Origin of the sequence: Streptomyces sp. NPDC005303, from assembly GCF_040607335.1 — a bacterium.
Lineage (GTDB): Bacteria > Actinomycetota > Actinomycetes > Streptomycetales > Streptomycetaceae > Streptomyces.
Genome location: NZ_JBEXGM010000008.1, coordinates 150,559 through 206,123, shown reverse-complemented (window position 1 = coordinate 206,123; position 55,565 = coordinate 150,559). Strand labels below are relative to the sequence as shown.

General features: G+C 70.6%; 54 protein-coding genes (1 of these 54 running past the window's edge). 24 read left to right on the top strand and 30 right to left on the bottom strand.

The annotated features are described in order from the left end of the window. Nucleotides 1–928, bottom strand: partial view of an alcohol dehydrogenase catalytic domain-containing protein gene (locus ABZT93_RS15200; RefSeq protein ID WP_356104043.1) — the 5' portion only. 77 nt of this gene lie to the left of the window's left edge; the window shows 928 of its 1,005 coding nt (coding positions 1–928); it begins with the start codon at nt 926–928; its stop codon lies beyond the left edge, outside the window. Further along, complete coding sequence (locus tag ABZT93_RS15195) at nt 925–2,082, bottom strand: mandelate racemase/muconate lactonizing enzyme family protein (protein ID WP_355737424.1); 1,158 nt, start codon at nt 2,080–2,082, stop codon at nt 925–927. The genes ABZT93_RS15200 and ABZT93_RS15195 overlap by 4 nt, the downstream gene beginning before the upstream one ends. A 301-nt stretch (nt 2,083–2,383) precedes the next feature. Here ABZT93_RS15195 and ABZT93_RS15190 point away from each other — a divergent pair, with 301 nt between their 5' ends. Further along, nucleotides 2,384–3,583 carry a hypothetical protein gene (locus tag ABZT93_RS15190; RefSeq protein WP_356104041.1) on the top strand — a complete coding sequence of 400 codons (1,200 nt, stop codon included), beginning with the start codon at nt 2,384–2,386 and terminating at the stop codon, nt 3,581–3,583. A gap of 50 nt (nt 3,584–3,633) precedes the next feature. Here ABZT93_RS15190 and ABZT93_RS15185 read toward each other — a convergent pair whose 3' ends face one another. Further along, nucleotides 3,634–4,068, bottom strand: a complete 435-nt coding sequence (locus ABZT93_RS15185) for a MarR family transcriptional regulator (protein WP_356104038.1) — start codon at nt 4,066–4,068, stop codon at nt 3,634–3,636. A 92-nt stretch (nt 4,069–4,160) separates the two neighbouring features. Here ABZT93_RS15185 and ABZT93_RS15180 point away from each other — a divergent pair, with 92 nt between their 5' ends. Next, complete coding sequence (locus ABZT93_RS15180) at nt 4,161–5,159, top strand: NADP-dependent oxidoreductase (protein ID WP_356104035.1); 999 nt, start codon at nt 4,161–4,163, stop codon at nt 5,157–5,159. 97 nt (nt 5,160–5,256) lie between these two features. Beyond that, nucleotides 5,257–5,679, top strand: a complete 423-nt coding sequence (locus tag ABZT93_RS15175; RefSeq protein WP_356104033.1) for an organic hydroperoxide resistance protein — start codon at nt 5,257–5,259, stop codon at nt 5,677–5,679. 75 nt (nt 5,680–5,754) lie between these two features. Here the strand turns inward: ABZT93_RS15175 and ABZT93_RS15170 are convergent, their stop codons facing one another. Both ABZT93_RS15170 and ABZT93_RS15165 read right to left on the bottom strand, forming a co-directional pair. Next, entirely contained in the window at nt 5,755–6,906 is a 1,152-nt protein-coding gene (locus tag ABZT93_RS15170) for a serine hydrolase domain-containing protein (RefSeq protein ID WP_356104030.1), read from the bottom strand. A gap of 15 nt (nt 6,907–6,921) precedes the next feature. After that, nucleotides 6,922–9,447, bottom strand: coding sequence for a M14 family zinc carboxypeptidase (locus ABZT93_RS15165; protein WP_356104027.1), 2,526 nt, complete (start codon nt 9,445–9,447; stop codon nt 6,922–6,924). Between the two features lie 172 nt (nt 9,448–9,619). On the opposite strand from ABZT93_RS15165, the gene ABZT93_RS15160 reads away from it, so the two are divergent. Continuing rightward, the gene (locus ABZT93_RS15160) at nt 9,620–10,441 is read left to right on the top strand and encodes an EI24 domain-containing protein (RefSeq protein ID WP_356104025.1); all 822 of its coding nucleotides are present in this window, start codon (nt 9,620–9,622) and stop codon (nt 10,439–10,441) included. A gap of 57 nt (nt 10,442–10,498) precedes the next feature. On the opposite strand, the gene ABZT93_RS15155 is transcribed toward ABZT93_RS15160, so the two are convergent. Together ABZT93_RS15155 and ABZT93_RS15150 are read right to left on the bottom strand one after the other, a co-directional pair. Next, nucleotides 10,499–11,740 carry a pyroglutamyl peptidase gene (locus tag ABZT93_RS15155; RefSeq protein WP_356104021.1) on the bottom strand — a complete coding sequence of 414 codons (1,242 nt, stop codon included), beginning with the start codon at nt 11,738–11,740 and terminating at the stop codon, nt 10,499–10,501. A gap of 76 nt (nt 11,741–11,816) precedes the next feature. Next, nucleotides 11,817–12,773 carry a LysR substrate-binding domain-containing protein gene (locus ABZT93_RS15150; protein ID WP_356104019.1) on the bottom strand — a complete coding sequence of 319 codons (957 nt, stop codon included), beginning with the start codon at nt 12,771–12,773 and terminating at the stop codon, nt 11,817–11,819. Between the two features lie 58 nt (nt 12,774–12,831). Here ABZT93_RS15150 and ABZT93_RS15145 point away from each other — a divergent pair, with 58 nt between their 5' ends. Both ABZT93_RS15145 and ABZT93_RS15140 read left to right on the top strand, forming a co-directional pair. Continuing rightward, nucleotides 12,832–13,221 (top strand): RidA family protein, encoded by a 390-nt coding sequence (locus ABZT93_RS15145; protein ID WP_356104016.1) that lies wholly within the window; start codon nt 12,832–12,834, stop codon nt 13,219–13,221. Between the two features lie 11 nt (nt 13,222–13,232). Continuing rightward, the gene (locus tag ABZT93_RS15140; protein ID WP_356104013.1) at nt 13,233–13,556 is read left to right on the top strand and encodes a YrdB family protein; all 324 of its coding nucleotides are present in this window, start codon (nt 13,233–13,235) and stop codon (nt 13,554–13,556) included. A 3-nt stretch (nt 13,557–13,559) separates the two neighbouring features. On the opposite strand, the gene ABZT93_RS15135 is transcribed toward ABZT93_RS15140, so the two are convergent. Beyond that, nucleotides 13,560–14,141, bottom strand: a complete 582-nt coding sequence (locus ABZT93_RS15135; RefSeq protein ID WP_356104011.1) for a TetR/AcrR family transcriptional regulator — start codon at nt 14,139–14,141, stop codon at nt 13,560–13,562. A 103-nt stretch (nt 14,142–14,244) separates the two neighbouring features. On the opposite strand from ABZT93_RS15135, the gene ABZT93_RS15130 reads away from it, so the two are divergent. Next, nucleotides 14,245–16,692, top strand: coding sequence for a glycoside hydrolase family 3 C-terminal domain-containing protein (locus ABZT93_RS15130; RefSeq protein WP_356104008.1), 2,448 nt, complete (start codon nt 14,245–14,247; stop codon nt 16,690–16,692). Nucleotides 16,693–16,765: 73 nt separating this feature from the next. On the opposite strand, the gene ABZT93_RS15125 is transcribed toward ABZT93_RS15130, so the two are convergent. Continuing rightward, entirely contained in the window at nt 16,766–17,737 is a 972-nt protein-coding gene (locus ABZT93_RS15125; RefSeq protein ID WP_356104005.1) for an aldose epimerase family protein, read from the bottom strand. Between the two features lie 10 nt (nt 17,738–17,747). After that, a complete protein-coding gene (locus ABZT93_RS15120) occupies nt 17,748–18,632 on the bottom strand; it encodes an SGNH/GDSL hydrolase family protein (protein ID WP_356104002.1) in 885 nt (294 codons plus the stop codon). A 250-nt stretch (nt 18,633–18,882) separates the two neighbouring features. On the opposite strand from ABZT93_RS15120, the gene ABZT93_RS15115 reads away from it, so the two are divergent. Further along, nucleotides 18,883–19,377 carry a DUF3145 domain-containing protein gene (locus ABZT93_RS15115; RefSeq protein WP_007381747.1) on the top strand — a complete coding sequence of 165 codons (495 nt, stop codon included), beginning with the start codon at nt 18,883–18,885 and terminating at the stop codon, nt 19,375–19,377. 65 nt (nt 19,378–19,442) lie between these two features. On the opposite strand, the gene fabF is transcribed toward ABZT93_RS15115, so the two are convergent. The 5 genes from fabF to ABZT93_RS15090 form a co-directional block, all read right to left on the bottom strand. Then, nucleotides 19,443–20,723, bottom strand: a complete 1,281-nt coding sequence (gene fabF, locus ABZT93_RS15110) for a beta-ketoacyl-ACP synthase II (RefSeq protein WP_356023688.1) — start codon at nt 20,721–20,723, stop codon at nt 19,443–19,445. A gap of 103 nt (nt 20,724–20,826) precedes the next feature. Then, complete coding sequence (locus ABZT93_RS15105) at nt 20,827–21,075, bottom strand: acyl carrier protein (RefSeq protein ID WP_007381745.1); 249 nt, start codon at nt 21,073–21,075, stop codon at nt 20,827–20,829. Between the two features lie 77 nt (nt 21,076–21,152). Continuing rightward, nucleotides 21,153–22,148 carry a ketoacyl-ACP synthase III gene (locus tag ABZT93_RS15100; RefSeq protein WP_356103999.1) on the bottom strand — a complete coding sequence of 332 codons (996 nt, stop codon included), beginning with the start codon at nt 22,146–22,148 and terminating at the stop codon, nt 21,153–21,155. 17 nt (nt 22,149–22,165) lie between these two features. Then, nucleotides 22,166–23,089: an ACP S-malonyltransferase gene (locus tag ABZT93_RS15095; protein WP_356103996.1), complete on the bottom strand. Its 924-nt coding sequence runs from the start codon at nt 23,087–23,089 to the stop codon at nt 22,166–22,168. An 89-nt stretch (nt 23,090–23,178) separates the two neighbouring features. Further along, nucleotides 23,179–24,384, bottom strand: coding sequence for a helix-turn-helix domain-containing protein (locus tag ABZT93_RS15090; RefSeq protein ID WP_356103993.1), 1,206 nt, complete (start codon nt 24,382–24,384; stop codon nt 23,179–23,181). Nucleotides 24,385–24,477: 93 nt separating this feature from the next. Between ABZT93_RS15090 and ABZT93_RS15085 the strand changes: the two genes are divergently transcribed. Beyond that, nucleotides 24,478–25,131, top strand: coding sequence for a pirin family protein (locus tag ABZT93_RS15085; RefSeq protein WP_356103990.1), 654 nt, complete (start codon nt 24,478–24,480; stop codon nt 25,129–25,131). On the opposite strand, the gene ABZT93_RS15080 is transcribed toward ABZT93_RS15085, so the two are convergent. Both ABZT93_RS15080 and ABZT93_RS15075 read right to left on the bottom strand, forming a co-directional pair. Continuing rightward, complete coding sequence (locus tag ABZT93_RS15080) at nt 25,128–25,943, bottom strand: serine hydrolase domain-containing protein (protein ID WP_356103987.1); 816 nt, start codon at nt 25,941–25,943, stop codon at nt 25,128–25,130. The genes ABZT93_RS15085 and ABZT93_RS15080 overlap by 4 nt on opposite strands. Nucleotides 25,944–25,962: 19 nt before the next feature. Further along, nucleotides 25,963–26,433: an N-acetyltransferase gene (locus tag ABZT93_RS15075; protein ID WP_356103985.1), complete on the bottom strand. Its 471-nt coding sequence runs from the start codon at nt 26,431–26,433 to the stop codon at nt 25,963–25,965. Nucleotides 26,434–26,530: 97 nt separating this feature from the next. Between ABZT93_RS15075 and ABZT93_RS15070 the strand changes: the two genes are divergently transcribed. Further along, on the top strand, nt 26,531–26,998 hold the full coding sequence (locus ABZT93_RS15070) for a MerR family transcriptional regulator (RefSeq protein WP_356103982.1): 468 nt from the start codon (nt 26,531–26,533) through the stop codon (nt 26,996–26,998). Continuing rightward, nucleotides 26,995–28,011 (top strand): aldo/keto reductase, encoded by a 1,017-nt coding sequence (locus tag ABZT93_RS15065; protein ID WP_356103979.1) that lies wholly within the window; start codon nt 26,995–26,997, stop codon nt 28,009–28,011. Before ABZT93_RS15070 ends, ABZT93_RS15065 begins: the two co-directional genes overlap by 4 nt. Before the next feature lies 1 nt (nt 28,012). Here ABZT93_RS15065 and ABZT93_RS15060 read toward each other — a convergent pair whose 3' ends face one another. From ABZT93_RS15060 to ABZT93_RS15050, 3 genes are read right to left on the bottom strand one after another with little or no spacing between them, the layout of a single operon-like run. Further along, the gene (locus tag ABZT93_RS15060; RefSeq protein ID WP_356104256.1) at nt 28,013–28,873 is read right to left on the bottom strand and encodes a DUF4429 domain-containing protein; all 861 of its coding nucleotides are present in this window, start codon (nt 28,871–28,873) and stop codon (nt 28,013–28,015) included. Between the two features lie 57 nt (nt 28,874–28,930). Continuing rightward, complete coding sequence (locus ABZT93_RS15055) at nt 28,931–30,148, bottom strand: alpha/beta hydrolase (protein ID WP_356103977.1); 1,218 nt, start codon at nt 30,146–30,148, stop codon at nt 28,931–28,933. Nucleotides 30,149–30,202: 54 nt separating this feature from the next. Beyond that, nucleotides 30,203–30,838 carry a TetR family transcriptional regulator gene (locus tag ABZT93_RS15050; RefSeq protein WP_356103975.1) on the bottom strand — a complete coding sequence of 212 codons (636 nt, stop codon included), beginning with the start codon at nt 30,836–30,838 and terminating at the stop codon, nt 30,203–30,205. Nucleotides 30,839–30,904: 66 nt separating this feature from the next. Here ABZT93_RS15050 and ABZT93_RS15045 point away from each other — a divergent pair, with 66 nt between their 5' ends. Together ABZT93_RS15045 and ABZT93_RS15040 are read left to right on the top strand one after the other, a co-directional pair. Continuing rightward, nucleotides 30,905–32,524 (top strand): MFS transporter, encoded by a 1,620-nt coding sequence (locus tag ABZT93_RS15045; protein WP_356103973.1) that lies wholly within the window; start codon nt 30,905–30,907, stop codon nt 32,522–32,524. A 252-nt stretch (nt 32,525–32,776) separates the two neighbouring features. After that, a complete protein-coding gene (locus tag ABZT93_RS15040; RefSeq protein WP_356103970.1) occupies nt 32,777–33,088 on the top strand; it encodes a small hydrophobic protein in 312 nt (103 codons plus the stop codon). Between the two features lie 237 nt (nt 33,089–33,325). Here the strand turns inward: ABZT93_RS15040 and ABZT93_RS15035 are convergent, their stop codons facing one another. Both ABZT93_RS15035 and aceE read right to left on the bottom strand, forming a co-directional pair. Next, nucleotides 33,326–34,063: a potassium channel family protein gene (locus ABZT93_RS15035; RefSeq protein ID WP_356103967.1), complete on the bottom strand. Its 738-nt coding sequence runs from the start codon at nt 34,061–34,063 to the stop codon at nt 33,326–33,328. A gap of 114 nt (nt 34,064–34,177) precedes the next feature. Next, nucleotides 34,178–36,925, bottom strand: a complete 2,748-nt coding sequence (gene aceE / locus ABZT93_RS15030) for a pyruvate dehydrogenase (acetyl-transferring), homodimeric type (RefSeq protein ID WP_356103964.1) — start codon at nt 36,923–36,925, stop codon at nt 34,178–34,180. 343 nt (nt 36,926–37,268) lie between these two features. Here aceE and ABZT93_RS15025 point away from each other — a divergent pair, with 343 nt between their 5' ends. The 6 genes from ABZT93_RS15025 (at nt 37,269) to ABZT93_RS15000 (ending at nt 41,782) form a co-directional block, all read left to right on the top strand. Then, nucleotides 37,269–37,700 carry a DUF3052 domain-containing protein gene (locus tag ABZT93_RS15025; RefSeq protein ID WP_020116104.1) on the top strand — a complete coding sequence of 144 codons (432 nt, stop codon included), beginning with the start codon at nt 37,269–37,271 and terminating at the stop codon, nt 37,698–37,700. 110 nt (nt 37,701–37,810) lie between these two features. Then, nucleotides 37,811–38,269 (top strand): peroxiredoxin, encoded by a 459-nt coding sequence (locus ABZT93_RS15020; RefSeq protein ID WP_356103961.1) that lies wholly within the window; start codon nt 37,811–37,813, stop codon nt 38,267–38,269. Nucleotides 38,270–38,393: 124 nt separating this feature from the next. Next, nucleotides 38,394–38,969, top strand: a complete 576-nt coding sequence (locus tag ABZT93_RS15015) for a TerD family protein (RefSeq protein WP_356103960.1) — start codon at nt 38,394–38,396, stop codon at nt 38,967–38,969. 138 nt (nt 38,970–39,107) lie between these two features. Further along, entirely contained in the window at nt 39,108–39,683 is a 576-nt protein-coding gene (locus ABZT93_RS15010; protein ID WP_356103957.1) for a TerD family protein, read from the top strand. Between the two features lie 125 nt (nt 39,684–39,808). Next, nucleotides 39,809–40,957 carry a DUF475 domain-containing protein gene (locus ABZT93_RS15005; RefSeq protein WP_356103955.1) on the top strand — a complete coding sequence of 383 codons (1,149 nt, stop codon included), beginning with the start codon at nt 39,809–39,811 and terminating at the stop codon, nt 40,955–40,957. 87 nt (nt 40,958–41,044) lie between these two features. Beyond that, nucleotides 41,045–41,782 carry a Tellurium resistance gene (locus ABZT93_RS15000; protein WP_356103952.1) on the top strand — a complete coding sequence of 246 codons (738 nt, stop codon included), beginning with the start codon at nt 41,045–41,047 and terminating at the stop codon, nt 41,780–41,782. A gap of 6 nt (nt 41,783–41,788) precedes the next feature. On the opposite strand, the gene ABZT93_RS14995 is transcribed toward ABZT93_RS15000, so the two are convergent. Continuing rightward, nucleotides 41,789–42,574 carry a TerD family protein gene (locus tag ABZT93_RS14995; protein ID WP_356103950.1) on the bottom strand — a complete coding sequence of 262 codons (786 nt, stop codon included), beginning with the start codon at nt 42,572–42,574 and terminating at the stop codon, nt 41,789–41,791. Between the two features lie 206 nt (nt 42,575–42,780). Between ABZT93_RS14995 and ABZT93_RS14990 the strand changes: the two genes are divergently transcribed. From ABZT93_RS14990 to ABZT93_RS14980, 3 genes are read left to right on the top strand one after another with little or no spacing between them, the layout of a single operon-like run. After that, a complete protein-coding gene (locus tag ABZT93_RS14990; RefSeq protein ID WP_356103947.1) occupies nt 42,781–43,944 on the top strand; it encodes an HpcH/HpaI aldolase/citrate lyase family protein in 1,164 nt (387 codons plus the stop codon). 24 nt (nt 43,945–43,968) lie between these two features. Further along, nucleotides 43,969–46,464: a phosphoribosyltransferase gene (locus tag ABZT93_RS14985; RefSeq protein ID WP_356103945.1), complete on the top strand. Its 2,496-nt coding sequence runs from the start codon at nt 43,969–43,971 to the stop codon at nt 46,462–46,464. Then, nucleotides 46,464–47,288, top strand: a complete 825-nt coding sequence (locus ABZT93_RS14980; RefSeq protein ID WP_356103943.1) for an HAD family hydrolase — start codon at nt 46,464–46,466, stop codon at nt 47,286–47,288. The genes ABZT93_RS14985 and ABZT93_RS14980 overlap by 1 nt, the downstream gene beginning before the upstream one ends. On the opposite strand, the gene ABZT93_RS14975 is transcribed toward ABZT93_RS14980, so the two are convergent. Continuing rightward, nucleotides 47,263–47,889: a DedA family protein gene (locus ABZT93_RS14975; RefSeq protein ID WP_356103941.1), complete on the bottom strand. Its 627-nt coding sequence runs from the start codon at nt 47,887–47,889 to the stop codon at nt 47,263–47,265. The genes ABZT93_RS14980 and ABZT93_RS14975 overlap by 26 nt on opposite strands. Before the next feature lie 84 nt (nt 47,890–47,973). Next, nucleotides 47,974–48,198 (bottom strand): zinc ribbon domain-containing protein, encoded by a 225-nt coding sequence (locus ABZT93_RS14970; RefSeq protein WP_053850450.1) that lies wholly within the window; start codon nt 48,196–48,198, stop codon nt 47,974–47,976. 105 nt (nt 48,199–48,303) lie between these two features. On the opposite strand from ABZT93_RS14970, the gene ABZT93_RS14965 reads away from it, so the two are divergent. Continuing rightward, complete coding sequence (locus tag ABZT93_RS14965; RefSeq protein WP_356103938.1) at nt 48,304–49,929, top strand: alkaline phosphatase D family protein; 1,626 nt, start codon at nt 48,304–48,306, stop codon at nt 49,927–49,929. 176 nt (nt 49,930–50,105) lie between these two features. Further along, nucleotides 50,106–51,470: a carbohydrate-binding protein gene (locus ABZT93_RS14960; protein WP_356103936.1), complete on the top strand. Its 1,365-nt coding sequence runs from the start codon at nt 50,106–50,108 to the stop codon at nt 51,468–51,470. 94 nt (nt 51,471–51,564) lie between these two features. Here the strand turns inward: ABZT93_RS14960 and ABZT93_RS14955 are convergent, their stop codons facing one another. The 5 genes from ABZT93_RS14955 to ABZT93_RS14935 are packed head-to-tail and all read right to left on the bottom strand — an operon-like array spanning nt 51,565 to nt 55,465. Next, nucleotides 51,565–52,659 (bottom strand): serine hydrolase domain-containing protein, encoded by a 1,095-nt coding sequence (locus ABZT93_RS14955; protein WP_356103934.1) that lies wholly within the window; start codon nt 52,657–52,659, stop codon nt 51,565–51,567. Next, complete coding sequence (locus ABZT93_RS14950) at nt 52,656–53,576, bottom strand: hypothetical protein (RefSeq protein WP_356103931.1); 921 nt, start codon at nt 53,574–53,576, stop codon at nt 52,656–52,658. Before ABZT93_RS14950 ends, ABZT93_RS14955 begins: the two co-directional genes overlap by 4 nt. Then, complete coding sequence (locus ABZT93_RS14945) at nt 53,573–54,553, bottom strand: hypothetical protein (protein WP_356103929.1); 981 nt, start codon at nt 54,551–54,553, stop codon at nt 53,573–53,575. The genes ABZT93_RS14950 and ABZT93_RS14945 overlap by 4 nt, the downstream gene beginning before the upstream one ends. Beyond that, entirely contained in the window at nt 54,550–55,263 is a 714-nt protein-coding gene (locus ABZT93_RS14940; protein ID WP_356103926.1) for a hypothetical protein, read from the bottom strand. The genes ABZT93_RS14945 and ABZT93_RS14940 overlap by 4 nt, the downstream gene beginning before the upstream one ends. Nucleotides 55,264–55,276: 13 nt before the next feature. Then, entirely contained in the window at nt 55,277–55,465 is a 189-nt protein-coding gene (locus tag ABZT93_RS14935; RefSeq protein ID WP_356015576.1) for a hypothetical protein, read from the bottom strand. Nucleotides 55,466–55,565: the final 100 nt, after the last annotated feature.

Below are 55,565 nucleotides of genomic sequence, written 5' to 3'. Positions count from 1 at the left end.
GCGGCAGCTCGTGCGTGACCAGCGGCAGCGGATCGAGCAGGCCGGCGCCGAAGACCCGCACCGTGTGCGCCCAGGCGTCCGGCGGGGCTCCGAAGACGGTGTGCACCTCCAGCTGCCGTACGACCAGGTCCGTCGGATCGAGACCCTCGGCACCCGGCGCCGGGATGCCCGTCAGGACCAGGCGTCCACCCCGCCTGAGCAGGGAGGCGGCGGTGCGTGCGGCGGACGCGGACCCGGCGGTCTCGATGACGACGTCGAAGTCGTCCGGGAGCTCCTGGCCCCTGGTGCGGAAGTCGCTGGCACCGAAAGCTTTCGAAAGCTCCGCCCGGTCGGGCCGGGTCCCTACCACAAGCAGTTCGGCAGGCGAGCCCGCCTTCAGGAACTGAACGGCGAACATGCCGAGCGTCCCGGTCCCCACCACGGCCACGCGCTCGCCCGGCAGGGCGTTCGCCTTGAGCGCGGCGGCCGCGATGCAGGCGGCCGGCTCCAGCAGGGCCGCGGCCGTCAGGTCGGCGTCGTCCGGCAGGACGTGGAGCAGGCGTGCGGGCAGGGTGAGCGTGGTGGCCATCGCACCCGGCTGGGTGAACCCGGTCTCCTCGTACCCGGCCGTGCACAGGGTCGTCTCGCCCGCGTGACAGCGGTCGCAGACCTGGCAGTTGCGGAAGCCCTCACCGACGACCTTGCGGCCGACAAGAGTTGAAGGCACACCCGCACCGACCGCCTCGACCGTCCCGGACCACTCATGGCCCGGAGTGAGGGGATAACGGACGTATCCCTCGGGCCGGTTGCCCTGGTACACCTCGCGGTCGCTGCCACAGATGCCGACGGCGTGGACGCGCACCAGCGCCTCGCCGGCCGCGGGCTCACGAGGGGCGTGCTCGTCGAGCCGGTGCTCGCCGGGCCCCTCGATGACGACCTGGGAGCTCACTTGGTGCCCTTGGGCTTGCGCTGCTCCCAGCCCTCGGCCCACAGGTCGAACCGGGCCTGCTGCTGCGGGAACTCGGCGGCCGCGTCGACGTCCAGCTCGACACCGAGACCCGGTGCGTCGGAGAGGTGGAAGTAGCCGTCCACGACCTGCGGGGCGCCCTTGACGACCTTCTTGATCTCCGCGTCGGCGAAGTCGTTGAAGTGCTCGAGGATCTTGAAGTTGGGGGCGGTGAAACCGACCTGCAGCGAGGCGGCGGTCAGCACCGGCCCGCCCACGTTGTGCGGGGCGACCAGCATGTAGTGGGTCTCCGCGGTGGCGGCGAGCTTCCGGGTCTCCCAGATGCCGCCGATGTGGCCGACGTCGGGCTGGATGATGTCCACGGCCTGGCTCTCGAAGAGCTCTCGGAACTCGATGCGGTCGTGGATCCGCTCACCGGTGGCGACCGGGATGTCGACCTTGGCGGCGACCTTCTCCAGCGCCTTCAGGTTCTCCGGCGGCACCGGCTCCTCCAGCCACGCGGGCTTGAAGGGCGCGAGGTCCTTGGCCAGCCGGACGGCGGTCGACGGGGAGAACCGGCCGTGCATCTCCAGCATCAGCTCGGCGTCCGGGCCGATGGCGTCGCGGACGGCCTCGATGAGCGAGACGGCGTACAGGCTCTGCTCGTGGTCCAGCTCGAAGTGGCCGGTACCGAACGGGTCGATCTTGAGCGCCTTGTACCCGCGCTCCATGACCGCCTGCGCGGCCTTGTGGTACGCCTCGGGGGTCCGCTCGGTGGTGTACCAGCCGTTGGCGTACGCCTTGACCTTGTCGGTGACCTTGCCGCCCAGGAGCTGCCAGACCGGCACCCCGAGGGCCTTGCCCTTGATGTCCCAGCAGGCCATCTCGATGACGGCGATGCCCGACATCACGATCTCGCCGGCCCGACCGTAGTCGCCGTACTTCATCCTCTTGACGAGGTCCTCGACAGCGAACGGGTCGGAGCCGAGAATGTGATTGGCCTCGGCCTCCCGCAGGTAGCCGATCAGCGCGTCGGTGTGTCCCAGCATCCGGGTCTCGCCGACTCCGGTGATGCCTTCGTCGGTGTGCACCTGGACGTAGGTCAGGTTGCGCCACGGCGTCCCGACCACGTGTGTGCTGATTCCGGTGATGCGCACGGCGGTTGCCCCTCGTTACTTCGTCGGCCCAGTGACGTTGTTCGAAATTTCGTCACACGTTCGAAATGCTGACGTGACAGTAAGGAGGGGGTGAGGGGAGTGTCAATGGGTCGAACGCATAACGGTTTCGACACAGCTTTCGACACGGCTTTCGAAGCCGCTTTCGGTGAGATCGGGAAGGATGCCCGAACGGTCCCTGGAGGGTCCCTCAACTCGCCGCACCGGAATGGGTAGTTCGACACACAACCTTCACAGGCGTGACTATGAAAGCCAGGTGAGAGGAACTTAGTCTTCCCGCGTCATGGACTACTGCAACCCGTGCCGACGGCACCTCAACGGCGCCCTCGCCTGCCCGGGGTGCGGCACCTCGATCGAAGAGCTACGCGCGTACACCCCCCGCGTCCCGGCCCAGGGCCGGCCGCAGGACCCTCCGATGACCCCCGCGTACGCGACGTACGAGCCCGAGGGGCAGTACGGCGGCGCTGTGGCGGCAGGTCCGCTCGCGGGTCACGAGGCGTCGCCGTACGGGGGAGAGGCCCATGGTTCCGCCCGGTACGGCACAGGAGCGTACGGCGAGGACGGCGGGGCGTACGGCGAGGGTGTCGGGAGCGGTGCGGCGTACGGCGGCGACCCCCACGGGGCGTACGGCACGGCCGGTCAGGGTGACATGACGTACGGCGGAGGCGGCCACGAGAGTGTCCCTCGCGCGGGTGATCCTCTGGGTGCCGGTTCGGCGGAGGCCGGCGCGGCCTACGGCTCGACCGGAGCCGACGGCGGGACCGGCTTCGGCGCAGACGCGGGCCCGGATGTCGACTCCGAGCCCCGTGTCGACGCCGACCTGGGCGACGGTCCCGCCGAAGAGGCCGTCGAACCGGGCGCCGGCCGAGCGTCACGTCGACGTGCACGCGGCCGTGGCGGCCGCGGTGCCGAGGGTGCGGAGCGCCTCGCGGAACCCGAGGACACGCACGACGACGAGTACGGCGACGAGGACGACCCCGAAGACCCCACCGCCGGAGCAAGTCGTCGCGATCGCAAAGCGGCCGCGCATCGCCGGCGCCGCCGCCGCACCCTGCTGATCGCCGCCGGCTTCGTGCTCGCGGCCGGCGGTCTGAGCCTCGCGGAGCTGGGCATGGACGCCCCGGGATCCTCCCCCAAGCCGGCCGCGGCGGGCGGGGAGTCGGCCGAGGGCGGCGCCTCCCCGGAGGCGAGCGAATCGGCGTCGACGGAGGCCGGCTCCCGTGGATCCGTTCCCTCGGGCTCGCCTTCGCCGTCGACCTCCGGGTCCCCGTCGCCGTCCGCGTCCAAGAGCGGGGACGCCGACGCGAGCAAGAGCCCCGACGCCCAGTCGGCGACCACCAAGCCCCCCGGTGCGCGGACCCCCACCGCCGCGCCCACGGCCACGAGCGGCGGCTCGGCCCCCAGTGCCACCCCCACCTCCGCGGCCCCGAGTCCGGACCCGTCCCCGACGGAGTGCAACCGCTTCCTGTGGTGGTGCACCTGAGCTCTTCGCTCATGTGAAGCGAAGACCTGTAGCGGCCCCCTCCGGCGCCCCTACGCCTCCAGCATCCGGCGCAGCAGGTCCCGCAGGGAGGTCCGCTCGCCCTCCGACAACCCCGCCAGGGGCGCCCGGGCGAACCGCAGCCCCTCCCGCAGCTCCCGGGCCACGTCGAGCCCCGCCTCCGTCGCCGCGGCCACCTTGACCCGCCGGTCCGCGGGATCGGGTCGCCGCTCCACCAGCCCGCGTGCCTCCAGACGGTCGACTATCCCGGTGACGTTCGACGGCTCACATTTCAGTTTCTGGGCCAGTTTGCGCATGGGCAGCGCCTCCAGGGACAGCAGACTCAGCAGCCGCGCCTGCGCCCCGGTGAGGGCGTGCTCCGCGGCCGCGTCCTCGTAGTCCGAGTAGAAGCGGGCCACCACGTCCCCGATGAGCTCCACCACTTCCATGGTCAGCGCGTCGGGCCGGGTCTTTTGAGGAGTGGGCATGCGCTCCAGGGTACCCCTTTACTTGACAACCTGAAATATTCAGGAGCATGGTTGTTTAAGGCACTGAAGTAAATGGAAAGGTCGCAGGCATCATGATCAACCGCGAATGGCACCTCGTCTCCCGCCCGGTCGGCTGGCCGAAGCCCGAGGACTTCGCCCTGGTCGAAGCCGAGGTCCCGACCCCCGGCGCGGGCCAGGTGCTGGTCCGCAACACGTTCCTCTCCGTCGACCCGTACATGCGTGGCCGCATGAGCGCCGCGAAGTCGTACGCCGCGCCCTTCGAGCTCGGCAAGGTCATGCAGGGCGGCGCGGTCGGTGAGGTCGTAGCCTCCAACGCCGAGGGCATCGCCGTCGGCGACCACGTCCTGCACTTCTTCGGCTGGCGCGAGTACGCGGTCATGGACGCGAAGCACGCCGTCAAGGTCGACGCCGACGCTGCCCCCCTGTCGACGTACCTCGGTGTCCTCGGCATGACCGGCCTCACCGCCTACGCCGGCCTCCTGCGCACCGCCTCCTTCAAGGAGGGCGACTCGGTCTTCGTCTCCGGCGCCGCGGGTGCCGTCGGCAGCCAGGTCGGCCAGATCGCCAAGCTCAAGGGCGCCTCCCGGGTCATCGGCTCGGCCGGCTCCGACGAGAAGGTCAAGCTGCTCGTCGAGGAGTACGGCTTCGATGCGGCCTTCAACTACAAGAACGGCAAGGTCAGCGACCAGCTGCGCGAGGCCGCCCCGGACGGCGTCGACGTCTACTTCGACAATGTCGGCGGCGACCACCTGGAAGCCGCCATCGGCTCCCTCAACCAGGGCGGCCGGATCGCCGTCTGCGGCATGATCTCGGTCTACAACAACACCGAGGCCGCCCCCGGTCCGCGCAACCTCGCCCGTCTGATCCAGACCCGCGGCCGCATCGAGGGCTTCCTGGTCGGCGACCACTACGACCTCCAGCCGGAGTTCGTCGCCGAGGTCGGCCCGTGGGTGGCGTCCGGGCAGCTCAAGTACCGCGAGACGGTCGTCGAGGGCATCGAGAACAACCTGGAGGCGTTCCTCGGGGTCCTGCGCGGCGACAACACCGGAAAGATGATCGTCAAGCTCTGACATCCTCAAGGATTTTCCATCATGCGGTAACTTCTTTCCGAATTCCGCCGTCGATCGTGGGCGCGAGTCGCGGTGGACCGAGGAGGAAGACAACCGCATGCCGGAAATCCAGCAGTCCGACGTCCTGTACACCGCTGTCGCCACCGCCGAGAACGGTCGCGACGGCCGGGTCGCCACCGACGACGGCAGGCTCGACCTGGTCGTCGGCCCGCCCGAGGAAATGGGCGGCAGCGGCAAGGGCACCAACCCGGAACAGCTCTTCGCCGCCGGGTACAGCGCCTGCTTCCAGGGCGCCCTCGGCGTCGTCGCCCGCCAGGAGAAGGCCGACATCTCCGGCTCGACGGTCACCGCGAAGGTGGGCATCGGCAAGAACTCCCACGGCTTCGGCCTGATCGTCGAGATCTCGGCGACGATCCCCAACGTCGACACGCGGACCGCCCGGGCCCTCCTTGAGAAGGCCCACCAGGTCTGCCCGTACTCGAAGGCGACCCGCGGGAACATCTCCGTGACGCTCGCCTGACGGAGCTCGTTGGTCGTACAAGGCGGAGGCGGCACCCCTGGACGTGGGGTGCCGCCTCCGCTCCTGTCATACGGCTCACACGGCCAGAGCCGCTTTGTGTACGGCCCTCACGAACCGCTCGTTCTCCGGTGCCGCCCCGCCCGGGAACGCCATCCGGCGGCGGGTGTAGCCGTAGGCCAGACCGCTGCGGGGGTCGGCAAAGGCCTGGGAGCCGCCCGCGCCGCTGTGGCCGAAGGAACCGGCCCCGAGGAACGGGTGCCACATGTCGGCCGTGGCCTGGAAGCCCAGGCCGTAGGACTTGTGGGCCCGGGCCACCAGGTCGTAGCCGACGGACTGGATCTGGCCCACCTCGGCGATGGTGTCCGGCTTCAGCAGGGGCGGCCGGTCGGCCACTTCGCTGATCGCCGCCGCGTACATCCCGGCCAGGCCCCGCGCGGCCGCCACTCCGCCCGCCGACGCCGGCCCTTTCGCGCGTACGGCACGGGAGTTGGCGTAGACCGTCAGGTCACCCGGGTCGGGCACCTGCTGGTTGAAGGCGATCGCGGTCAGGGTGTGCGGACCCGTCGCCGTGGCGTCCAGCAGGGCCTGCTGTGTGGCCGTCGGCACCATCGGCTGCACCGAGCGGTAACGCGGCTCCAGGGACTCGGGCAGTCCCAGGTGGAAGTCCAGCCCGTACGGGGCCCGGATCCGCTCCTCGTACACCTCCTGGAGCGTCCGGCCCGTCGCCCGCCGCACGATCTCGCCGGTCAGCGCGCCGATCACGAGCGCGTGGTAGCCGAAGGCCGTGCCAGGGCGCCAGAACGGCTTCTGGTCCGCGAGCCGTTCCGCCACCACCCGGTCGTCCGCCAGCTCCTGCGCGGTGAAACCGGTGTCGAGGCCGACCACCCCGGCCCGGTGCGCCAGCAGATCCCGCAGGGTCAGCTGACCTTTGCCCTCGGCGCCGAACTCCGGCCAGTAGTAGGTCACTTTGCGGTCCAGCTCCAGGGTGCCCTCCTGGACGAGGAGCGCGACCACCAGATGGGCGGCACCCTTGGTCGACGAGAACACGCCGTAGAGGGAGTCCGGTCCGGCACCCTCGCCGGCCCACAGGTCGACGACCCGCCTGCCGTGCACGTACGCGCTCAACTGCCCTTCATAGTCGGGCCGTTCGCTCGCCACGAAGGCGGTGAACTCCGCGCGCACCGCCTCGAAGCCGTCCGCGACGGTGCCGTGGATCTCCTGCGTCATCCGCTCTCCTCAACCTCAGCCGGTGCTCGCGTGTGCCATGGTGAACAATGCCCGCCCGACCTGGGCGAACTCCCCCTTCGGGTGATCCCGGAAGAGCGGCTCGGTGCCGAACAGGACGGCTCGCGGACCACTGACGACCGAGGCCTGTCCGGCCGCGGCGGCGGGACCGCCCGAGCCGTCCGGCAGGGCCCGCCAGTGCCCGGAGACCAGCGGGTTCCCGGCGGCGTACGACTGCTCGACCCGCACCCCCGGCCCGAGGTCGGTGAACCAGACCGGGGCGTAGACAAACCCGTGATCCGGGGCCCCGCCCGTCACCGGGCCCGAATTCACCACGCGCACCACGCCGTTGGCGTCCCCGTTGCCCTCCACCGGCTTCGCGGCCAGCAGCCCGGTGTCCGCGCTCAGTTCGGCCCCGGCGACCCCGCGCCCGACGAGACCGTGCCCGGCGCCCAGGAAGGCGTCCAGGGCCGTACGGGCGCCGCCGGTGAGGGCGTCGCGGTCCAGCCCCGCCGACACGAACAGCACGTCCACCGACGACCAGTCGAAACCGGCGTTCAGGACGGCCGTCGAGACCGGGGTGACCTCGAAGCCCATCTCCCGCAGCGCGAACAGCTCGCCGGGGGTCACGGCGGCGGCCACCCGGGTGCGGCGCAGTCCGGCCGTGCCCTTCTGCCCCGTCGCGTCGAAGACCACGTCGTAGGTGCGAGCGGCCGCGGCGGCGAGGGCGCGCGCCGACGCGGGCACGATCGCACTGCTGTCGGGGGCCCGCCGTACCGAAACCCCTTGCCCCAGCAGCGAGTTGAGCGCCGCGATCTCCTGCGGGTCGGTCAGCCGCAGCCGCAGGTCGCCGCGCGGGGCCACCTGACCGACGTGCGTGGCGGCCCGCACGGGCCTCAGGGACGCACCGGCCAGGCTCCCGGACGTCACCGGCGTGACCGTCGCGCCCCACAGTCGTCCCAGGCTCCAGCCCGAGATGTCGTACATCACCGATACCTTGGCGCTGATGTCCCGCCCGTCCGCGAGCAGCGCGTTCGCCAGGCACCGCTTCGGCTGTCGCATGTCGACGACGTACGAGCCCTTCGGATACGTCCGTCCGCCGAGCCGGACGTCACGGCTCGCGCGCGCGACGCGGACGTCGTTGGCGAGGAGGTGGTCGACGAGGCGGGCGGCGGCCGTCGAGCCCGGCGGAATCACGTACGCGTGGGGGAAGTCGGTGGTGTACACGTCCTCGGGCCCGATGCCCGGCACCCCGGGTACGGTCTCCTTCGACACCGGCACCTGAGCGGCTCCCGCCGCCCCGCGCCGGAAGACCTCGATCTGGTCGGCGATCAGTGAGGCGCGCTTCTCCCGCACGAAGTCGAGGGTCGCCGTGATGGCCGCGCCCGCCACAGCCGTGTTGATCGCGGACCGGCGCCGCAGCTCCGCGACGGGCAGGCTGTCGTAGAGGGAGTTGTTGACGGCCAGCGGGATCTCGACCGTGTGCGCGGCGACCGTGCCGTGGAAGGCCGCGTACTGCGGGGTGAAGATCGGCGGCCAGTCGTCCCAGCCCTCCTCCTGGTCCCGGAAGGGGATCTGCGCGGGCTCGACACCGTCCTTCGCGGGTGTGTGGCCGAGCCCGTTGACGGCGGCCTCCATGCCGAGGGCGTTGGCGTAGGTGTTCTTCAGGAAGAGGTCGTACTCGTAGTTCTCGCCGTGCGGGGGAGTGGTGGGCTCGATGAGCGTGCCGTTGACGTAACCGTGCAGGTCGAGCATGACGGCCGGCTGCTTGTCAATCTCGATCTGCCGCATCGCCCGCGTCTCGGGCTGCGAGGCGGTCACGAAGTCCCGGTTCAGGTCGAAGCCGTTGGCGTTGGCCCGGGTGCCGGCGATCCGGCCGTCGGGGTTGGCGGTGATGTCGAAGTACAGCCGGGAGTGGGCGAGCAGGTCCTTCGTGCGCGTGTCCTTGGCGGTCGCGAGCCGCTCGATGATCTTCAGGGAGGCGTCCGTGCCCTCCCACTCGTTGCCGTGGATGTTGCTGTTGAAGAAGACCGGTGCCTTGTAACCCGCCTTGATCTCCCTGGACTTGGCGGCGGTCGCGGGGGCGTTCTCGATGAGCTCGCGCATCCGCTCCTGGGCGCGGGCCCGGGCGGGGGTCTCCGGTGCGGTCACGGTGACGAGGTAGAGCCGGTGCCCGCCCGCCGAACGCCCGGCTACCTCGACGCTCACCCGGTCGCCCAGCCGCTGCAGGGCGTTCAGCTCGGTCGCGATCGCGTGGTACGGGGTGAGGCCCAACTTGAGGGAGCGGTCGGCCGGGTTCACGGGGTCGGGGGTGAGGACCTGTTCGCGGGGATAGCCGCGGGTGGTGTCCGTGAAGCCGGTGGTCGGGGCGGTGAGCGCGCGCCGGGCGGCGCTCTCCGGTGCCCGGGCCGGGCCCTGGTCGCCGGCGTTCTCGCGGGTGGGGGGCTCGGGGTCCGCGGTCGCGCTGTTCGGGGCGAGCAGCAGTGCGCTCGTGAGGGCGATGAGCAGGACGGGTCTCGCAGGAACGGTTCTCGTGGTGTGCACGCGTACCTCCTCCGGGGCTTCCTGAGATCGGTACGGCGAGATGTACCTGTTCGACTCAACCGCAACAAGAGGGAGTTCGCGGCGCGGATGCCCCGGATGGCGCAACTCGGGTGTCGGGACGGGGCAGGTGGCCGTATCCGCAGCTCGCGGGGCACCCGATAGGGTGCGGGGCATGCGTGATCTCGGGGCGGGTTTCCACTATCTCCTGAAGGGCCAGCGGTGGGTGGCCCGGCACGGCAAGCAGTACGGCCTCGGACTGGTCCCGGGCCTGATCACCCTGGTGCTGTACGTGGCGGCGCTGGTGGCCCTGGCGAACTGGGGCGGGGACGCGGTGTCCTGGGCGACCCCGTTCGCCGACGACTGGTCGAGCCCGTGGCGGGGCCTGTTCCGGGATTTCCTCACGGCGGTCCTGTTCGCGCTGGCCCTCCTCCTCGCCGTCGTGACCTTCACGGCGGTCACCCTTCTCATAGGCCAGCCCTTCTACGAGAACCTCTCCGAGAAGGTCGACCGCGACGTCTCCCCGGACGGCACCGCCCCCGAGTCCGGCCTGCCGCTCTGGCGCGAGCTGTGGATCTCGGCGCGGGACAGCCTCCGTATCGTCGTCCGAGCCGTCCTGTGGGCGGTCCTGCTCTTCGCCCTGGGCTTCGTCCCGTTCGTCGGCCAGACCGTGATCCCGGTGATCGGCTTCTTCGTGACCGGCTTCTTCCTCACCGAGGAGCTCACCGCGGTCGCCCTCCAGCGCCGAGGCGTGGACCTCCGGGCCCGTCTCACCCTCCTGCGCTCCCGCAAAACCCTCGTCTGGGGCTTCGGCACCCCGCTCGGCCTGGCCTTCCTGGTTCCCTTCGTCGCGGTGTTCCTGATGCCGGGAGCGGTGGCGGGGGCGACGCTGATGGCCCGGGACCTGCTGGGGGAGGAGACGCGGGACGGGGACGACGACTCCGACGACTCCGACGACTCCGACGAGCGGACCGTGTCCGGCGGGCTCGGAAGCTGAGACGACGAAAGCGGACGCCGTCACACCTGGCGGCAACCCCCACCCGCCCCGAGAGCCCTACGCCCCCACCGCCACCGCAACTATCGCCCGCACCTGCGCGATGATGTCCAGCCGGTTGCGCACGAACCCGGGATCTGTCACCGCGCCGGTCGCCGGATCCGTGTTGCCCGGCCCGAACTCCAGCACAGGCGTGTGCACATGGCCGCCCGGCAGTACGTCGTGCCGTCCCAGCCGGTCCCGCAGCAACGTGGCCCGGTACGCGATCTCGTTGGACAGGTAGTCCCCGCCGCCCCCGGCCCGTGCTGTCGACCCCGGGCTCGGGCCGTCCGGACGCACGACCGGCTGTGTCCCGCCCGCGGGGATCTCGGTCACACTCGTGTGGTCGTAGACGGGAAAACGCCCGGTGTCCGCGTCCACGATCGCCTTGTACGGCAGAGTCGTCGTGGTCCACTGCGGCTGCGAGCCGGGATCGGTGACCGGCACCGTCCCCGTCACCCCGATGTTGTCGTTGTCCGGGAAGCCGCCCCGCCAGGCCCCGTTGGTCCGCTCGACGTCGAACCGGCCCACCCGCCCCTGACTCACGGTCGTGAAGAGATCCACCCGCTTCAGATACGGCCGCAGCGTCCGCTCCACGGTCTGGTCCGTGAAGTCCTGCCATCGCACCGGGAACACCACGGTCTCCACCCGCGCCGGCCCCTCCGCCGTCTCGATCACCGTCCCGTCGAGCGCGAGCGCACTCGCCCCGGACGGGTTCGAGATCCGTATGTCCCGGTCCAGCGTGAACGGGTCGAACCCGGTGAGGAGCACCCGCTTCAACCGGTCACCACCCGGATACCGCACCGTCGTCTGCCCCCGCGAGGTCCGCTCCAACTCGCCCAGCAGTGCCTCGCGTCGCTCGTCGGACAGCCCGAACGACGGCTCCCAGGTCCGTACTTCACGCGTCATCACCAACCGCGCCCAGTACAGGGGCCGGTCGTCGTCCCGGCTGAGATCGCCACCGGCCGGCCCCCGCCCCTGCGCCCGGTCGACGGCCCGCTTCCACAGCGCGGACCCCTGCCGTGCGACGACCTTCCGCGCCTCCACGTAGGAACGCGCCGACCCGAGCGCCCTCGTGAAGCGGAGCGGCACGGCGTCGAATCCGGACCGTTCGAGGATCTCCCGCGGCACGGCCTGGTCGAGCCGCCGCTCCTCCACCGTGGGAGAGGGTGTGGTCGCTGCCGCCGCAGGGCTCGCGGGGGCCACCGGCCCCGCCAGCAGGGCCAGTCCGAGGATGCCGATCCGAACACGTAGGGATGTCAAGGGAGTTCAGGCCCTTCCGGTCGCTGTGGGGCGCGAGTGGTGCCGGACGAGGGCAGTATCGCGTGACGGAAGTGGTCTACGCCATGGGGGGCGAGGTCCGGGGAATGCGCCCCGCGGCCTCCCGCAACGCCCCCACGAACGCCTCCACGGCCGGCGAGGTCGACCGTCCCCGCGCCGTCGCCGCGTACACCGCTCGCGCCGGAGCCCCCTCGTCGTGCACCGGGAGCAGTACGACGTCCGGCCGTACCGACTCCGCGGCGAGCGCCGGGACCAGAGCCACCCCGAGCCCGGCGGCGACGTACCCCTGCTTGGCGGTCCACTCGCCCACGACATGCGCGATCCGCGGCCGGAACCCCTGCCGCAGCGCCGCGTCGAGCAGGGTGCCCTCGGGCCGCGGGCTCCCGGAGATCCAGTCGGCGTCCGCGAGCCGCCCGAGCCGCACCGGGCCACCGCCCTCACCGACCAGCGGATGCCCGGCCGGGACGGCGACGTACAGCGACTCGTCGAGCAGATGACGCAGCTCGTACGCCGACAGCGGCGCCCCGCCGGTCGTGGAGACGACCGCGAGATCCAGCCGCCCCTCGGTGAGCCGGTCCAGCAACGAAGGCGTGAGCCCCTCCTCGCGGGAGACCCGCACGCCCGGATGACGGGTGCGGAAGGCGCCGAGGGCGTGCGGGACCAGCGCCGCGTCCGCCGTCGGAAACGCCCCGAACCGCAGTCGCCCGCTCGCCGCTTCACGCAGCGCCGCCAGCTCGCGCACGGCCCCGTGCAGCGCCCCGCTGACGGTCTCCGCGTACGGCACGAGCACCCGCCCCGCCTCCGTCAGCCGCACGCCCCGAGGCAGCCGGTCGAACAGCGGCGCTCCGCCCAGCGCCCCCTCCAGCGAGGCGATCTGGCGGGACACCGCCGACTGCGTCCAGCCCAGCGTGCGCGCGGCCACGGTGAACGACTCGTACCGGGCCACCTCCAGGAAGACCCGCAGCCAGACGGTGGCGAGGTCGGCGGGCGGATCCGGGCGATGCGGGTTCGGCATGGCAGCCATGCTGGACATTCGCTTGTCGCATCGCAAGGGCGGATCTAGCGTCGACGGCATGCGGATCACCCTGGACAACCCCGTCGGCGCGCCCCAGCCCCTGAGCCCCTACTACTCCCAGATCGCCCGCGTCGAACAGGCCGACGGCAGCGCCCTGTTGTTCGTCTCCGGCCAGATCGCCGAGGGCGCCACGCTCGCCGAACAGTCCCGGGGCGTCTTCGAGACCCTCGCCGCGCTGCTGGCGGCGCACGGGGCGAGCCTGGCCGACGTCATCAACATCCGCACCTACCTCACGGACATCTCGGAGCTGGACCAGTACGGCGCCGTACGACGGGAGTTCCTCACCGGCACCCCGCCCACCAGCATGACCTTCGAGGTGTCCCGGCTGTTCCGGCCCGAGGCGCGGATCGAGATCGAAATCGTGGCGGCGGTGCCGGTGGCCGGGTGATACTGCGGCCCATGAAGGCAGCCAACTTGGGCGTTCTCTTCCTCATCGAACTGGGCGCTCTGGCGGGTGCCGCGTACTGGGGGTTCACCCGGGACGTCGGCGCCTCCTGGCTGCTCGGTCTCGCCGCACCCGCCGTACTCGTCGCCCTGTGGGCGCTGTTCGGCTCACAGCGCGCCAAGTACAAGGTGCGCGGAGCCGGTCGCTTCGGTTTCGAGCTGCTCTGGTTCGGGGCGGGTGCCCTCGCCCTGTTCGCCGCCGGGGCCCATGTCTGGGCGTTCGCGTTCGCCGTCGTCTGCGTGGTGAGCAAGGCACTCGCCGCGGCCTGGAGCCAGTGACCCTCACTCCACCGTCTCGCCCAGCAGCCGCAGAAAGTCCCGGAAGGCGCCCGGCATGTCCACCGACTCCGGGTCCAGCAGCCACTGGTACTGGAGGCCGTCCATGACCGCGACCAGGAGTGGCGCGGTGCGTTCCGGGGTCAGTCCGTTGGGGAGGCGGTCGCCGTACTCGGCGCGGAGGGCGACCGTCATCGACGCGCGCACCCGGGTGTAGCGGTCGGTGAAGTACCCACGTGCCGGATGCCCCTCCGTCACGCTCTCGCCGAGCAGCGCGGAGAAGGTCTGGATGATGGCGGGCCGCATCGCGTTGTACTCGACGAGCGAGGCGAGCAGGTCGACGCGCCAGCTGCCCTTCGGCACGGCGTCCCACTTGTCCCGCTCCTCCAGGACGGCGACCAGCAGCGCGTCCTTCGTCGGGAAGTGGTGCAGCAGCCCCTGCTGGGTCAGCCCGACCCGTTCGGCCACCGCGGCCAGGCTCGCGCCCCGGTAGCCGCGCTCGGCGATGACCTCCAGGGCCGCGCGGACGATCTCGGCCCGGCGCTCCTCGCTTCTGGTCCTGGCACTCATGGCGTCACCGTACGTCATGCCGCCCCCGCCTTCATAACGGCAATATAACGAAACCTACCGCTCGCCAGGTAATCGATGCACGATGAGGGGACCGCACGGACTTCAACGAGGAGGCACCGCCATGGCGGCACCTGAGGCATCCGAGGCCACCACCCCCGCCGACCAGGCCCGCGAGACGGCCGTCGAGGCGGCACTCGCCGCGCTCGACCTCGATGCCAAGGCGGCGCTTCTGTCCGGCCAGGACATGTGGACCCTGCCCGCGCTCCCCGAGATCGGCCTGGCCTCCCTCGTCATGTCCGACGGCCCGATCGGCGTCCGGGGTGTGCGCTGGAGCGCCGACGACCCGTCGATCGCCCTGCCGTCCCCCACCGCCCTCGCCGCCACCTGGGACCCCGAACTCGCCCGCAGGGCCGGCGTCCTGCTCGCCCAGGAGGCCCGCCGCAAGGGCGTCCACGTCCTCCTCGCCCCCACCGTCAACCTCCACCGCTCCCCGCTCGGCGGCCGCCACTTCGAGGCCTACAGCGAGGACCCGTACCTGACCGGACGGATCGGGGCCGGGTACGTCACCGGCGTACAGGAGGGCGGTGTCGGCACCACCGTCAAGCACTTCGTCGCCAACGACGCCGAGACCGACCGCTTCACGGTGAACAACCTGGTCTCCGAACGCGCCCTGCGCGAGCTCTACTTGGCGCCCTTCGAGCACATCGTCGAGAACGCCCACCCGTGGGGCATCATGACCGCCTACAACACGGTCAACGGCACGACGATGACCGAGCACCACCACCTGGTCAACGAAGTCCTGCGCGGCGAATGGGGCTTCGACGGCTTCAACGTCTCCGACTGGATGGCCGCCCGCTCCACCAAGGGCGCCATCGAGGGCGGCCTCGACGTCGCCATGCCCGGCCCGGCCACCGTCTACGGCGAAGCCCTCGCCCGGGCGGTGCGCGACGGCGAGGTCGAGGAGAGCGCGGTCGACACCGCCGTACGCAATGTGCTGCGGCTCGCCGCCCGCGTCGGCATCCTGGACGGCGCCGAACCCGTCGTCACCGCCCTCCCGGACACCGTCGACGGCGCCGAGCTGGCCCGCGAGATCGCCCGCCGCGCCTTCGTACTGGTCCGCAACCAGGGGGCGCTGCCGCTGAAGGCGGGCACGGTCGCCGTCATCGGCGCCGCCGCCCGGGACGCCCGGGTCCTCGGCGGCGGCTCCGCCACCGTCTTCCCGGACCGTGTCGTCTCCCCGCTCGACGGCCTCACCGCCGCCCTCCCCGAGGGCACCCTGACCTACGCCGTCGGTGCCGACCCCAACACCGAACTCGCCGTCGCCGACAAGGGGTTCACCCTGCGGGCGGTGTGCCGGGACGCGGCGGGGGAGGTCATCGGCACGGCGACCGTCCCCAGCGGTCAGATCCAGTGGATGGGCTCGGACCTCCCCGAGGGCGTGACCCACGACCGGCTCCACACCGTCGAGCTGACCGGCACCTTCACCCCGCGCGAGAGCGGCGAACACACCTTCGGCATCAAGGGACTCGGCGCCTTCAGGCTGGTCGTCGACGGCACGACGTACTACGACGACGTCCAGAGCACCGACAAGGACGATCCGTTCGTCACCTTCTTCGGTGCCCCCGAGCCCCGCGCCCAGGTCGAACTGACCGCGGGCGAGCCGGTCGAGGTCTCCCTGACCCATGCCGTCGTCTTCCCCGACGACGTGCCGATGAAGCTTGTGGCGTTCTCCCTCGCCCACCAGGACCCGCGGCGCGACCCAGACGAACTGATCGCCGAGGCCGTCGAAGCGGCCCGCAACGCCGACACAGCCGTCGTCGTGGTCGCCACCACCGAGCGCGTCGAGTCCGAGGGCTACGACCGCCGGGACCTCACCCTGCCGGGCAGCCAGGACGACCTGGTCCGCGCGGTCGCCGCCGCCAACCCGAACACCGTCGTGGTCGTCAACGCCGGCTCCCCGGTGGAGATGCCCTGGCGCGAGGACGTCGCCGCCGTCCTGCTCGGCTGGTTCCCCGGCCAGGAGGGCGGATCGGCCCTCGCCGACGTGCTGACCGGCGCCCACGAGCCCGGCGGCCGGCTCCCCACCACCTGGGGCGCCCTGGCCGACGCACCGGTCACCCGGGTCGTTCCCGAGGGTGGCGAACTCCCCTACAGCGAGGGCGTGTTCATCGGTTACACGGCCTGGGAGAAGGAGGGCCGCACCCCGGTCTACCCCTTCGGCCACGGCCTCGGCTACACCGACTGGACCTACGAGTCGGTCGAGGTCCGCGGCACCACCGTCCGGGTCCGGCTGCGCAACTCCGGCGCCCGCCCGGGCCGCGAGGTCGTCCAGGTCTACCTGGCGCCCGCCGAACCCGACGCCGAGCGCCCGGCCCGCAGGCTCGCCGGGTTCGCGGGGGCCGAGGCCGGCCCCGGCGAGAGCGCCGAGGTCACCGTGGAGATCCCGCGCCGGGCCTTCGAGATCTGGGACGAGAAGACCTCATCGTGGTCGTATGTGAAGGGTTCGTACGAAATCCAGGTGGGGCGCTCGATCGGGGACCGCAGGGTCACCGCGACGATTAACGTCTGATCGCAGGGGGCACAGCCCTCACACAAGCAGCCCCGGCCCGGGACCTGACCCCTGGGCCGGGGCTCGTTCGTGCTCAGCGCGTACCGAATCCGTACACCGTCTGCGACCGGTACACCTCGCCCGGCCGCAGCACCGTGCTCGGGAACTCCGGCCGGTTCGGGGAGTCGGGGAAGTGCTGGGTCTCCAGCGCGATGCCGTCGCCCGGCGCGAAGGGCTCGGGCAGATGGTCCGCGGTGTACAGCTGGAGCCCCGGCTCGGTGGTCGCCACCGTCAGCACCCGCCCGGACGCGGGGTCGTACAACTCGGCGACCTCGACGGCCTGTTCGGTGATCCCCTTGTCGAGCACGAAGTTGTGGTCGTAGCCCGCCCCGACCTTGCGCGACTGACGGAAGTCGAACCGGGTGCCCGCGACCTCCTCGACCCCCGTCGGGATCAGATCCGCGTCGACCGGGGTGAACCGCGAGGCGTCGATCCGCAGTTCGTGCCCGCCCGCGTTCCCGGAACCGGCCAGGTTGAAGTAGCTGTGGTTGGTCAGGTTCACGAGGGTCGCCGCGTCGGTGACCGCCTCGTAGGAGATCCGCAGCGCCCCCGACTCGTCCAGGCTGTACGTCCCCGAGACCTCGAGGCGCCCCGGGAAGCCCTCCTCGCCGTGCGGGCTGACCCGGCTCAGTCGCACCCCGTGCTCGCCGGCGGGCTCCATGTCCCACACCCGCTTGTCGAAGCCGTTCTCGCCCCCGTGCAGGGAGTTGGGCGCGTTGTTGGGCGCGAGCGCGTAGGTCACCCCGTCCAGCTCGAAGCGGCCGCCCGCGATCCGGTTGGCGTACCGCCCGATGAGAGCACCGAGATACGGACCGGAGTGCTCCAGATATCCCTCCAGCCCGGCGAAGCCCAACACCACGTCCGCAGCCAGCCCGTCCCGGTCCGGGACCTCGACCGACTGCACGATCCCGCCGTACGACAGGATCCGCACACGGACGCCCGCGCGCTCCAGGGTCCAGCGGTGAACCGGTGTGCCGTCGGGAAGTGTGGCGAAGAGTTCGTTCATGTGCGGAACTTTAGGACACGGACCTGACCTTGCGGTATGCGATCTCCGCCAGCCGCGCCTGTCCGTTCACGCTCGGATGGAACCAGTCCCAGTGGCTGAGCTGGTCGGTGCCGAACCGGTAGTCGTACACCGCGCCCCCGTCGTACCGGCACCGCTCGTCCTCGGCGCACACCTGCCTCAGCACGGTGTTGTAGGCCTCCACCCGCTCCTGCACGGTGTCCCGCCGCTCGGTCGCCGCCGCGTCCAGGGCGTCCGCGTCGGCCAGCATCGACGGGCACACGCCCAGCTTCCACACCTGCTTGCCCAGCGGATTGCCACGCCCCTGGGACCACAGCCGCTTGAGGTTCGGCACGCTCGCCACGTAGACCTGCGCCTTGGGCGCCGTCTTGCGCAGCACGCCGAGCGCGTCCTCGAAACCGGCGCGGAAGTCGGAGACCGACGTCATCGCCGCCGTGGAGTCCCGGCAGGCGTCGTTGGCGCCCACCATCACGGTGACCAGCGCCGGTGCGCGCGAGGCGGCCTGCGCCATCTGGGTCGGCAGATCGGCCATCCGCGACCCCGACACCGCGTAGTTCCAGCTGCGCCCGGCCGCCTTCGCCCTCCCCAGCAGCCGTACGGCCAGGGAGTCGACCTGCGTACTGCTCCCGGTGGCCCAGGACACGTCGGGGCAGTCCTTCAGCACCCCGCACGCGTCGAAGCCGCGGGTGATGGAGTCGCCGACGGCGGCTATCGAGGCCGGGCTGCTGTCCCACGCCGGAGTCGGCTTCGGCGAAGGCTTGGCCTTCTGCGACGGTCCCGCCGAGTCGCCGCCCACGGCGTCACAGCCGGCGACGCCCACAAGAGCCGCCGTCAGGACGGCGACGACGGCCCGCGAGCGGTGGCCCTGCTTGCGCATCCGTGGTGTTCCCCTCGTGAAATGGTGGTCCTCTCATAACAACGCACGGGAGTTCCCGGAGGCCGCGAGGGAACGATCGACACCCGTACTAGCGTCCTGCCGGGTGAATGGCGGGCGTTTCGGGGCATCGGGACGGACGGTACGTCACACTCCTTGCGCCGCCGCACGGTAGCCTCGCCATCAACGTGGCTGCCCGCCATCGCCGCCATGCCAGCCAGCAAGACTTGTCCCGCTCTGCCCGGAGGTCCCGGTGACGACACGTGGAGTTCTGTACGTGCACTCCGCGCCGCGCGCGCTGTGCCCACACGTCGAGTGGGCCGTCGCCGGGGTGCTCGGCACGCGCGTCAACCTCGACTGGATCCGGCAGCCGGCCGCGCCGGGCACCTGGCGCTCGGAGTTCTCCTGGAAGGGCGAGGTGGGCACGGCGTCCAAGCTCGCCTCCGCCCTCAGAGGCTGGCACCTGCTGCGCTTCGAGGTCACCGCCGAGCCCTGCCCCACCGCGGAGGGCGAGCGCTACAGCTGCACCCCCGAACTCGGCATCTTCCACGCCGTCACCGGTATCCACGGCGACATCCTGATCCCCGAGGACCGCCTGCGGGCCGCGCTCACCCGCTCACAGCGGGGGGAGACGGACCTGGAGGCCGAGCTCGCCAAGCTCCTCGGCAAGCCCTGGGACGACGAGTTGGAGCCGTTCCGGTACGCGGGCGAGGGCGCCCCGGTCCGCTGGCTGCACCAGGTCGTCTGAGCCTCCGTACACGTGAAGGGCCCCCACCGGCCGGTGGGGGCCCTTCAGTTGCGTCCAGACGCTTCTCAGACCGTACGGAACGCCAGCACCACGTTGTGCCCGCCGAACCCGAACGAGTCGTTCAGCGCGGCGATACGGCCCTCCACGGGCAGCTTGCGGGCCTCGCCGCGGACGACGTCGGCGTTGGCCTCCGCCTCCGGGTCGAGGTTCTCGACGTTGATGGTCGGCGGGGCCACCCGGTGGTAGAGGGCGAGGACGGTCGCGACCGTCTCCACGCCGCCCGCGCCACCCAGCAGGTGACCGGTCATCGACTTGGTGGCGGACACGGCCATGTGGTCGGCGTCGTCGCCGAACACCTTGCGCAGCGCCTTGAGCTCGGCGATGTCACCGGCCGGGGTCGACGTGGCGTGCGCGTTGACGTGCACGATCTCCGCCGGGTTCAGGTCGGTGCGGTCCAGCAGGTTCTGCAGCGCGTGCGAGATGCCGCGGCCCTCGGGCTCCGGCTGCACGATGTCGTGGGCGTCGGCGGAGATGCCCTGGCCCACCGCCTCGGCGTACACCCGCGCACCGCGCGCGGCGGCGTGCTCGGCGGACTCCAGGACGACGACACCGGCGCCCTCGCCGAGGACGAAGCCGTCCCGGGCGACGTCGTAGGGACGCGAGGCGCCCTCGGGGTTCTCGTTGTTCTTGGACATCGCCATCATGTTGCCGAACGCGGCGATGGGCAGCGGGTGGATCGCCGCCTCCGTGCCACCGGCGACGACGACGTCGGCGCGGCCGGTACGGATCATCTCGATGGCGTAACCGATGGCCTCGGCGCCCGACGCGCAGGCGGAGACCGGGGTGTGCACACCTGCGCGGGCCCCGACGAGCAGACCCACGTTGGCGGACGGGCTGTTGGGCATCAGCATCGGCACGGTGTGCGGGGAGACGCGGCGGACGCCCTTCTCCTTGAGCACGTCGTACTGGTCGAGCAGGGTCGTCACACCGCCGATGCCGGAGGCGATGACGGCGCCGAGACGGTCGGGGTCGACCTCGCCGACCGAGCCGTCCTCACCGGCCTTGCCCTCGAAACCGGCGTCGGCCCACGCTTCCTTGGCCGCGATCAGCGCGAACTGCGCCGAGCGGTCCAGACGGCGGGCCTGCGGCCGGGGAATGACCTCGGTCGGTTCCACCGCGATCTGCGCGGCGATACGGACCGCCTGCTCGGCGGCCCACTCCTGCTCCAGGGGCTTGACGCCGGACTTGCCGGCGACCAGACCCTCCCAGGTAGAGGCTGCGTCGCCACCCAGCGGTGTGGTTGCGCCGATACCGGTGACGACCACGGTGCGATTGGTCGGGCTCACGGGAAATCTTTCTCCAACGTTACGAGGATTAAGCGGCGCCACCGCCGGGTGGCGGGGCCGGGCACGTCCGGCCTGGAGGGCTCCCGGAAGGAGCCCGGGAGACTCAGGCCTGGTGCTTGAGGATGTAGTCGGTGGCGTCGCCGACCGTCTTGAGGTTCTTGACGTCGTCGTCCGGGATCTTGACGTCGAAGCGCTCTTCGGCGGCGACGACGACCTCGACCATGGACAGCGAGTCGACGTCCAGGTCGTCGGTGAAGGACTTGTCCAGCTGGACGTCCTCAACCGGGATGCCGGCGATCTCGTTCACGATGTCGGCGAGACCGGCGACGATCTCTTCCTGAGTGGCGGCCATTGGGCGCTCCTTCGTTTTCTTGATCAGAGGGTTGGCAGTGCTTCCCGTCCCGGACCGGTCGATCCGGCACGGAGTGCCTAGGGGAGGGTAACGACAGTGGCGGCGTAGACGAGACCCGCCCCGAATCCGATGACGAGCGCGGTGTCGCCGCTCTTCGCCTCACCGGTCGCCAGAAGCCGCTCCATCGCGAGCGGGATCGAGGCGGCCGAGGTGTTGCCGGTGGTGCGTACGTCACGCGCGACCGTGACGTGCTCCGGCAGTTTGAGCGTCTTCACCATCGAGTCGATGATCCGCTCGTTGGCCTGGTGCGGAATGAAGACGTCCAGCTCGTCCGGGCTGATTCCGGCCGCGTCCAGCGCCTGCTGGGCGACCTTCGCCATCTCGAACACGGCCCAGCGGAACACCGCCTGGCCCTCCTGCGTGATCGCAGGGAACTTGCCCGTGGAGTCGTACTCGGTCCATGCCACGGTCTGCTTGATCGTCTCGGACTTGTCACCCTCGGAGCCCCAGACCGTGGGGCCGATCGCGGGCTCCGCGGACGGACCGACGACGACCGCGCCCGCGCCGTCGCCGAACAGGAAGGCCGTGGCGCGGTCCTCCAGGTCGGTCAGGTCGGACAGCCGCTCCACGCCGATGACAAGTACGTACTCTGCCGAGCCCTCGACGATCATGCCCTTGGCGAGGGTGAGGCCGTAGCCGAAGCCCGCGCAGCCCGCCGAGATGTCGAAGGCGGCGGCCTTGTTCGTGCCCAGCTTGTCGGCGATCTCCGTCGCCACGGCCGGGGTCTGCTTGAAGTGCGAGACGGTCGAGACGATCACGCCGCCGATCTGTTCGGCGGAGATCCCGGAGTCGGCGATCGCCTTGCCGGACGCCTCGATCGACATCGCGGCGACGGTCTCCTCGGCATTGGCCCAGTGCCGGGTCTGGATGCCGGAGCGCGAGCGGATCCACTCGTCGGACGAGTCGATCGTCTCGAGGATCACCTCGTTCGGCACGACCCGGGTCGGGCGGTAACCGCCGACACCGAGGATGCGCGCGTACGGGGCGCCCTTGCTGGGCTTGATCTTCGACATTGCTCAGGTGCTCCTTTTCAGGCGCTGTGCTCAGCGATGAGCTCGCGAGCGGCGTCGAGGTCGTCGGGGGTCTTGAGGGCCAGCGTCTTGACGCCGGGCAGCGCGCGCTTGGCGAGGCCGACCAGCGTGCCGCCGGGGGAGACCTCGATGAACGCGGTGGCGCCGAGCTCCTTGAAGGTCTCCATGCACAGGTCCCAGCGGACCGGGTTGGCGACCTGGCCGACCAGCCGCTCCAGCACCTCGGCGCCGGTGGCGACCGCCTGGCCGTCCTTGTTCGACACATACGTCACGCTCGGGTCGGCCGGCGTCAGATCGGCGGCGGCCTTGGCCAACGCGTCGACCGCGGGGGCCATGTGATGCGTGTGGAAGGCGCCGGCGACCTTCAGCGGGACGACCTTGCGGACACCCTCGGGCTTGTCCTCGTTCAGGACGGCGAGCTGCTCCAGCGTGCCCGCGGCGACGATCTGCCCGGCGCCGTTGACGTTCGCCGGGGTCAGCCCCAGCTTCTCCAGGTGCGCGACGGAGACCTCGGGGTCGCCGCCCAGCAGCGCCGACATGCCGGTCTCGGTGATCGCGGCGGCGTCGGCCATGGCCAGACCCCGCTTGCGTACGAGCGTGAGGGCGGCGGAGTCGTCCAGCACGCCCGCGAAGGCGGCGGCGGTGATCTCACCGACACTGTGCCCGGCGACGGCGCCCGGGGCGATCGTGGCCATGTCACCGAGTGCCGAGGCGGACAGTATCCCGGCCGCGACCAGCAGTGGCTGGGCCACGGAGGTGTCGCGGATGGCGTCCGCGTCGGCCTGTGTGCCGTAGTGGGCGAGGTCCAGTCCGATGGCGTCGGACCACGCGGCGACGCGGTCCGCGGCACCGGGGAGTTCGAGCCAGGGGGTCAGGAAGCCGGGCGTCTGGGCGCCCTGGCCGGGAGCGACGAGTACGAGCACTCTCACACTCTCTCTTGAGGGCGGCCCAAGCCGCCCGTGGGGACAAGGACGAAGAACACGAGGGGGTTTTGTGGGCCCCCGACAAAAGCCTAGGGCTGGAGATCCCCGTCGGCCAGACGCCCCAGGATGAGCGCGATCCGCAGGGTGAACGCCGAACGTACATCGGAGGGCGACCAGCCGGTGACGTCAGTCACACGTCGAAGCCGGTAGCGCACGGTGTTGGGATGCACGAAGAGCATCCGGGCCGCACCCTCCAGACTGGACGCCTGTTCGAGGTAGACGGAGAGCGTCTCCAGGAGCGCGGAACCGGCCTCCTCCAGTGGTCTGTAGATCTCCTCCACCAACTGCTCGCGCGCACTGGGGTCACCGGCCATCGCGCGTTCCGGAAGGAGGTCGTCCGCCAGCACCGGGCGCGGGGCGTCCTGCCAGGCGGAACACGCCCTGAGCCCGGCCGCGGCGGCCTGCGCGGACCGCGTGGCGGCCAGCAGATCGGGTACGACGGGCCCGGCGACCACGGGTCCGGCCGCATAAGGCCCGATCAGCGACTTGGCCACGGCGAGGGGGTTGTCGCTGCCGCCCGCGATCACGACGAGCCGGGCTCCCAGCACCCCGGTCAGCACCTGGAGCTTGGCGTGCCGGGCGGCCCGCCGGATGGCCTCGACGGTCAGTTCGGAGTCACCCTCGGGAGCGGGACCGAGAACGACGCACACATGCTCGGGAGAGTTCCAGCCCAGCGCGGCGGCCCTGCTCACGGCCCCCTCGTCGGCCTCACCGCTGAGCACGGCGTTCACGACCAGCGACTCCAGCCGGGCGTCCCAGGCACCGCGTGCCTCGGCGGCCTGGGCGTAGACCTGGGCGGTGGCGAAGGCGATCTCGCGGGCGTACACGAGCAGGGCCTCACGCAGCACGGACTCGTCACCGGGGGCGGCGACCTCGTCGATCGCGCTCTCCATGACCTCGATGGTGGTGCGCACCATCTCCACGGTCTGCCGCAGCGTGATGGCCCGGGTCAGCTCACGGGGAGCCGTCCCGAACACGTCGGTGGAGATGGCCTGCGGGGCGTCCGGACGCCGGAACCACTCGGTGAAGGCCGCGATGCCGGCCTGGGCGACCAGCCCGATCCAGGAACGGTTCTCCGGGGGCATGGCCCGGTACCACGGCAGCGTCTCGTCCATGCGCGCGATGGCCTGCTGCGCGAGAGACCCGGACGACTTCTCCAGCCGCTTCAGGGTCGCGACATGAGCGTGGGCGCCGGGCGCCGAGGGGTCGGACTTGCGGTGTTCGGGTTCGGGCACGGGGACAAGACTGCCTTATCCGGACGTCAGTGCGCGCCGCCGGGTACCGACAGCCGCATCACCTTCGGCCCGCCCCGGCACTACCGTGGTCCCGTGACGGACGTACGGCGCGCCGCGGAGCGCTATCCAGGCGGGGATCCCGGGGCCGGGATCGAGTCGTGGCACGCTTTCTCGTTCGGGCCGCACTACGACCCCGACAACCTCCGGTTCGGCGCGCTGATCGCCTGCAACGAGGAGCGCCTGGTGCCCGGGGCCGGGTTCGACGAGCATCCGCACAGTCACACCGAGATAGTGACGTGGGTGGTCGAGGGGGAGCTGACGCATCGCGACTCCACCGGGCACGAGACGGTCGTGCGGCCCGGTGACGTCCAGCGGCTGAGCGCCGCCGCGGGCGTCCGGCACGTCGAGCGCAACGACGCCGGGGCCCCGCTGACCTTCGTGCAGACCTGGCTGGCGCCCCTGGAGCCCGGCGGCGAGCCGTCGTACGAGATCGTCCGCGGGATCGCCGACTCGACGCCGTACGCCGTCCCGGAGGCGGGCGCGATGCTCCATGTGCGGCGGCTGGGCGCGGGGGAGCGGACGGCGGTGCCGGACGGGCGGTTCCTGTACGTCCATGTCGTGCGGGGCGAAGTGCGGCTGGACGGCGAGGAGTTGGGAGCCGGCGACGCGGCCCGGGTCACCGACGCCAAGGAGCTGGACGTGGTGGCGGTGGCCCCGGCCGAACTGCTGGTGTGGGAGATGTCCTAGAGCTCGGCCAGGACGGCGTCGGTGAACCCCGGCCACGCCTCGATCGCCCACGGCCCGAAGGCGCGGTCCGTCAGCGCCACACAGGCCGCCCGCGCGTCCGGGTCGATCCACAGGAACGTACCGGACTGGCCGAAGTGCCCGAAGGTGCGCGGGGACGAGGAACTCCCCGTCCAGTGGGGGGACTTGGAGTCGCGGATCTCGAAGCCGAGGCCCCAGTCGTTGGGGTTCTGGTGGCCGTAGCCGGGCAGCACGCCCTTCGTGCCCGGGTACTGGACCGTCATCGCCTCCGCGACCGTGCGCGGATCCAGCAGCCTCGGTGCCTGCACCTCCGCCGCGAACCGGAGAAGATCCCCGAGCGTCGACACACCGTCCTTCGCGGGGGAGCCCTCCAGGGACGTCGAGGTCATGCCCAGCGGCTCCAGCACCGCCTGCCGCAGATACTCCCCGAACGGGATGTCCGTCGCCTTGGCGACATGGTCGCCGAGCTGCTCGAACCCCGCGTTCGAGTACAGTCGCCGCTCCCCGGGAGCAGCCGTCACCCGGTGCTCGTCGAAGGCCAGCCCCGAGGTGTGCGCGAGCAGGTGCCGCACCGTCGATCCGCTCGGCCCGGCCGGCTCGTCGAACTCGATCGCCCCCTCCTCGTACGCGACGAGGACGGCGTACGCGGCGAGCGGCTTGGTGACCGAGGCCAGCGGGAAGCGGTGACCTGTCGGACCGTGGGTGCCGAGGACCGTGCCGTCGGCTCGGACCACCCCCGCCGCAGCGGTGGGAACCGGCCAGTTCTCGATCAACGCGAGGCTCTGCAAGGACATGCCGTCGAGCGTAAGCCGCTCACAGCTTGAGCATCATCGTGGGGTCCGGCTTGGGGACGAAACCGAGGGAGACGTAGAGCGGCTCGGCCTCCGGGGACGCGGTCAGCATGACCTGCCCGGCGCCCCGCTCGCGGAACCACGCCAGCAGTTCGTCCATGCACGCGCGCGCGTACCCGCGCCGACGCGCCTGCGGGTCGGTGGCGACGCTGAAGACGTACCCGGCGAGCCCGTGCGGATTGCCCGCCTTCCCGATCCGGTAGTCGACCGTCCCGACGACCAGCGCGGCCAGCGCCCCCGGCCGGTCCGGGTGGTCGACGACGAAGGCCGCGAAGTCCCCGTCGGCCTCGCCCAGTTTCCTGCGCAGCGACGGCAGCGCCTCCGTGTGCCACGCTGTGGAGGCGTCCCCGCCGGGCAGTGCGTCGATCATCACCTGGCGCAGACGCAGCACTTCCCCGGCGTCCTCGGTCGTGGCACGGCGTACGAGACTCATGGCCCGCACGCTAGCGACCGCACCTGTGGCGCGTCCTGCCGATTTCTTACCGGTTCCGCTTGCTTGGAGTGCACTCCAAGGTCATAGCGTTGGGGTCATGACGGTGATGGAGACCACGGGTACCAGGACCGACAGTTGCGCCGCCCCGCCGCACCCCCACCGGCGTCCGGCGGGCCAGGACAGCTACACGATCAGCGAGGTCGTCGCCTTCACCGGCCTGACCGCGCACACCCTGCGCTGGTACGAGCGCATCGGCCTGATGCCGCACATCGACCGCTCGCACACCGGCCAGCGCCGCTACAGCAACCGCGACCTGGACTGGCTCGACTTCGTCGGAAAGCTGCGGCTCACCGGCATGCCGGTCGCCGACATGGTCCGGTACGCGGAACTGGTGCGGGAGGGCGACCAGACCTTCGGCGACCGTTTCAAGCTGCTGGAGGCGACCCGCCGGGACGTGCTGGCCCGGATCGCGGAACTCCAGGACACCCTCGCCGTGCTCGACTACAAGATCAGTTTCTACGCCGAGGCCGGCAGCACCGACTGGGAGAAGGAGAAGACAGGATGACGGACGGCAGGATCCCCACCGCACGACTGGGCGAGACCGGGCCGGAGGTCGGCGTCCAGGGACTCGGCTGCATGGGCATGAGCTTCGCGTACGGCCCGACGGACGCGAAGGAGTCCCGCGCCACCCTGGAGCGGGCCCTGGAGCTCGGCATCACGCTCTACGACACGGCGGACGCCTACGGCAACGGGGAGAACGAGAAGTTCCTGTCCCCGTTCTTCAAGGCCCACCGCGACGAGGTCGTGATTGCCACCAAGTTCGCCCTGTCCATACCGCCGGACGACCCGACCAGGCGGATCATCCGCAACGACCCGCCGTACATCCGCCAGGCGGTCGAGGCGAGCCTGAAGCGCCTGGACGTCGACGCGATCGACCTCTACTACATGCACCGGCGCGATCCGGACGTGCCGATCGAGGACTCCGTCGGCACCATGGCCGAGCTGGTGCGCGAGGGCAAGGTCAAGCATCTGGGCCTGAGCGAGGTCACCGCGGCGGAGCTGCGTGCCGCTCAGGCCGTGCACCCCATCGCCGCCCTGCAGTCGGAGTGGTCCCTGTTCAGCCGGGACATCGAGGCCCAGGTGGTCCCGGCCGCCCGCGAACTGGGCGTGACCCTCGTCCCGTACTCCCCGCTCGGCCGCGGCTTCCTCACCGGCTCCTTCACCAACGCCGACAAGGACCTCACCGCCGACGACTTCCGCCGCCAGCAGCCCCGCTTCACGGGCGACAACGCCGCGGCGAACGCGGCCCTGCTGGAGCCGATCCGCACGGTCGCCGAGGCCCACGGAGTCTCCCTGGGCCAGGTCGCCCTGGCCTGGGTCCAGCAGCAGACGACGGTCCACGACCTCCCGGTGATCCCGATCCCCGGCACCCGTAAGCCCGGCAGGGTGGAGGAGAACGCGGCGGCCACGGGCGTCGAGCTCACGAAGGAGGAGCTGGAGCTGCTGGAGCCGATCGCGGCACAGGTGGCGGGCGACCGGTACGCGGACATGCGGTTCACTTCGGCGGGCAGGGAGTGATCTAGAGCTCCGCCAGCAACTCCGCCTTCTTCACGGCGAACTCCTCGTCGGTGACCAGCCCGGCCTGGTGCAGTTCCCCGAGATGGCGAATCCGTTCGGCGATGTCCGCGGGGTCCCGGCGTGGCGCGGTCACGGCCGGGACCACGGCGGCGGCGGGACCCCGTTGCCGTACGGCCGCGAGAACCGCCGCCGCGAACGGCAACGACTCGTGGACGGGCCCGTACCCGAGCCCGAACACCACGGCAGCCGGGTCCTGGTCCGCCTGCACCGCCCCCGGCTCCCCGCGCAGCAACCGCAGGTGTCCCTCGAAGACCTCCGGTGACCGCCACTCGACGCCCGTCAGCTCGGACACCGGGAAACTCTGGTCGCCGGCCTTCCACTTCGCCGAGGACGCTCCCGTCCAGAACCAGCGGAAGCGCACGGTACGGCCGTCGAAGGACGCCTTGCCGTCGTACGCCTTGAACTGCAACGGCACCTCGGGGGCCGGCACCAGGAAACGTTCCGCCGGCTCGTCGTCCTCCTTCAGGAGCGTGCGCAGCTCGTCCGCGTAGTACTCGGCGAGCGTCTCCTTGTCGGCCGGCAGCACCAGCCGGTACGGATCGCACCCTTCCTTCAGCTGCCCCGCCGCCGCCTCCATGAGCGGATCCGCCCCCGGTCGCGGCTCGGCGTGCAGGACCACTGTGCCCCGCTTGCCGGGAGTCAGCGTCACCCCGGAGATCGCCTCCAGGGGGATGCGGCGTTCCCCGAGCGCCTGGAAGAGCTTCGGTGTGCGAATCCCCCGTTCGTAGCGGATGAGCACGGAGTCGGACTCGAACTCCCAGGCGGCATGAAATCCGGCCAGTACGTCACCCATGCGGGTCATCGTATTCGGCACGAGCTCCTTCGTCCCTCCTCGCGCAGACCGCACTTCCTGCGGTCTCTACGCGCGTCCGGCCGTGGCCGCGCCGGACAAACCGGCGCGGCAGGCTTCGTCCTCGTGGGCGCAGTGCACCGAGCGGTACGCGCCAATGCCGATCTCGGCGAAGTTGAGCAGACTCTCCGTTCCGGGCTCGAAGTAACCGGCGTGACCGTCCGCACCCCGCGCGGACAGCACGCGCGCGCCGAACGCGGAGGACACCGGATCGGCTCCGTGGCCGAGCCCGCCGACCTCCATGTACGGCACGTCCTGGATCCAGTCGTCGGTGTCCCGCATCGCCCACACCCGCGCGGTGGTGCGCAGATGGGAGGCGTTGGCGACCCGCATCCCGGGGCTGCCGGCGACCGCGATGTCGGCCACCCGGTCGGGCAGCGTGTGCGCGGCCACCCCGCACACCACGGAGCCGTAGCTGTGGCAGAACAGGGAGACGGGCGCGGTGCCGGGCAGCGCGCGCACCAGCGCGTTCAACCGGACGGCGCCGTTCTCGGCGCGCATCGCGGTGGCCGAGTCGATGCCGAGTCCGGCGGGTGCCGTGTAGTCGGCCCAGGCGATCACCGCGGTACGTGTGGACGGGCTCGCCTCCCGCTCGGCCCCGTAGAGGGCCTGGGCCATGCCGAACGGAGCGGACCAACTGCGGTTGGTGCGCTGGAAGGTGAGCACGTCGGTGTCCACGCCTGGCACGACGACGGAGATCCGCTCCGCCGTGCCGAGATCGCCGAAGACCTCGGCGACCCGGCCGGAGCCGTCGGGGTCGAAGGCGAGGATGTGGCGCTCCGGGGCCGTCAGCGACTCGAAGCGGTGCATACGGCGGCCCGCCTCCCGCTGACCGGCCGGCGTGAGCCGAGTGTCGTGCATGCGGGTGCGCTCGACGGCACGGGCCTGCAGGAGCGCGAGCCGATTGGCCTGGTAGCGCAGTCCGACGGGGGCGCCGTTCATGTTGCCGACCGCGAGCGGATAGCGCTGGGCGAGGCGGACCCGCTCCTGGGAGCTGAGAGAGGCGAAGAAGCGCGCGAGCTGGGCGGGGGCCGTGTCCGGGTCCGGCAGCCGGTGCCCCTGGAGGCGGCCGTGCCCCCAGGACTCGAGCGAGGCTTGGAGCGGACCGGCCTCCCTCTGGTTGCGCAGAGCGGTCCAACCGGTGGTCGCCAGCATCACGAACACCACGGCCAGCGCGAGCAGTGCGCGCCAGACGTTGAGTTGCGGGGAGGTGTCGAAGGAAGTCACTGAAAGGACACACTAGGAGAACGGGACGGTCTCGGGTTAATCGAGTGACAGGGATCACGTTTTGATGTAGGGGTCCCACTTGCCGGTCAGTGCGGGACCCAGCAGTTCGAGGTGGGAGACCGTCAACGCGCGCATCGCCTCCAGGCTGAACTCCCCGTCGGTCGACCACTGCCGCTCCGTCACCCGCATCACGCCGCCGAAGACGGCCACCAGCAGCCTGGGTCGAGGGTCGGTGGCCGCGTCGAGGCCCTCGCGTTCGGCGAGCACGCGCGTGAGCACCTCCTCGACCTCCATCGAGCGGCGCAGATGCGCGGCGAGCAGGACGGGCGTCGACTCGATCACCCGGTACAGGGCCAGGAACCGCTCCACCGGCACGACCGACTCCACGACCTCGTGCAGCGTGTCCCAGCCCTCCAGTACGGCCTGGCGCAGCGCCTCCAGCGGGGGTTCGTGCGGCGGACGCGCGCGTACGGCGTCGACGAAGCGCGTCACCGTCATCTCGTCGAGCGCGAGCGCGGCGTCCTCCTTGCCGGCGAAGTAGCGGAAGAAGGTGCGCTGCGAGACCCCTACGGCGTCGGCGATGTCGTCGACGGTCGTCCGCTCGTAGCCCCGGGTGGTGAAGAGCTCGACCGCCACCCGAAGCAGTGCCTCCCGGGTGCGCTGCTTCTTGCGTTCGCGCAGTGTTTCCATTGGTGTCAGTTACCGACTTGTGAATTGGTTTGTCAATTGTCAGTGGCTGTCACTAGCCTCGAACACATGACTAGTCAGACCACCATCGGTACGACGGGGCCGGGGGACAGGGCGTCACAGTCCCCGTCGGATCAGCCGCCCTCCTCCGGGCTGCGCGGCCACCCTTGGCTCACCCTGCTGACCGTGGCCGTCGGGGTCATGATGGTGGCCCTCGACGGCACCATCGTGGCCATCGCCAATCCGGCCATCCAGGCCGACCTCAAGGCGAGCTTCGCGGACGTCCAGTGGATCACCAACGGCTACTTCCTCGCGCTGGCGGTCGCCCTGATCACCGCGGGCAAGCTCGGTGACCGCTTCGGCCACCGCCAGACGTTCCTGATCGGTGTCGTCGGCTTCGCGGCCGCCTCGGGCGCGATCGGGCTGTCCAGCAGCATCGCCGCGGTCGTCACCTTCCGGGTCCTGCAGGGCCTGTTCGGCGCCCTGCTGATGCCGGCCGCGCTCGGTCTGCTGCGGGCCACCTTCCCCGCCGAGAAGCTCAACATGGCCATCGGCATCTGGGGCATGGTCATCGGCGCCTCCACCGCCGGCGGCCCGATCCTCGGCGGTGTCCTCGTCGAGCACGTCAACTGGCAGTCGGTGTTCTTCATCAACGTGCCGGTCGGTGTCCTCGCCCTGGTCCTCGGGGTGCTGATCCTGCTCGACCACCGCGCCGAGAACGCCCCGCGCTCCTTCGACCTCCTGGGCATAGCCCTGCTGTCCGCCGCCATGTTCTGCCTGGTGTGGGCGCTCATCAAGGCCCCGACCTGGGGCTGGGGCGACGGACTGACCTGGACCTTCATCGTCGCCTCGGTCGTGGGCTTCGGGCTGTTCGCCGTCTGGGAGACGAAGGTCAAGGAGCCGCTGATCCCGCTCGGGCTGTTCCGTTCGGTGGCGCTGTCGGCGGGTGTCGTGCTCATGGTCCTCATGGCGATCGCGTTCATGGGCGGCCTGTTCTTCGTGACGTTCTACCTGCAGAACGTGCACGGCATGAGCCCCATCGACGCCGGTCTCCATCTGCTCCCGCTCACCGGGATGATGATCGTCGGCTCCCCGCTCGCGGGTGCGCTGATCACCAAGCTCGGCCCGCGGATCCCGCTGGCGGGCGGCATGGCGGCCACCGCGATCGCCATGTACGGCATGTCCACGCTGGAGACGGACACCGGCAGCGCCCTGATGTCCCTCTGGTTCGCGCTGCTCGGCCTCGGCCTCGCGCCCGTGATGGTCGGCGCCACCGAGGTCATCGTGGGCAACGCGCCCATGGAGCTCTCCGGTGTGGCCGGCGGTCTCCAGCAGGCCGCGATGCAGATCGGCGGCAGCCTCGGCACGGCCGTCCTCGGCGCCGTGATGGCCTCCAAGGTGGACGGCGACCTCGCGGGCAACTGGAAGGACGCGGGTCTGCCGGCGCTGACGCCGGCCCAGCTGGACCAGGCGTCGGAGGCGGTCCAGGTGGGCGTGGCCCCGGTCGCCAAGGGCACCCCGGCGGAGATCGCGGCGAAGATCACCGGCGTCGCCCACGACACCTTCATCTCCGGGATGAGCCTCGCGTCCCTGGTCGCCGCGGGAGTCGCCGCGTTCGCGGTCCTGGTCGCCCTGCTCACCAAGCGCGGTGCGAACGCGGAGGCGGGCGCGGGCGTGGGCCACATCTGACGGGACTTCAGCGTTCTTCCCCTATCAGGGTGAAGAGGCTAAAGATTTCTCGCACCCGGTGCGCGCCGCAGGTCACAGTAAGTCAAGTCCTCCGCACGGCACGCCCGTGCGACGCGGAGGGCGGACGGCGCTGCGGCGCGCTGCCGGAGGGGGGCGGCGCGCCGCAAGGCCGGAGGATTAACCGCGGGGAGCGGGGTACTCGCATCGTTGAACCCGAGACGAACCCAACCAACCTAGGGTGTCAGGGAGTTGATGATGGCGGGCTTCGGACACGGAACGCGCAGGTACCCCCGATCACGTGGCCGGACGTGGTCACGGACCGGGCCGGATCGCGCGACGCTCGGAATCATCGGAGTCATCTGCGCGATCGCGGGATTCTTCGTACTGGGCATCATTCTGGGGCCCGTCGCGCTCGTCTGCGGCTGGCTCGCCATGGGCCGCACCTGGTCGGGCGCCAACGGTGCCTGGCCCGCTCTGGTCGCCTTCGTACTGGGCGCCATCGACACGCTCCTGGCGATCATCTGGCTCGTCGGAGCGGCCACCCCGGGCAGCGGGTTGTTCTGACCCGGGGCGCGTGAGGGAAGGGCCCCCGGTGGGACGACCGGGGGCCCGCCCATGTCCGCCGACGGCTGTGCGGCTCCTGGGACGCCAGGTCGGTCACGGACCGGGGATTCATCGCCGGGGGTCTGGGGGTGCCCCCCGAGGGGCCGTCTCCGTCCTGGGCCCGGGGCTTCCGTCATCCGTCTGCGGGATCGCCCCCGGTGAGAGCCTGAGCCGGCCCCGCCCTCGACGGAGTCCCCGTCAGCCCCCGACGGATGTCTTGCGCAAGGCCGCCACCTCGGCTCGCAGCGCACGGACCTCCTCGGTCAGGGCTCTGATCGCCTCCGTCTGCTCGCGTTCCTCCACGTCGTCCTTCTCGAAGCGCTCGATGAACCATGCCGCGATGTTCGCGGTCACGACACCGAGAAGGGCGATACCCGAGAGCATCAGGCCCACCGCGATCATGCGGCCCAGGCCGGTGGTCGGGGCGTGGTCGCCGTAGCCCACGGTCGTCATGGTGGTGAAGGACCACCACACCGCGTCACCCAGTGTGCGGATGTTCCCGTTCGGTGAGTCCCGTTCCACCGAGAGCACGGCCAGCGAGCCGAACATCAGCAGCCCGACGACCGCCCCGCCGACATACGTCGTCACCCTGATCTGCGAGGCCATCCGCGCCCGCCGCCCCACCAGCAGCAGCGTGGAGACGAGCCGCAGCAGCCGCAGGGGCTGTATGAGCGGCACCACCACGGCGCACAGGTCCATCCAGTGCTGCCGTACGAATCCGCGGCGGTCCCGCGAGAGCGACAAGCGCATGAGGTAGTCGACCGCGAAGACCGCCCACACCACCCACTCGGCCACCGTGCACGCCGCCGTCAGCGAATGCCCCGCCGAGGTGTCCACGATCGGCACGGCATAGGCGACGGCGAACAGCACCGCGAGCGCCAGAAGGGGCCGCTGGGTGTGCTGTTCCCAACGGGCCTGCGCCGACTGTTCCTTCATGACCGCATCGTAGAGAAACGGTAAAGGGCGGTGCGCGTCGAGCGCACCGCCCTTCAACTCCTCGGGGGCGCGGGGAACTGCGCGACCAGCCCCCACGCACCCGCAGCCGAACGACTACGCGTCTCCTCCGGCAGCCCCCGGGTCCGCCGCCGAGACATCCAGCAACTGGTACCGGTCGATCGCCTGCTTCAGCACCGACCGGTCCACCTTGCCCTCCCGTGCCAGCTCCGTCAGCACGCCCACCACGATCGACTGCGCGTCGATGTGGAAGAACCGCCGCGCCGCACCCCGCGTGTCCGCGAAGCCGAACCCGTCGGCGCCCAGCGACTGGTACGTGCCGGGTACCCACCGCGCGATCTGGTCGGGAACCGACCGCATCCAGTCGGACACGGCCACGAACGGACCCTGCGCCCCGGCCAGCTTCCGCGTCACGTACGGCACCCGCTGCTCCTCCTCCGGGTGCAGCAGGTTGTACTCCTCGCAGGCCACCGCCTCACGCCGCAGCTCGTTCCAGGAGGTCGCCGACCAGACGTCCGCCTTGACGTCCCACTCCTCGGCGAGGATCTTCTGCGCCTCGACCGCCCACGGCACGGCCACACCGGACGCCATGATCTGCGCCGGGATCGACCCCGAGGTGCCCTCGGAGAAGCGGTGGACGCCCTTGAGGATGCCCTCGACGTCGACGTTCTCGGGCTCGGCCGGGTGCTGGATGGGCTCGTTGTACACGGTGAGGTAGTAGAAGACGTCCTCACCCATCTTGCCGTCGGCGGTCGGCCCGTACATCCGGCGCAGACCGTCCTGCACGATGTGCGCGATCTCGAACCCGAACGCCGGGTCGTACGCCACGCAGCCCGGGTTGGTCGAGGCGAGCAACTGCGAGTGGCCGTCCGCGTGCTGGAGCCCCTCACCGGTCAGCGTCGTACGTCCGGCGGTCGCGCCCAGGACGAATCCGCGCGCCAACTGGTCGGCCATCTGCCAGAACTGGTCACCGGTGCGCTGGAAACCGAACATCGAGTAGAAGACGTAGACCGGGATCAGCGGTTCGCCGTGCGTGGCGTACGCCGAACCCGCCGCGATCAGTGAAGCCGTGCAGCCCGCCTCGGAGATGCCGTCGTGCAGCATCTGACCCGTCGGCGACTCCTTGTACGCGAGCAGCAGCTCCCGGTCGACCGACTCGTACTGCTGCCCCAGCGGGTTGTAGATCTTCGCACTCGGGAAGAACGAGTCCATGCCGAAGGTGCGGTACTCGTCGGGCGCGATCAGCACGAAGCGCTTGCCGATCTCATTGTCCCGCATGAGGTCCTTGAGCAGTCGTACGAAAGCCATGGTGGTGGCGATCGACTGCTGACCGGAACCCTTCTTCACGGTCGCGTACGTCTTGTCGTCCGGCAGTGCGAGCGGTTCGGCACGCACGACACGCGTCGGGACATAACCGCCGAGACCCAGTCGGCGGTCGTGCATGTACTGGATCTCCTCCGAGTCCCGGCCCGGGTGGTAGTAGGGCGGCGCGCCCGACTCCAGCTCCTTGTCGGAGATCGGCAGGTGCAGCCGGTCGCGGAAGCCCTTGAGGTCGTCGACCGTCAGCTTCTTCATCTGGTGCGTGGCGTTGCGGCCCTCGAAGTTCGGGCCCAGCGTCCAGCCCTTGACGGTCTTGGCGAGGATGACCGTCGGCTGGCCGGTGTGCTCGACGGCCGCCTTGAACGCCGCGTAGATCTTCTTGTGGTCGTGACCGCCGCGGCCCAGGTGCAGGATCTGGTCGTCGGTCATGCCCTCGACCATCGCGCGCAGCCGCTGGTCGTCGCCGAAGAAGTGATCGCGGATGTAGGCGCCGGACTCGGTGGCGTAGGTCTGGAACTGGCCGTCCGGGGTGGTGTTCATCCGGTTGACGAGGATGCCGTCGCGGTCCTGCGCGAGCAGCGGGTCCCAGGTCCGGTCCCAGATCAGCTTGATGACGTTCCAGCCGGCGCCGCGGAAGACCGACTCCAGCTCCTGGATGACCTTGCCGTTGCCGCGCACCGGGCCGTCGAGGCGCTGGAGGTTGCAGTTGACGACGAAGGTCAGGTTGTCGAGGCCCTCGCGCGCGGCGATGGTCAGCTGGCCGAGCGACTCGGGCTCGTCCATCTCGCCGTCGCCGAGGAACGCCCATACGTGCGACTTCGACGTGTCGGCGATCCCGCGCGCGTGCATGTAGCGGTTCATCCGCGCCTGGTAGATCGCGCCGATCGGGCCGAGACCCATCGACACGGTCGGGAACTCCCAGAAGTCCGGCATCAGCCGCGGGTGCGGGTAGCTGGAGAGCCCGTACGGGGCCTTCGACTTCTCCTGGCGGAAGGCGTCGAGCTGCGTCTCGCTGAGGCGGTCGAGCAGGAACGCGCGCGCGTAGATGCCGGGGGAGGCGTGGCCCTGGAAGAAGACCTGGTCACCGCCGTCGCCCTCGTCCTTGCCGCGGAAGAAGTGGTTGAAGCCGACGTCGTAGAGGGACGCGGAGGACGCGAAGGTGGCGATGTGGCCGCCGACGCCGATCCCGGGACGCTGGGCGCGCGAGACCATCACGGCCGCGTTCCACCGGGTGGCGTTCAGGATCTTGCGCTCGATCTCCTCGTTGCCCGGGAAGAACGGCTCAGCCCCGGTCGGGATGGTGTTCACGTAGTCCGTGCTGCGCATCTCGGGCACGGCGACGCGCTTCTCGCGGGCCCGCTCGATGAGCCGCAGCATCAGATAGCGGGCCCGCTGCCGGCCGCGCTCGTCCACGGCGGCGTCGAGGGAGTCGAGCCACTCCTGGGTTTCCTCGGGATCGAAGTCAGGAACCTGACTCGGAAGGCCGCCAATGATGATCGGGTTGCGATCGGATCCGGAAGCCACGCTGTTCCTTACCTGTCAGAGGGCCGTATTTCTGTATGTCTGCACCGCTCCCCATCGTGTACCTCGGGGGGCCAAACGTCATCTCTACTGCGGGGTAACCCGGAGGTCCGTACCCGGGTATGGTTCCCAAACACGCAAAGAGGGCAGAAAGGTGTGGCATGTGTCACGACGCGACCGCGATGATGTGCCTGGGGTTGGGGTGACACGTTCCGGAACGTCACCGTTTCGGCGGTCTGAAACGCCGGGTACTTGCGCGATCCGCCCCGCCCGTGTGGACTACGGCCAATGCTTCGCGCACGCGCGTGGCTGAGACATACCCAAAGACAAGATCAGGAGGCAACCCGTGAGCGCGACCGCGGACCACGCGGAGACGAGCCCTGCCGTGAGGCTGGGGTTCCAGCCCGAGCAGGTGGTCCAGGAGATCGGCTACGACGACGACGTAGACCAGGAACTCCGCGAGGCCATCGAGCAAGTAATCGGCAGCGACCTTGTGGACGAGGATTACGACGACGTCGCCGATGCCGTGGTGCTCTGGTTCCGTGACGAGGACGGCGACCTGACCGATGTGCTGGTGGACGCCACCACGTACATCGAGGAGGGCGGCTCGATCCTGTTGCTGACGCCGAAGACCGGCCGGGACGGCTACGTGGAGCCGAGTGACATCTCCGAAGCCGCGACGACGGCAGGCCTGTCCGCCTCCAAGAGCGTCAGCGTGGGCAAGGACTGGAGTGGCAGCCGGCTGGTGACGCCCAAGGCGGCCAAGTCCAAGAAGTAGCCCCGTACAAACGGACGGGCCGGCGCGACCGGCCCGTCCGCTTTCCCTGTGGTGATCGCTGCGTAGGGTGGTCTCGTCACTCGAACAGCCCCCGAAGGGACATCCACGCGATGGCGATCCAGGTCGGCGAAAAGGCCCCCGACTTCGAGCTCAAGGACAACCACGGCCGGGCCGTGAAGCTGTCCGACTTCCGTGGCAGCAAGAACGTCGTGCTGCTCTTCTACCCCTTCGCCTTCACCGGCGTCTGCACCGGTGAGCTGTGCGAGCTGCGTGACAACCTGCCCACCTTCGTGGACCGCGACACCCAGCTGCTCGCCGTCTCCAACGACTCCATCCACACCCTGCGCGTCTTCGCCGAGCAGGAGGGCCTGGAGTACCCGCTGCTCAGCGACTTCTGGCCGCACGGCGAGGTCTCCCGGGCCTATGGCGTCTTCGCCGAGGACAAGGGCTGCGCGGTGCGCGGCACCTTCGTCATCGACAAGGAGGGCGTGGTCCGCTGGACCGTCGTCAACGCCCTGCCGGACGCCCGCGACCTGAACGAGTACGTGAAGGCGCTCGACACCCTGTGATTGTTCGCCCTTAGGGACTGCGTGGGCCGGGAACCCGTCACTAGGATCGAAACGTTGATCCGACATCATCCGACATCGCACGCACTGTGGGGCTCCCGGCCCCCGGACACCAAATGGAGGACTCGTGGGAGTCAGCCTCAGCAAGGGCGGCAACGTATCGCTGACCAAGGAGGCCCCGGGCCTTACCGCGGTCATCGTCGGTCTGGGGTGGGACGTCCGCACCACGACCGGCACCGACTTCGACCTGGACGCCAGCGCGCTGCTGCTGAACGCGGCCGGCAAGGTCGCCAGCGACGCGAACTTCGTCTTCTTCAACAACCTCAAGAGCGCGGACGGCTCGGTCGAGCACACCGGCGACAACCTCACCGGTGAGGGCGAGGGCGACGACGAGCAGATCAAGGTCGACCTGGCCGCCGTCCCGGCCGACGTCGACAAGATCGTCTTCCCGGTCTCGATCTACGAAGCCGAGAACCGCCAGCAGTCCTTCGGCCAGGTGCGCAACGCGTTCATCCGCGTCGTCAACCAGGCCGGCGGCGCCGAGATCGCCCGCTACGACCTCTCCGAGGACGCCTCCACCGAGACCGCCATGGTCTTCGGCGAGCTCTACCGCAACGGCGCCGAGTGGAAGTTCCGCGCCATCGGCCAGGGCTACGCCTCGGGCCTGCGCGGCATCGCCCAGGACTTCGGCGTCAACGTCTAGGACCTCACCGGGCCGGTCCCCGGACCGGCCCCGGCTCTCTTCGTCCGGCGCCGCACCGTGTGCGTGCGGCGCTTGGGGACGCCCCCTTCGGGGGAGTGCAGGAACAGCACGGAAACACTCTCGGGGAGGGAACAGCACATGGGCGTCACGCTCGCCAAGGGGGGAAACGTCTCCCTGTCCAAGGCCGCACCCAACCTCACCCAGGTGATGGTCGGACTCGGCTGGGACGCGCGCTCCACCACCGGAGCCGACTTCGACCTCGACGCCAGCGCCCTGATGTGCAGCAGCGGGCGGGTCCTGGGTGACGAGTACTTCATCTTCTACAACCAGCTCAAGAGCCCGGACGGTTCGGTCGAGCACACCGGCGACAACCTCACGGGTGAGGGCGAGGGCGACGACGAGTCGATCCTGGTCGACCTCGCCAAGGTGCCGGGCTCCTGCGACAAGATCGTCTTTCCGGTGTCGATCCATGACGCCGACAACCGCGGCCAGACCTTCGGCCAGGTCAGCAACGCCTTCATCCGGGTGGTCAACCAGGCCGACGGCCAGGAACTGGCCCGCTACGACCTCTCCGAGGACGCCTCCACCGAGACCGCGATGATCTTCGGCGAGCTCTACCGCTACCAGGGCGAGTGGAAGTTCAGGGCGGTGGGGCAGGGGTACGCGTCGGGCCTCAGGGGCATCGCCCTCGACTTCGGAGTCAACGTCTCATAACGCGATATGAGCAAAAGGCGGGGCCGGGTGGGGCTTCGAGGGTGCCCGACTACACTTCGCTTCAAAGTTTCGTAAAGCCGAGTGCGGCACGGGGGTCCCCCGTACACGTACGGATTGGGTAGCCAGTGGTTCTCAAAACCTTCGGCTGGTCGTTCGCGGTCACCGCGCTCGGCCTGGTCGCTGCGGTCCTCTACGGGGGGTGGGAGGGTTTCGGGATCGTGGCGATCCTCTCGATCCTCGAGATCTCCCTGTCGTTCGACAACGCGGTGGTCAACGCCGGAATCCTGAAGAAGATGAATGCCTTCTGGCAGAAGATCTTCCTCACGGTCGGCGTGCTGATCGCCGTGTTCGGCATGCGGCTGGTCTTCCCCGTGGTCATCGTCGCCATCAGCGCCAAGATGGGGCCCATCGAGGCGGTCGACCTCGCCCTCAACAACAAGGACCACTACCAGGAGCTGGTCACCGACGCGCACCCGGCGATCGCCGCGTTCGGTGGCATGTTCCTGTTGATGATCTTCCTGGACTTCATCTTCGAGGACCGGGACATCCAGTGGCTGCGCTGGATCGAGCGGCCGCTGGCCAAGCTCGGCAAGGTCGACATGCTGTCGGTCTGCATCGCGCTGGTCGTCCTGCTGATCACCGCCTTCACCTTCGCCACCCACGCCCACCAGCACGGCGGCGCGCACGTCGACAAGGCGCAGACCGTCCTGATCTCCGGCATCGCGGGTCTGATCACCTACATGGTGGTCGGCGGACTCTCCGGCTACTTCGAGGACAAGCTCGAAGAGGACGAGGAACGCGAGCACGAGGAGGAGGAGCAGGCCGAGCGCCAGGGCAAGCCCAAGTCGGCGGTCCTGATGGCCGGCCAGGCCGCGTTCTTCATGTTCCTCTACCTGGAGGTCCTCGACGCCTCCTTCTCCTTCGACGGTGTGATCGGCGCGTTCGCCATCACCAACGACATCGTCCTAATGGCGCTGGGCCTGGGCATCGGCGCGATGTACGTCCGGTCGCTGACCGTGTACCTGGTCCGCCAGGGCACCCTCGACGACTACGTCTACCTGGAGCACGGCGCGCACTACGCGATCGGCGCCCTCGCGGTGATCCTCATGGTGACCATCCAGTACCAGATCCACGAGATCATCACCGGTCTCGTGGGGGTCGTCCTGATCGGCTGGTCCTTCTGGTCCTCCGTGCGCCGCAACAAGGCGCTCGCGGCCGCAGAGGGAAAAGCCGCGGGCTCGGACGAGAAGACTGAGGTCTCGTCCGGGGTGTGACACCCTTCCCGGTGAGGAACGCTCTGAGCGGGGCGGCCGGCCTCCGGCCGCCCCGCCGGTTTCTCCAAAGTGAACATGGGGGCGGGAATGGGCTTCTTGGACGGACTCCGGGGCGGCCGCGAGGTCGACTTCGACTCGGGCAGCGCGGCCAGCAACGCGATCGAACTGACCAAGCGGCACAACCGGGTCTCGCTCACCAAGCAGGGCGCGGCGACCGGGAACCTCCGCGTCAACCTGACCTGGCGGATGCGGACCTCCGACATCGGGGGCCCACAGCGGCAGTCACTGCTGCGGCACCCCTTCAAGGCGCTCAAGCCGCCGGAGGTCCTCGGGCACAGCCAGAGCATGGTCAACGTCGACCTCGACCTGGGGTGTCTGTACGAGCTGGCCGACGGCACGAAGGGGGTCGTCCAGCCCCTCGGCGGCCTGCTGGGTGACGTCAACGCCCCGCCGTACGTGAAGCTCAGCGGGGACGACCGGTTCGGGTCGGCGTCCGGCGAGACGATGTACGTCAACCTCGATCACCGGGACCAGATCAAGCGGCTGCTGGTCTTCGTGTACATCTACGACCAGACACCGGCGTTCGACCGTACGCACGCGATCGTGACGCTGTATCCGAGCAACGGGCCGCGTATCGAGATAGGCCTCGACGAGCGGCACCCGCAGGCCCGCTCGTGCGCGGTGGTGATGATCGAGAACATCAAGGGCGAGCTCGTCGTACGGCGTGAGGTGCAGTTCGTGTACGGCTTCCAGGGCGAGCTGGACCGGTTGTACGGGTGGGGGCTGCAGTGGGGGCGGGGCTACAAGGCGAAGGCGGACCGGTGAGAGCCGCTACCGCCCGATGAACTGCGGTCCCTGGGGTGGCAGGCGGAACTCCGCCCCGGCCGGCACCGGAGGCACCGGGGGCGGGTAGCCGTAACCCGACGCCGGCACCGGGGCTGTCGCCGGGGTCGCCTGCTGCGGGTAGCCGTAGGCCTGCTGGGTGGGGACCGAGGTGGCCGACTGGGCCGGCTGCTCCGGGGGGAGCGGGGACGACGTGGGCTCGGGCTGGGAAGGAGCCTCCGGGGAGTCGGACTCGTCCACCACGATGCCGTAGTCCGTGGCCAGGCCCTGCAGGCCCTCCACATAGCCCTCGCCCAGGGCGCGGAACTTCCAGCCCTCGCCGCGGCGGTACAGCTCGCCGCAGATCAGGGCCGTCTCCTGGCCCGTCTCCGGCTTGATGTCGAAGCGGATCAGCGGCTCGCCGTCGGCGACCGAGGCGTCGTACAGCAGGATGCGCAGGCCCTGTACGCGGGCGAACGTGGCCTCGTCGTCCACCGAGGCGACCAGGAGAATCTGGCTGACGTCGGGCTCGACACCGGCGAGATCTGTCTGGATCGTGTCGGTGGGACCCTCGGCGAGGCGTTTCTTGCCCAGGAGCCAGACCTTCCCGGAGGGGTGCCGGGGCTGGTTGTAGAAGACGAAGTCCTCGTCGGATCGCACATGACCGTCGGGGCCGAGGAGAAGCGCCGAGGCGTCGACGACCGGGACCCCCTGCCCGGGCGCCCAGCACAGTACGGCGCGTACCGTGGTGGCTTCGAGCGGGACGTTCGACCCCTTCAGCATGGCGTGCGTCATGCGGTCATCCTGCCCTCTCGGTCCTGATCACGACAACGCGGGGGTACGGGATACCGGTTCATGTCGTACCGGTGTCGACATGGCCGTGTTTGTCTGCGTTACCTGAAATTCATGCCCGGTGGGAACCTCGGACATGGGTACCTACGTACTATTACCGGCCACCTGTGAGCCCTTTACGGGTGACACAGCAACCACGGGGGAGTCATATGCGTCATTTCGGGCACATTGCCCCTGAGGTGCGTCAGCGCCTCTTCCACCAGGAGCCCTGCGAGTTCACCTCGGACTCCCCGGCCCGGCTGCTCTCCGCGGCCCTGGGCGCCACGCTCTACAGTCCGGCCACGCGGCCGCGGCTCGCCGACGACATCGTCAAGCAGACCGGACGCGGTGTGGTCTCGATGGTGCTGTGCCTGGAAGACTCCATCGGTGACGAGGACGTCGCCCAGGGTGAGGAGAACCTCGTCCGGCAGTTCACGGACCTCGCGCAGCGGCAGGTCGACCTCCCGCTGCTCTTCATCCGGGTCCGCCACCCCGAGCAGATACCCGATCTCGTACGACGGCTCGGTCCCGCGGTCCGGCTGCTGTCCGGATTCGTGCTCCCGAAGTTCACCGAGGAGCGCGGCATCCCCTTCCTGGAGGCCCTCTCCGGTGCCGAGGCCGCGAGCGGACACCGGCTGTTCGCCATGCCGGTGCTGGAGTCGCCGGAGCTGCTCTACCGGGAGACGCGCGTAGAGACCCTGGAGGGCATCGCCCGCGCGGTCGACAAGTACCGCGAGCGGGTCCTGGCACTCCGCCTCGGCGTCACCGACTTCTGCTCCTCCTACGGCCTGCGCCGCGCCCCCGACATGACCGCCTGGGACGTCCAGATCGTCGCCTCCGTGATCGCCGACGTGGTGAACATGCTGGGCCGCGCCGACGGCACCGGCTTCACCGTGACCGGGCCGGTCTGGGAGTACTTCCGGGTCCAGGAGCGCATGTTCAAGCCGCAGCTGCGCCGCAGCCCCTTCCTGGAGGGCCAGGCCGAGGAACTGCGCGAGGCCCTCATCGAGCACGCCATGGACGGCCTGCTGCGCGAGATCACCCTCGACCAGGCCAACGGACTGCTCGGCAAGACCTGCATCCACCCCTCCCACGTGCTGCCCGTGCACGCGCTGTCCGTGGTCAGCCACGAGGAGTTCAGCGATGCGCAGGACATCCTGCGCCCCGAGCGCGGCGGCGGCGGGGTGCTGAGGTCGCAGTACACCAACAAGATGAACGAAGTGAAGCCGCATCGCGCCTGGGCCGAGCGGACGCTGCTGCGCGCCGAGGTCTTCGGGGTGGCCAACGAGGACATCGGCTTCGTGGAGCTGCTCGCCGCCGGGATCTCCGGCTGAACATCCGTGGACACCAAGGGACGCATGAACAAGGCAGTGAACGACGGGACGCCGGGCGAGGTCTGGTCGGGGACGTGGGTCGCCGACCGGCTGGGCGTCGAACTCGTGGGTGACGACCGGTTGACCGACCTGCTGGGACTGGCCCTGCGCCGCAACCCCAAGCGGGCCCATCTGCTGGTCTCCAACGTGCTGGGCAAACACGTCCCGCAGTCGCCGAGCGTGGTCTACGGCCACGGATTCGCCCTCGGTCGCCGGGTACGGGAGCTGCTGGGCGACGAGGAGGCCGCGAGGGCGGTCGTCCTGGGGTACGCGGAGACCGCCACCGGCCTCGGCCACTCCGTCGCCGACGGCATCGCCCTCGCCCCCTACCTCCACTCCACCCGCCGCCCGGTCCCCGGCGTGGCCCCCGCGGGCGGCTTCGAGGAGTCCCACTCCCATGCCACGAGCCATCTCCTGCTGCCGGAGGACCCGGCCCTGCTGACCGGCGACGGCCCCTTGGTCCTCGTGGACGACGAGTTCTCCACGGGCAACACGGTCCTGAACACGATCAGGGACCTGCACGACCGGTATCCGAGGGACCGGTACGTGGTGGTCGCCCTGGTGGACATGCGGTCGGAGGCGGACGCGGGGCGGCTGTCCGCGTTCGCTGGGGAGATAGGCGCGAGGGTGGATTTGGTGGCGGCGGCCTCCGGCACCGTAAAGCTGCCGGAGGGGGTGTTGGAGAAAGGGCAGGACCTTGTAGCGAGGTTCGAGGAAACCCACTCAGGGGCGCGGGGCTGCATTGAATCTGCGGCTACCGCCGCGTGGGCGCGACCAGCCCCCACACACCCGCACCCGGCAATCAACCGCATAGACCTCTCGTGGCCCCGAGACCTCCCCGACGGCGGCCGCCACGGCTTCACCCCGGCACACCGAATACGCCTCGAATCCGAACTCCCCGCGATGGCCGCCCGCCTGGCAGAAGCCCTCCCGGGAGACGCGCACCGCGTGCACATCCTCGGCTTCGAAGAGCTGATGTACGCCCCCCTCCGACTCGCCCGCGAGCTGGAACAGGTCGCCGAAGGCGTCGAGGTGACGTTCTCCACCACGACCCGCTCCCCGGTGCTCGCCGTGGACGACCCGGGATACGCGATCCGCACCCGCCTGACCTTCCCGGCCCACGACAACCCGGCGGACGGCCCCGGCGACCGTTACGCCTACAACGTCGCCGGCGCCGGTTTCGACGCGGTCGTCGCCGTGATCGACTCCGCCGCCGACACCCCCGAACTCCACGCGCCGGACGGCCTCCTGGCCCAACTCGCCGCGCACACCCGGCAGGTCGTCCTCGCCGTCGTCCCCAGCCACACCCCCGAAAGGCCCTCCATGCTCCCTGAGCCCCTCCGCGGCCCCGCCTTCTCCTCCTACGCCCCGGAGGACGTCGGCTGGCTGCTCCAGGATCTCTCGGACGTCACGCTGGAGGCGCCGACCGAGGAGCGCGAGGAGGCCATCCAGAGCGGCGGCGCGCACTACGCGGAGTCCCTGCCGATGGAGTACCAGCCGAGCGACCAGTACCAGGAGCTGTTCCGGACGGCCCTGACGGAGTCCTCCGCGAGGCTCGCCCAGGCCGTCGGCGCGGTCACGGAGATCGTGCTCCAGGAGCGCTCGCCCCGGCCCGTCCTCGTCTCGCTCGCCCGGGCCGGCACCCCCGTGGGTGTCCTGATGCGCCGCTGGGCCCGGTTCCGCCACGGTCTCGACCTGCCGCACTACGCGGTCTCGATCGTCCGCGGCCGCGGCATCGACGCCAACGCCCTGCGCTGGCTGGCCGAACACCACGACCCCGCCGACGTCGTGTTCGTGGACGGCTGGACCGGCAAGGGCGCGATCACCCGCGAACTGACGGAAGCGGTGCGGAAGTTCGAGGCCGAGGGCGGCCCCACCGGCTTCGACCCGGAGATCGCCGTACTCGCCGACCCGGGCTCGTGCGTGCGCACGTACGGCACCCGTGAGGACTTCCTCATCCCCTCCGCCTGCCTCAACTCGACGGTCTCCGGCCTGATCTCGCGTACGGTGCTGCGCGCCGACCTGGTCGGCCCGCACGACTTCCACGGCGCGAAGTTCTACCGCGAACTCGCGGGCGCGGACGTGTCGGTGGACTTCCTGGACGCCGTCGCCGCCCGTTTCCCCGAGGTCGCGGACGCCGTTGACGCCACCGTGAAGGAACTGCTGGCCGGCGACCGCGAGCCCACCTGGGAGGGCTGGGCGGCCGTCGAACGCATCAGTGAGGAGTACGGCATCCACGACGTCAACCTCGTCAAGCCGGGTGTCGGCGAGACCACCCGGGTGCTGCTGCGCCGGGTGCCCTGGAAGATCCTGGCGCGGGCCGGCGCGGGCGCGGACCTGGACCACGTACGCCTGTTGGCCGAGCAGAGAGGTGTCCCGGTGGAAGAGGTCGCCGAACTCCCGTACACCTGCGTGGGGTTGATCCACCCGAAGTACACGCGCGGCGCCACTGGTGCCGACGGCAGGGCGGTGTCGCTCTGATGCCGGTCCAGGCCCCGGTGCTGGTCGCGAGCGACCTCGACCGTACGCTCATCTACTCCGCCGCCGCCCTCGCGCTGACCATGCCGGACGCGCGGGCGCCCCGGCTGCTCTGTGTCGAGGTGCACGAGAGCAGGCCGCTGTCGTACATGACGGAGACCGCGGCCGGACTGCTCTGCGAGCTCGGGGACGAGGCGGTCTTCGTGCCGACGACGACCCGCACCCGTAAGCAGTACCAGCGCATCAACCTCCCCGGCCCCGTGCCGAGTTACGCGATCTGCGCGAACGGCGGCCACCTGCTGGTCGACGGGGTCACCGACCTCGACTGGCACGGGAGCGTCACGGCCCGCCTCGCCGACGAGTGCGCCTCGCTGGCCGAGATCAGCGCGCACCTCCAGGCGACGGCCGACCCCCTGTGGGTGCGCAAGCACCGGATCGCCGAGGACCTCTTCGCCTACCTCGTCGTCGAGCGCGAACTGCTGCCCGAGGACTGGGTGAAGGAGCTCGCGGTGTGGGCCGAGCCCCGCGGCTGGACGGTCTCGCTCCAGGGCCGCAAGATCTACGCCGTCCCCAAGCCCCTCACCAAGAGCGCGGCCGTGCGCGAGGTGGCCCGGCGTACCGGGGCCACCCTGACGCTGGCCGCGGGCGACTCCCTGCTCGACGCCGATCTGCTGCTCGCCGCCGACCGGGGCTGGCGGCCGGGGCACGGGGAGCTGGCGGACGAGAACTGGACCGCGCCGGCGATCAGCGCGCTGCCGGAGCGAGGCGTGCTGGCGGGGGAGCGGATCCTGCGGGAGCTGCTCAGGACGGTTCGGACGCCTCAGTAGAGGAGGGCCGCCGCAGCAGTCGTACGGCGACGAACGCCACGACCGTGAGTGCGGCGGCCACGAGCACGACCTTCGAGTACGCGGACACGATGTCGGTGACCTGGGTCCAGTTGGCGCCCAGGGCGTGGCCCGCGAGGACGAACGCCGTGTTCCACAGGGCGCTGCCCAGGGTGGTCAGGGTCAGGAACACGGGCAGCGGCATGCGTTCGACGCCTGCCGGGACCGAGACGAGGCTGCGGAAGACCGGGATCATCCGGCCGAGGAACACCGCCTTGGGGCCGTGCCGCAGGAACCAGGCCTCGGTCCTCTCGATGTCCGAGACCTTCACCAGGGGCAGCCGGGCCGCGAGCGCCACCGTGCGGTCCCGGCCGAGGAGCGCGCCGATGCCGTAGAGCGCGAGGGCGCCGATCACCGAGCCCGCCGTCGTCCACAGCAGCACGGCGACCAGGCTCATCCGGCCGGTGCTCGCCGCGAAGCCCGCGAGCGGCAGGATCGCCTCGCTCGGGATGGGCGGGAAGAGGTTCTCCAGGGCGATGGCGACCCCGGCGCCGGGCGCGCCGAGGGTGTCCATGAGGCCGTTGACCCAGTCGATGGCTGACATGGGCCCACGCTAGGTGCGGGGACCTGAAGGCAGCCTGAAGAGGGTCGCGTGCTCGGTTCTCGTGCTGGGTTTCGCGTGCGGCGGTCAGCCGCAGCAGCCTCCGCCGCAGCAGCCGCCCCCACCGCCGCCGCCCGCCTGGGGTGCGGGGGCCGACGCGGACGCCGAGCCGCCCACCGCCACCGTCGACAGCAGCTTCACCGTGTCGTCGTGACCGGCGGGGCAGTCGGCGGGGGCGGAGGACTCGGCCATGGGGCGGCTGAGTTCGAAGGTGTCGCCGCAGGTCCGGCAGCGGTATTCGTAGCGAGGCATGAGGACAGGTTAACCGGCGCTCCGACAGGCATGTCCGAAATCTGATCATTGTCTGGTTAGCATGCTGGGGTTCTCTGCCGGCGATCAACTGCGGGAGGAGCCCCCTTGGCTTCACGACACGACCCCGAACTACGTGCCGCCGCACGGTACTTCGGGCGGCGCCGCTTTCTCACGGTCACCGCGGCGGCCGCCGCTCTCGCGTTCAGCACGCAGCTGCCGGCCCAGGGTGTGTCCGGCTCCGGCGAACTCGACGCGGCGAGGATCGACAGTGATCCGTTCACGCTCGGCGTCGCCTCCGGGGACCCGCTGCCCGACTCCGTGCTCCTGTGGACCCGGCTCGCCCCCGCCCCCTTCGAGCCCGACGGCGGCCTGCCCCAGCAGTACGTCGTCGTCCAGTGGGAGCTGGCCTCCGACGAGAGCTTCGGTGCTCCCGTCCGCAGCGGCACCGCCGTCGCCTACCCGGAGTACCACCACACCCTGCACGTCGACGTCGACGGCCTCGAGGCCGGCCGGGTCTACTACTACCGGTTCAAGGCCGGGACCTGGATCAGCGAGACGGGCCGTACCCGCACGGCGCCGCTCACCACCGCCGCCGCCGCGTCGCTCACCTACGCCGCCGTGTCCTGCCAGGCCTACTTCGACGGGTACTACACGGCCCACCGCCATCTCTCCCAGGACGACGTCGACGTGGTCCTCCATCTCGGCGACTACCTGTACGAGTACGCCGTCAGCTCCGTGGGCGGCCACCGCGCCTACACCGACCGGAAGCTGCCCGCCCTCTTCAACCGTGAGGCCATGACCCTGGAGGACTACCGGCTGCGGTACGCCCTCTACAAGAGCGACCCGGACCTCAGGGCGGTCCACGCGGCGCATCCCTTCGTCGTCACCTGGGACGACCACGAGACCGAGAACAACTACGCGGGCGCCATCAGCGAGAACGACGACCCGCCGGAGGAGTTCCTGTTGCGCCGTGCCGCCGCCTACCGGGCCTACTGGGAGAACCAGCCGCTGCGCGCCGCACAGTTGCCGAACGGCCCCGACGCCCAGCTCTACCGCCGGCTCCAGTGGGGCACGCTCGCCCAGTTCGACGTGCTCGACACCCGCCAGTACCGCTCCGACCAGGTGTACGCGGACACCAAGCACACCGGCGGCCCCCTGCAGGACGACCCGGCGCGCACCATGACCGGGGCGGAGCAGGAGAGCTGGCTGATCGACGGCTGGCGTGCCTCGCAGGCCCTGTGGAACGTGATGGCGCAACAGGTCTGCTTCTCCCAGCGGAAACTGGACCTGACCGCGCAGCCGCAGATGTCCATGGACGCCTGGGACGGCTACCGGGCCTCACGTCGCAGGATCCTCGACGGTGCGAAGTCGGCCGGGGCCGAGAACCTGGTGGTGATGACCGGGGACGTGCACGCCGCGTACGCCTTCGACATCAAGGACGACTTCGACGACCAGGCCTCCAGGACCCTGGGCACGGAGTTCACCGCCACGTCGGTCGCGAGCGGCCGGGACGGCGCCGAGAAACCGTCCACGTGGGACACCTACCTCAAGGCCAATCCGCATCTGAAGTTCTACAACGGGCGCCGCGGCTATGTGCGGGTCACGCTCGACCGGCAGAAGGCGCGGGCCGACTTCCGGACCGTGTCCGCCGTGACGACTCCGGGCGCGCCGATCTCGACCGCCGCGTCCTTTGTGACGGAGGCCGGCAAGCCGGGGCTCGCCCCCGCGTGAGCGGCCGCGGGGCGCCGGTACCCGGTGTGGCGCCCCGGCGGCATCCCGTGCTCCGCCGGGCGGCCCCAACTTGTCGTCCGATGCGCGGAACGAGCGGGTGACGGACATCGACTGAGCCGTTTTCGGCAAAACCTAGGGATTCGAGACCTCTTGCAACCCACCCGAGGAGACGCCTGATGGCCCACAGACACGTTTCAGCCGGCTGTGCCGCGTTGACGGTACTCGGCGCACTCGTGCTCACGGGGCTGCCCGCGGCCGCGGCCGTCGAGCCCCCCGCGCCGACGCCGGCATCTTCCGCCGCCGAGACGCTCGGCGCGGACAGCCCCGCACCCGTGGTCCTGCGGGCCATGGAGCGCGATCTGCGCCTGACCGAGGCGCAGGCCAGGACCCGCCTGGTGAACGAGGCCGAGGCGGGCACCCGGGCCGGCCGGCTCCACAACGCGCTGGGCAAGCGCTTCGCGGGAGCGTGGGTGAGCGGCGCCACCTCCGCCGACCTGACCGTCGCGAGCACCGACGTGGCGGACACCCCCGCCATCGAGGCCGTAGGAGCACGAGCGGTGGTCGTCAAGACGCCGCTGGCGGACCTGAAGACGGCCAAGACGAAGCTGGACCGATCCGTCACCGGCCAGGGCCTGGACACCCCGGTCCGGTACATCGACGTACGGACCAACCGGGTGACGGTGCAGGCGACGAGCCGCGCCGCCGCGGACACGCTCATCAAGGCCGCCGGCGTCGACAGCGCGCTCGTGGACGTCGAGGTGACGGCCGATCAGCCGCGCACGCTGTACGACATCCGGGGCGGGGACGCCTTCTACATCGACGACACGGCCCGCTGTTCCGTCGGCTTCGGCGTCACCAAGGGCGCCCAGCAGGGGTTCGCCACGGCCGGCCACTGCGGCAAGGCGGGGGCGAGGACCGACGGGTACAACCAGGTCGCCCAGGGCACCTTCCAGGCGTCCGTCTTCCCCGGGCAGGACATGGCGTGGGTGGGCGTCAACAGCGACTGGACCGCGACGCCCGCCGTCAAGGGCGAGGGCGGCCAGGACGTGCAGACCGCCGGTTCGGTGCAGGCCCTGACGGGTGCCGCGGTGTGCCGGTCCGGTTCCACCACGGGCTGGCACTGCGGCACGATCGAGCAGCACGACACGAGCGTCAACTACGCCGAGGGCACCGTCAACGGCGTGACCCGTACGACGGTGTGCGCGGAGCCGGGTGACTCCGGTGGCTCGTTCATCTCGGGGGTCCAGGCCCAGGGCGTTACCTCCGGGGGCTCCGGCGACTGCACAAGCGGTGGAACGACCTTCTACCAGCCGATCAACCCGCTGCTCAGCACCTACGGCCTCACGCTCAGCACCAGCACGAGCGGGAGCGGCACCTCCGCCCCCGAGGACGGCCAGGAGGGTGGCTGGGCCGTGGGCCGGGTGTACGAGGTCGGGGATCGGGTGACCCTCGACGGTGTCACGTACGAGTGCCTGCAGTCCCATCAGGCGCAGGCCGCGTGGCAGCCCGCCCTCGCTCCTGGGCTGTGGCAGCGCGTCTGAGCATGCGGTGACGTCGCGGCGGGGGGCAGGGTTCACGAATGCTGCCCCCGCGCCGTGCCATGACCTGGGCGGCGCCCCGTCCGTCGTCCCTCGTCTACAACTCGGCCAGCAGGGCGTACGCGGTCGGCACGAAGGCGTCGCGGACGCGGAAGCGGCGGGTGCACATGGCGGCCAACGCCGTACCGGTGTCCGGCCGGAACCCCAGGAAGGCCTGCTGGCCGAGGGTCGCCCCGCCGTGGAAGTACATCCGCCCACGCTCCGTGGGGTGCTGGAACCAGGCCACCGTGTGGACATGCCGGTGCCCGACACCGCGCCGGAGCACGGGGCGGCGCACCGCGCGCAGCGCACCGGTCAGGGGCCGGTCCGACGGGTCCAGATGGGCTTCGAGGAACGTGAGCAGGTCGTACGGGGTGGCCCGGACGGCTCCGGCCGCCTGGAAGCCGCCCACGGTCAGCGGGGGCACGGGCGTCGTACCGTCCCTGCGGTGCCCGACGGCGTCGGTGTCCGGGCCGCCGGGGACGAGGGTGGCCCCGTTCAGCCCGAGCGGGCCCAGCACCTGACCGGTGATCAGGTCGTCCCACGGGGTGGCGGTCGCCGCAGTCAGGGCGTGACCGAGGACGGCGACACCGAAGTTGGAGTAGTGCCAGCGGGTGCCGGGCCGGTGGCGGCGCCGGTGGCGCAGGAAGGCGTCCACCACGCGCTCGGCGGGATAGCGGGCGTAGGGGTTGGTACGCCACGTGGGCAGCGCCCGGACGAAGAAGTCGGCGGGCAGGGCGGGCAGCCCGGAGGTGTGGGTGATCAGGTGGGCGAGGGTGACGGGGTCCTCGCCGGGCCGCCGGGCCGGATCCAGCAGGGCGGCGGCCGGCTCGCCGGCGGACAGCACCCCCGTATGGGTCAGCTGGGCCAGCAGCAGTCCGGTGAACGTCTTGGAGGCCGATCCCATCTCGTAGCGCAGCCGATCGCGCGGCACGGGCGGGGGTGGCGCGGTGCCTCCGCTGCGCACGGTGCGGCGACCGTGCCGGGACAGGGCGAAGACGACGTCGGGCGCGTCCACGGCGTCGACGGCTGCGTCGAGCCGCCGCCGGGTCTCCTCGTCGTCGAGGGGTGCCTCCTTGGACGTCACGCCGGTGAAGTCGAGCGGGGCGCCCGGCCAGGGAACGGGACGCGTGAGGCGTGCGGCGGCCGTCATGAGGGTGTGTGGGCCAGCCGCGTCAGGGCGCGGGACATGGCCAGTACGGAGGCGAAGGCGGCGACCAGCGTCGGGTGGTAGACGACGTCGAAGACCTCGTCGGGTTCGCCCTGCGGCATCGTGCGCACGGCGGGCATCGCGCCGTCGGGCTGCTGGGCGGCGGCGAAGCCTTCCCACGCCCGCTCGTCGAACGTGGGACGCGGCAGACAGGCGTCGACGACCAGCAACTCGCCGAGCAGGTCCCAGCGTTGCAGGTCGAGCCAGTCGTCCAGCCAGACCGGCAGCCAGGTCGCGAGGTAGTCGGCGATCCCGGCCGGCAGACCGTCGGGGTTCTCACCCCAGTCGGTGAGGTGGAAGACGGTGTGGGTGATGTCGTAGGCGATGTGCCCTTCCACGGTCCAGGGTTCGGGCGACCGCCCCAGCCATGTCGCGCCGACGAGGTCGGTTTCCGGGAGCCTGGGCGGCAGACCGAAGCGGCGCCGGAAGGCGGACAGGCCCAGGCGGCGGACCGGCGACACCTCCAGGGCGGCGAAACTGTCCAGCCGGTGGTTGAGCCGGAAGGCCCGCTCGGCCTCGGGGCAGCTGTAGCCCAGCTCCTTGAACGGCAGGTACACCTCGAAGGGGACGGGCGAGAGGGGCTCGGTCTCCTGGCCGAGCACCAGCATCCGGCCGCCGTCCAGCGTGTGGCACCAGGCGTGGTCGAGCAACTGCCGTGCCAGGGTGGCCTGCCGGGACCCGGCCACGCCCTCGCGGAACAACACCTTGCAGATGAGGGCGAGTTCACCGACCGGCTTGAAGCGTTCCAGGAAGCCGACCTCCGGGTCGGCGTCCAACTCCAGCCGGAATCCCTCGCGGTGGGCGTGCAGCCACTCCAGGGCACCGAGCCCGACCTGGTGGACGAGACGCGTGTCGATCATCCTCGCACTCCCTGTCCGCCGTCCACCGCGGCCGACCCCGCTTCGTCCCCGGCCGCCTCGCGCAGCCGGTTGAGGGTCAGCACGGCGGCGAAGGCCGTCATCAGCGTCGAGTGGTAACAGTCGATGAAGGCGGGCGCTGTCGTACGGCTGCCTCGGGCGCCGACCTCCGGGACGGCGCCCGAATCGTCCTGCGCCACCGAGAGTCTCGCCCACGCCTCCTCGAACAGAGCGCGTTCCGGCGGGCCGGGCAGACTGCTCGCCACGGCCAGCAGTTCGCAGCTCAGGTCCCACTGCTCGTCCTCCAGACATGTGTCGAGCCAGGGGGCGAGCCAGTGGTGGAGATAGTCCGCGACCGGCGCGGGGACGGACTGCGGGGTCAGGCCCCAGTCGGTGAGATGGAAGATCACATGGGTGAGCGTGTAACCGGCGGCCAGCTCGAACGTCCACGGCTCGGGCAGACCGGCGAGCCAGGTGCGGCTCAGGGCCGGCGCCATGTCGTCGTGTTCCGGGATGCCGCCGCGCCGCTCGGAGTTGAGCACGCTCAGGCGCCGGTTGGGTTCCTGCTCCGTCACGCGCCAGCTGCGGGTGCGGGCCACCGTCGCGGCGGCGCGCTCGTAGCCGGCGTGGCGCAGGCCGGCCGACGCGAACGCCGCGTACACCTCCAGCGGATACGTCGCGAAGGGTTCGAGACGCTGCAACTCCACGAAGAGCGCGCCGCGCCCGGTCTGTTGCCAAGCGAACGACAGCAGGTCGGACGCCAACACATGGAGTGGGTCGGCCGGATCGGTGTGCCGTCGTACACAGACGCACACCTGGGCCAGCTCACCGAGGGGTTTCCAGGTGGTGTTCACATTGCCGTGCTCGGCGAGGGCGTCGTCGCCGAGCGTGAATCCGTCGCGGTGGGCGGACACCCAGGTCAACGCGGCCTCGCCCACATCCCGGACCTCGCGCGTCGCCCGTGCCGCGGGCGCCGTCACACCAGCACTCCGGTCCGCATCAGTTGAGCGGCCTCGACCTGCAACGCGACTCGGGCGTCCGCGCCGCCCATCTGCGCCACGAACTCCAGCCCGGTGTCCAGGCCCAGCGTCTGCGGCACATCGTCGAGGAGCACCAGCCAGCGTCCGGCACCGGCCGCCTGGAGCCAGTCGCGGCGGCGGACCGCTCGTACGAAGCCCCGGGCGACGTCGACCGGGCGGCGCCGTGCCGCACGGGCCACCGCGCAGTCCTCGCCGGGCAGCGCGAGCGGGGCGAGCACGGCGAGTTGGTGGGTCAGGAACTGCCACGGCGCGTCGTCGAGCCAGGCCGCTTCGGGCTCGCTGTCGTCGCCCGGCGTGCCGTCGAGGGACGCGTTCAGCCGCAACAGCGCCCGCCTCATGGCCCAGTGGCTCCACACCGAGGTGGGAGGGGCGTCGGCGGGGGGCGGGTAGGCGTGTACGGCTCTGCCGAACACCGTGAGATCGTCCGGATCGGGGGGCGCACAGCGCAACAGGACGCTCGGCAGGACGACATCGGCGCCCACCACCCGTACGGCGGCGAGGGACGGGTCGGCGGTCGCCCCGGAGCCCAGCCCCTTCGCGACCGTGCCTGCCAGCCGGAAGCGGTCTCCGCTCCGAAGAGCGGAGACCAGTTCCGACGTGAGGCCCTGCACCGCGCCCGCGAGGCGGGTCGAAGTGCCTGACTGCTCCATTCGGGTTCTCCCGTCAGCCCTTCTTCGGCCGTGGCGTCGGAGGCGACAGCAGGAGTTGGCTGTGCGACGACACCAGAGCGAGCGCCGCGCACTGGCGGCTGTCGCGGTAGTAGCCGTCGGCCTCGACGGGGTCGAGAGCCGCTTCGACGTCGGTGCCGGGAACCTCGGTGAGGTCCTCGAGCTGGAACTCGGTGGAAGACATACCACCATCTCCTTTGCGAGAGATATGCGGGTCTCAATCCATGTCACCGCATTTGGGCGATCTATGCAAAAAAGGGTGATTTGTCCAGTTCGTGCGAGAT

Excerpts from the sequence above, each read along its gene's own strand:
- ABZT93_RS15190 (WP_356104041.1), top strand. The coding sequence starts at position 2,384 with ATGGACTACTGCAACCCGTGCCGACGGCACCTCAACGGCGCCCTCGCC.
- ABZT93_RS15185 (WP_356104038.1), bottom strand. The coding sequence starts at position 4,068 with ATGCCCACTCCTCAAAAGACCCGGCCCGACGCGCTGACCATGGAAGTG.
- ABZT93_RS15180 (WP_356104035.1), top strand. The coding sequence starts at position 4,161 with ATGATCAACCGCGAATGGCACCTCGTCTCCCGCCCGGTCGGCTGGCCG.
- ABZT93_RS15175 (WP_356104033.1), top strand. The coding sequence starts at position 5,257 with ATGCCGGAAATCCAGCAGTCCGACGTCCTGTACACCGCTGTCGCCACC.
- ABZT93_RS15170 (WP_356104030.1), bottom strand. The coding sequence starts at position 6,906 with ATGACGCAGGAGATCCACGGCACCGTCGCGGACGGCTTCGAGGCGGTG.
- ABZT93_RS15160 (WP_356104025.1), top strand. The coding sequence starts at position 9,620 with ATGCGTGATCTCGGGGCGGGTTTCCACTATCTCCTGAAGGGCCAGCGG.
- ABZT93_RS15150 (WP_356104019.1), bottom strand. The coding sequence starts at position 12,773 with ATGCCGAACCCGCATCGCCCGGATCCGCCCGCCGACCTCGCCACCGTC.
- ABZT93_RS15145 (WP_356104016.1), top strand. The coding sequence starts at position 12,832 with ATGCGGATCACCCTGGACAACCCCGTCGGCGCGCCCCAGCCCCTGAGC.
- ABZT93_RS15140 (WP_356104013.1), top strand. The coding sequence starts at position 13,233 with ATGAAGGCAGCCAACTTGGGCGTTCTCTTCCTCATCGAACTGGGCGCT.
- ABZT93_RS15135 (WP_356104011.1), bottom strand. The coding sequence starts at position 14,141 with ATGACGTACGGTGACGCCATGAGTGCCAGGACCAGAAGCGAGGAGCGC.
- ABZT93_RS15130 (WP_356104008.1), top strand. The coding sequence starts at position 14,245 with ATGGCGGCACCTGAGGCATCCGAGGCCACCACCCCCGCCGACCAGGCC.
- ABZT93_RS15125 (WP_356104005.1), bottom strand. The coding sequence starts at position 17,737 with ATGAACGAACTCTTCGCCACACTTCCCGACGGCACACCGGTTCACCGC.
- ABZT93_RS15120 (WP_356104002.1), bottom strand. The coding sequence starts at position 18,632 with ATGCGCAAGCAGGGCCACCGCTCGCGGGCCGTCGTCGCCGTCCTGACG.
- ABZT93_RS15105 (WP_007381745.1), bottom strand. The coding sequence starts at position 21,075 with ATGGCCGCCACTCAGGAAGAGATCGTCGCCGGTCTCGCCGACATCGTG.
- ABZT93_RS15100 (WP_356103999.1), bottom strand. The coding sequence starts at position 22,148 with ATGTCGAAGATCAAGCCCAGCAAGGGCGCCCCGTACGCGCGCATCCTC.
- ABZT93_RS15080 (WP_356103987.1), bottom strand. The coding sequence starts at position 25,943 with ATGTCCTTGCAGAGCCTCGCGTTGATCGAGAACTGGCCGGTTCCCACC.
- ABZT93_RS15075 (WP_356103985.1), bottom strand. The coding sequence starts at position 26,433 with ATGAGTCTCGTACGCCGTGCCACGACCGAGGACGCCGGGGAAGTGCTG.
- ABZT93_RS15070 (WP_356103982.1), top strand. The coding sequence starts at position 26,531 with ATGACGGTGATGGAGACCACGGGTACCAGGACCGACAGTTGCGCCGCC.
- ABZT93_RS15065 (WP_356103979.1), top strand. The coding sequence starts at position 26,995 with ATGACGGACGGCAGGATCCCCACCGCACGACTGGGCGAGACCGGGCCG.
- ABZT93_RS15060 (WP_356104256.1), bottom strand. The coding sequence starts at position 28,873 with ATGACCCGCATGGGTGACGTACTGGCCGGATTTCATGCCGCCTGGGAG.
- ABZT93_RS15050 (WP_356103975.1), bottom strand. The coding sequence starts at position 30,838 with ATGGAAACACTGCGCGAACGCAAGAAGCAGCGCACCCGGGAGGCACTG.
- ABZT93_RS15045 (WP_356103973.1), top strand. The coding sequence starts at position 30,905 with ATGACTAGTCAGACCACCATCGGTACGACGGGGCCGGGGGACAGGGCG.
- ABZT93_RS15040 (WP_356103970.1), top strand. The coding sequence starts at position 32,777 with ATGATGGCGGGCTTCGGACACGGAACGCGCAGGTACCCCCGATCACGT.
- ABZT93_RS15035 (WP_356103967.1), bottom strand. The coding sequence starts at position 34,063 with ATGAAGGAACAGTCGGCGCAGGCCCGTTGGGAACAGCACACCCAGCGG.
- ABZT93_RS15020 (WP_356103961.1), top strand. The coding sequence starts at position 37,811 with ATGGCGATCCAGGTCGGCGAAAAGGCCCCCGACTTCGAGCTCAAGGAC.
- ABZT93_RS15010 (WP_356103957.1), top strand. The coding sequence starts at position 39,108 with ATGGGCGTCACGCTCGCCAAGGGGGGAAACGTCTCCCTGTCCAAGGCC.
- ABZT93_RS15000 (WP_356103952.1), top strand. The coding sequence starts at position 41,045 with ATGGGCTTCTTGGACGGACTCCGGGGCGGCCGCGAGGTCGACTTCGAC.
- ABZT93_RS14995 (WP_356103950.1), bottom strand. The coding sequence starts at position 42,574 with ATGACGCACGCCATGCTGAAGGGGTCGAACGTCCCGCTCGAAGCCACC.
- ABZT93_RS14990 (WP_356103947.1), top strand. The coding sequence starts at position 42,781 with ATGCGTCATTTCGGGCACATTGCCCCTGAGGTGCGTCAGCGCCTCTTC.
- ABZT93_RS14985 (WP_356103945.1), top strand. The coding sequence starts at position 43,969 with ATGAACAAGGCAGTGAACGACGGGACGCCGGGCGAGGTCTGGTCGGGG.
- ABZT93_RS14980 (WP_356103943.1), top strand. The coding sequence starts at position 46,464 with ATGCCGGTCCAGGCCCCGGTGCTGGTCGCGAGCGACCTCGACCGTACG.
- ABZT93_RS14975 (WP_356103941.1), bottom strand. The coding sequence starts at position 47,889 with ATGTCAGCCATCGACTGGGTCAACGGCCTCATGGACACCCTCGGCGCG.
- ABZT93_RS14970 (WP_053850450.1), bottom strand. The coding sequence starts at position 48,198 with ATGCCTCGCTACGAATACCGCTGCCGGACCTGCGGCGACACCTTCGAA.
- ABZT93_RS14960 (WP_356103936.1), top strand. The coding sequence starts at position 50,106 with ATGGCCCACAGACACGTTTCAGCCGGCTGTGCCGCGTTGACGGTACTC.
- ABZT93_RS14955 (WP_356103934.1), bottom strand. The coding sequence starts at position 52,659 with ATGACGGCCGCCGCACGCCTCACGCGTCCCGTTCCCTGGCCGGGCGCC.
- ABZT93_RS14950 (WP_356103931.1), bottom strand. The coding sequence starts at position 53,576 with ATGATCGACACGCGTCTCGTCCACCAGGTCGGGCTCGGTGCCCTGGAG.
- ABZT93_RS14940 (WP_356103926.1), bottom strand. The coding sequence starts at position 55,263 with ATGGAGCAGTCAGGCACTTCGACCCGCCTCGCGGGCGCGGTGCAGGGC.
- ABZT93_RS14935 (WP_356015576.1), bottom strand. The coding sequence starts at position 55,465 with ATGTCTTCCACCGAGTTCCAGCTCGAGGACCTCACCGAGGTTCCCGGC.